The sequence below is a fragment of the Tumebacillus permanentifrigoris genome (assembly GCF_003148565.1).
Classification (GTDB): domain Bacteria; phylum Bacillota; class Bacilli; order Tumebacillales; family Tumebacillaceae; genus Tumebacillus; species Tumebacillus permanentifrigoris.
In genome coordinates this window covers 1-56,421 of record NZ_QGGL01000004.1, presented here as the reverse complement: position 1 = coordinate 56,421, position 56,421 = coordinate 1, and the positions used below count along the sequence as shown (strand labels likewise).

At 54.5% G+C, this 56,421-nt stretch carries 59 protein-coding genes and 2 riboswitches; of the genes, 45 read left to right on the top strand and 14 right to left on the bottom strand.

The window, feature by feature from the left end:
- The first annotated feature begins 52 nt into the window (after window positions 1–52).
- Window positions 53–1,024 carry a peptide-methionine (S)-S-oxide reductase MsrA gene (gene msrA / locus C7459_RS05545; RefSeq protein WP_109687207.1) on the top strand — a complete coding sequence of 324 codons (972 nt, stop codon included), beginning with the start codon at window positions 53–55 and terminating at the stop codon, window positions 1,022–1,024.
- 60 nt (window positions 1,025–1,084) lie between these two features.
- Here msrA and C7459_RS05540 read toward each other — a convergent pair whose 3' ends face one another.
- From C7459_RS05540 to C7459_RS05530, 3 genes are all read right to left on the bottom strand, one after another.
- On the bottom strand, window positions 1,085–2,260 hold the full coding sequence (locus tag C7459_RS05540; protein WP_109687205.1) for a hypothetical protein: 1,176 nt from the start codon (window positions 2,258–2,260) through the stop codon (window positions 1,085–1,087).
- A 14-nt stretch (window positions 2,261–2,274) separates the two neighbouring features.
- Window positions 2,275–3,513, bottom strand: coding sequence for a hypothetical protein (locus C7459_RS05535; protein ID WP_109687203.1), 1,239 nt, complete (start codon window positions 3,511–3,513; stop codon window positions 2,275–2,277).
- Between the two features lie 313 nt (window positions 3,514–3,826).
- The gene (locus C7459_RS05530) at window positions 3,827–5,296 is read right to left on the bottom strand and encodes a protein adenylyltransferase SelO (protein WP_109687201.1); all 1,470 of its coding nucleotides are present in this window, start codon (window positions 5,294–5,296) and stop codon (window positions 3,827–3,829) included.
- A gap of 117 nt (window positions 5,297–5,413) precedes the next feature.
- Between C7459_RS05530 and C7459_RS23180 the strand changes: the two genes are divergently transcribed.
- The gene (locus C7459_RS23180; protein ID WP_170119290.1) at window positions 5,414–5,578 is read left to right on the top strand and encodes a hypothetical protein; all 165 of its coding nucleotides are present in this window, start codon (window positions 5,414–5,416) and stop codon (window positions 5,576–5,578) included.
- 110 nt (window positions 5,579–5,688) lie between these two features.
- Window positions 5,689–6,276, top strand: a complete 588-nt coding sequence (locus tag C7459_RS05525; RefSeq protein ID WP_109687199.1) for a hypothetical protein — start codon at window positions 5,689–5,691, stop codon at window positions 6,274–6,276.
- 96 nt (window positions 6,277–6,372) lie between these two features.
- Here the strand turns inward: C7459_RS05525 and C7459_RS05520 are convergent, their stop codons facing one another.
- Together C7459_RS05520 and C7459_RS05515 are read right to left on the bottom strand one after the other, a co-directional pair.
- On the bottom strand, window positions 6,373–6,840 hold the full coding sequence (locus tag C7459_RS05520) for an SRPBCC family protein (protein ID WP_245884403.1): 468 nt from the start codon (window positions 6,838–6,840) through the stop codon (window positions 6,373–6,375).
- Window positions 6,841–6,904: 64 nt separating this feature from the next.
- A complete protein-coding gene (locus tag C7459_RS05515; RefSeq protein ID WP_109687197.1) occupies window positions 6,905–7,093 on the bottom strand; it encodes a DUF1272 domain-containing protein in 189 nt (62 codons plus the stop codon).
- An 891-nt stretch (window positions 7,094–7,984) separates the two neighbouring features.
- Between C7459_RS05515 and C7459_RS05505 the strand changes: the two genes are divergently transcribed.
- Window positions 7,985–9,034: a Fic family protein gene (locus C7459_RS05505; protein WP_109687193.1), complete on the top strand. Its 1,050-nt coding sequence runs from the start codon at window positions 7,985–7,987 to the stop codon at window positions 9,032–9,034.
- Window positions 9,035–9,245: 211 nt separating this feature from the next.
- Complete coding sequence (locus C7459_RS05500) at window positions 9,246–9,872, top strand: LysE family translocator (RefSeq protein ID WP_109687191.1); 627 nt, start codon at window positions 9,246–9,248, stop codon at window positions 9,870–9,872.
- Between the two features lie 92 nt (window positions 9,873–9,964).
- Here the strand turns inward: C7459_RS05500 and C7459_RS05495 are convergent, their stop codons facing one another.
- Window positions 9,965–10,513, bottom strand: coding sequence for a DUF1697 domain-containing protein (locus C7459_RS05495; RefSeq protein WP_109687189.1), 549 nt, complete (start codon window positions 10,511–10,513; stop codon window positions 9,965–9,967).
- 166 nt (window positions 10,514–10,679) lie between these two features.
- On the opposite strand from C7459_RS05495, the gene C7459_RS05490 reads away from it, so the two are divergent.
- The 6 genes from C7459_RS05490 (at window position 10,680) to C7459_RS05465 (ending at window position 15,088) form a co-directional block, all read left to right on the top strand.
- Entirely contained in the window at window positions 10,680–11,129 is a 450-nt protein-coding gene (locus tag C7459_RS05490) for an SRPBCC family protein (protein WP_109687186.1), read from the top strand.
- 155 nt (window positions 11,130–11,284) lie between these two features.
- Window positions 11,285–11,650 (top strand): YmaF family protein, encoded by a 366-nt coding sequence (locus C7459_RS05485; protein ID WP_109687184.1) that lies wholly within the window; start codon window positions 11,285–11,287, stop codon window positions 11,648–11,650.
- Between the two features lie 136 nt (window positions 11,651–11,786).
- Complete coding sequence (gene bcaP / locus C7459_RS05480; RefSeq protein WP_109687182.1) at window positions 11,787–13,190, top strand: branched-chain amino acid transporter BcaP; 1,404 nt, start codon at window positions 11,787–11,789, stop codon at window positions 13,188–13,190.
- 46 nt (window positions 13,191–13,236) lie between these two features.
- A complete protein-coding gene (locus tag C7459_RS05475; protein ID WP_109687180.1) occupies window positions 13,237–14,064 on the top strand; it encodes an MBL fold metallo-hydrolase in 828 nt (275 codons plus the stop codon).
- Window positions 14,065–14,210: 146 nt separating this feature from the next.
- Window positions 14,211–14,723 (top strand): VanZ family protein, encoded by a 513-nt coding sequence (locus C7459_RS05470; RefSeq protein ID WP_109687178.1) that lies wholly within the window; start codon window positions 14,211–14,213, stop codon window positions 14,721–14,723.
- Window positions 14,720–15,088, top strand: a complete 369-nt coding sequence (locus tag C7459_RS05465; protein ID WP_109687176.1) for a carboxymuconolactone decarboxylase family protein — start codon at window positions 14,720–14,722, stop codon at window positions 15,086–15,088. Before C7459_RS05470 ends, C7459_RS05465 begins: the two co-directional genes overlap by 4 nt.
- A gap of 44 nt (window positions 15,089–15,132) precedes the next feature.
- On the opposite strand, the gene C7459_RS05460 is transcribed toward C7459_RS05465, so the two are convergent.
- Window positions 15,133–16,392 carry an MFS transporter gene (locus C7459_RS05460; RefSeq protein WP_109687174.1) on the bottom strand — a complete coding sequence of 420 codons (1,260 nt, stop codon included), beginning with the start codon at window positions 16,390–16,392 and terminating at the stop codon, window positions 15,133–15,135.
- 324 nt (window positions 16,393–16,716) lie between these two features.
- A complete protein-coding gene (locus tag C7459_RS23175; protein ID WP_170119289.1) occupies window positions 16,717–16,959 on the bottom strand; it encodes a hypothetical protein in 243 nt (80 codons plus the stop codon).
- Between the two features lie 284 nt (window positions 16,960–17,243).
- On the opposite strand from C7459_RS23175, the gene lepB reads away from it, so the two are divergent.
- Complete coding sequence (gene lepB / locus C7459_RS05450) at window positions 17,244–17,780, top strand: signal peptidase I (protein ID WP_109687169.1); 537 nt, start codon at window positions 17,244–17,246, stop codon at window positions 17,778–17,780.
- Between the two features lie 34 nt (window positions 17,781–17,814).
- Here lepB and C7459_RS05445 read toward each other — a convergent pair whose 3' ends face one another.
- Window positions 17,815–18,117, bottom strand: coding sequence for a YciI family protein (locus C7459_RS05445; RefSeq protein WP_109687167.1), 303 nt, complete (start codon window positions 18,115–18,117; stop codon window positions 17,815–17,817).
- 75 nt (window positions 18,118–18,192) lie between these two features.
- Here C7459_RS05445 and C7459_RS05440 point away from each other — a divergent pair, with 75 nt between their 5' ends.
- On the top strand, window positions 18,193–18,714 hold the full coding sequence (locus C7459_RS05440) for a DoxX family membrane protein (RefSeq protein WP_211320344.1): 522 nt from the start codon (window positions 18,193–18,195) through the stop codon (window positions 18,712–18,714).
- Here C7459_RS05440 and C7459_RS05435 read toward each other — a convergent pair whose 3' ends face one another.
- Window positions 18,715–19,053 (bottom strand): hypothetical protein, encoded by a 339-nt coding sequence (locus C7459_RS05435; protein ID WP_109687165.1) that lies wholly within the window; start codon window positions 19,051–19,053, stop codon window positions 18,715–18,717.
- A gap of 97 nt (window positions 19,054–19,150) precedes the next feature.
- Window positions 19,151–19,912, bottom strand: coding sequence for a Dps family protein (locus tag C7459_RS05430; protein ID WP_245884402.1), 762 nt, complete (start codon window positions 19,910–19,912; stop codon window positions 19,151–19,153).
- 152 nt (window positions 19,913–20,064) lie between these two features.
- Between C7459_RS05430 and C7459_RS05425 the strand changes: the two genes are divergently transcribed.
- On the top strand, window positions 20,065–20,976 hold the full coding sequence (locus C7459_RS05425; RefSeq protein WP_109687163.1) for a MerR family transcriptional regulator: 912 nt from the start codon (window positions 20,065–20,067) through the stop codon (window positions 20,974–20,976).
- 135 nt (window positions 20,977–21,111) lie between these two features.
- On the opposite strand, the gene bluB is transcribed toward C7459_RS05425, so the two are convergent.
- The gene (gene bluB, locus C7459_RS05420) at window positions 21,112–21,759 is read right to left on the bottom strand and encodes a 5,6-dimethylbenzimidazole synthase (protein ID WP_109687161.1); all 648 of its coding nucleotides are present in this window, start codon (window positions 21,757–21,759) and stop codon (window positions 21,112–21,114) included.
- A 116-nt stretch (window positions 21,760–21,875) separates the two neighbouring features.
- Window positions 21,876–22,049, top strand: a riboswitch (cobalamin riboswitch).
- Between the two features lie 92 nt (window positions 22,050–22,141).
- On the opposite strand from bluB, the gene cobT reads away from it, so the two are divergent.
- The 30 genes from cobT to C7459_RS05270 all read left to right on the top strand — a co-directional run bounded on the left by cobT (window position 22,142) and on the right by C7459_RS05270 (window position 52,799).
- On the top strand, window positions 22,142–23,179 hold the full coding sequence (cobT, locus tag C7459_RS05415) for a nicotinate-nucleotide--dimethylbenzimidazole phosphoribosyltransferase (protein WP_109687159.1): 1,038 nt from the start codon (window positions 22,142–22,144) through the stop codon (window positions 23,177–23,179).
- Window positions 23,180–23,238: 59 nt separating this feature from the next.
- Window positions 23,239–23,421, top strand: a riboswitch (cobalamin riboswitch).
- Window positions 23,422–23,585: 164 nt separating this feature from the next.
- Window positions 23,586–25,244, top strand: a complete 1,659-nt coding sequence (gene cobJ / locus C7459_RS05410) for a precorrin-3B C(17)-methyltransferase (RefSeq protein WP_109687157.1) — start codon at window positions 23,586–23,588, stop codon at window positions 25,242–25,244.
- A gap of 17 nt (window positions 25,245–25,261) precedes the next feature.
- The gene (locus tag C7459_RS05405) at window positions 25,262–26,206 is read left to right on the top strand and encodes a sirohydrochlorin chelatase (protein WP_109687155.1); all 945 of its coding nucleotides are present in this window, start codon (window positions 25,262–25,264) and stop codon (window positions 26,204–26,206) included.
- Entirely contained in the window at window positions 26,203–26,988 is a 786-nt protein-coding gene (gene cobK, locus C7459_RS05400; RefSeq protein ID WP_109687153.1) for a precorrin-6A reductase, read from the top strand. Before C7459_RS05405 ends, cobK begins: the two co-directional genes overlap by 4 nt.
- Window positions 26,978–27,634 carry a precorrin-8X methylmutase gene (locus C7459_RS05395; protein ID WP_109687151.1) on the top strand — a complete coding sequence of 219 codons (657 nt, stop codon included), beginning with the start codon at window positions 26,978–26,980 and terminating at the stop codon, window positions 27,632–27,634. The genes cobK and C7459_RS05395 overlap by 11 nt, the downstream gene beginning before the upstream one ends.
- Window positions 27,635–27,636: 2 nt before the next feature.
- On the top strand, window positions 27,637–28,767 hold the full coding sequence (locus C7459_RS05390) for a cobalt-precorrin-5B (C(1))-methyltransferase (protein ID WP_109687149.1): 1,131 nt from the start codon (window positions 27,637–27,639) through the stop codon (window positions 28,765–28,767).
- The gene (gene cbiE / locus C7459_RS05385) at window positions 28,730–29,983 is read left to right on the top strand and encodes a precorrin-6y C5,15-methyltransferase (decarboxylating) subunit CbiE (RefSeq protein ID WP_281272735.1); all 1,254 of its coding nucleotides are present in this window, start codon (window positions 28,730–28,732) and stop codon (window positions 29,981–29,983) included. Before C7459_RS05390 ends, cbiE begins: the two co-directional genes overlap by 38 nt.
- The gene (gene cobI / locus C7459_RS05380; protein WP_109687145.1) at window positions 29,980–30,702 is read left to right on the top strand and encodes a precorrin-2 C(20)-methyltransferase; all 723 of its coding nucleotides are present in this window, start codon (window positions 29,980–29,982) and stop codon (window positions 30,700–30,702) included. Before cbiE ends, cobI begins: the two co-directional genes overlap by 4 nt.
- Complete coding sequence (gene cobM, locus C7459_RS05375) at window positions 30,699–31,493, top strand: precorrin-4 C(11)-methyltransferase (protein WP_109687143.1); 795 nt, start codon at window positions 30,699–30,701, stop codon at window positions 31,491–31,493. The genes cobI and cobM overlap by 4 nt, the downstream gene beginning before the upstream one ends.
- Window positions 31,486–32,622: a cobalt-precorrin 5A hydrolase gene (locus C7459_RS05370; protein WP_109687141.1), complete on the top strand. Its 1,137-nt coding sequence runs from the start codon at window positions 31,486–31,488 to the stop codon at window positions 32,620–32,622. Before cobM ends, C7459_RS05370 begins: the two co-directional genes overlap by 8 nt.
- Entirely contained in the window at window positions 32,622–34,022 is a 1,401-nt protein-coding gene (locus tag C7459_RS05365) for a cobyrinic acid a,c-diamide synthase CobB (RefSeq protein WP_109687139.1), read from the top strand. The genes C7459_RS05370 and C7459_RS05365 overlap by 1 nt, the downstream gene beginning before the upstream one ends.
- Window positions 34,023–34,026: 4 nt before the next feature.
- Complete coding sequence (gene cobO, locus C7459_RS05360; RefSeq protein WP_109687137.1) at window positions 34,027–34,572, top strand: cob(I)yrinic acid a,c-diamide adenosyltransferase; 546 nt, start codon at window positions 34,027–34,029, stop codon at window positions 34,570–34,572.
- 20 nt (window positions 34,573–34,592) lie between these two features.
- Window positions 34,593–35,693: a threonine-phosphate decarboxylase CobD gene (cobD, locus tag C7459_RS05355; protein WP_170119288.1), complete on the top strand. Its 1,101-nt coding sequence runs from the start codon at window positions 34,593–34,595 to the stop codon at window positions 35,691–35,693.
- Window positions 35,678–36,244, top strand: a complete 567-nt coding sequence (cobU, locus tag C7459_RS05350) for a bifunctional adenosylcobinamide kinase/adenosylcobinamide-phosphate guanylyltransferase (protein WP_109687133.1) — start codon at window positions 35,678–35,680, stop codon at window positions 36,242–36,244. The genes cobD and cobU overlap by 16 nt, the downstream gene beginning before the upstream one ends.
- Complete coding sequence (gene cobS, locus C7459_RS05345) at window positions 36,241–36,984, top strand: adenosylcobinamide-GDP ribazoletransferase (protein WP_109687131.1); 744 nt, start codon at window positions 36,241–36,243, stop codon at window positions 36,982–36,984. Before cobU ends, cobS begins: the two co-directional genes overlap by 4 nt.
- Window positions 36,975–37,577: a histidine phosphatase family protein gene (locus C7459_RS05340; RefSeq protein WP_109687129.1), complete on the top strand. Its 603-nt coding sequence runs from the start codon at window positions 36,975–36,977 to the stop codon at window positions 37,575–37,577. The genes cobS and C7459_RS05340 overlap by 10 nt, the downstream gene beginning before the upstream one ends.
- Window positions 37,574–39,088 carry a cobyric acid synthase gene (locus C7459_RS05335; RefSeq protein ID WP_211320343.1) on the top strand — a complete coding sequence of 505 codons (1,515 nt, stop codon included), beginning with the start codon at window positions 37,574–37,576 and terminating at the stop codon, window positions 39,086–39,088. The genes C7459_RS05340 and C7459_RS05335 overlap by 4 nt, the downstream gene beginning before the upstream one ends.
- Window positions 39,072–39,743 (top strand): adenosylcobinamide amidohydrolase, encoded by a 672-nt coding sequence (locus C7459_RS05330; RefSeq protein ID WP_170119287.1) that lies wholly within the window; start codon window positions 39,072–39,074, stop codon window positions 39,741–39,743. The genes C7459_RS05335 and C7459_RS05330 overlap by 17 nt, the downstream gene beginning before the upstream one ends.
- Entirely contained in the window at window positions 39,736–40,734 is a 999-nt protein-coding gene (gene cbiB / locus C7459_RS05325) for an adenosylcobinamide-phosphate synthase CbiB (RefSeq protein ID WP_211320342.1), read from the top strand. Before C7459_RS05330 ends, cbiB begins: the two co-directional genes overlap by 8 nt.
- A 34-nt stretch (window positions 40,735–40,768) precedes the next feature.
- Window positions 40,769–41,518: a uroporphyrinogen-III C-methyltransferase gene (cobA, locus tag C7459_RS05320; protein ID WP_245884401.1), complete on the top strand. Its 750-nt coding sequence runs from the start codon at window positions 40,769–40,771 to the stop codon at window positions 41,516–41,518.
- Window positions 41,519–41,625: 107 nt separating this feature from the next.
- Window positions 41,626–42,852 carry an AAA family ATPase gene (locus tag C7459_RS05315; protein WP_245884400.1) on the top strand — a complete coding sequence of 409 codons (1,227 nt, stop codon included), beginning with the start codon at window positions 41,626–41,628 and terminating at the stop codon, window positions 42,850–42,852.
- The gene (locus C7459_RS05310) at window positions 42,845–43,375 is read left to right on the top strand and encodes a hypothetical protein (protein WP_109687121.1); all 531 of its coding nucleotides are present in this window, start codon (window positions 42,845–42,847) and stop codon (window positions 43,373–43,375) included. Before C7459_RS05315 ends, C7459_RS05310 begins: the two co-directional genes overlap by 8 nt.
- Before the next feature lie 73 nt (window positions 43,376–43,448).
- On the top strand, window positions 43,449–44,537 hold the full coding sequence (locus C7459_RS05305; protein ID WP_109687119.1) for an FG-GAP repeat domain-containing protein: 1,089 nt from the start codon (window positions 43,449–43,451) through the stop codon (window positions 44,535–44,537).
- Window positions 44,538–44,745: 208 nt separating this feature from the next.
- Window positions 44,746–45,036, top strand: coding sequence for an Asp-tRNA(Asn)/Glu-tRNA(Gln) amidotransferase subunit GatC (gene gatC / locus C7459_RS05300; protein ID WP_109687117.1), 291 nt, complete (start codon window positions 44,746–44,748; stop codon window positions 45,034–45,036).
- 2 nt (window positions 45,037–45,038) lie between these two features.
- On the top strand, window positions 45,039–46,481 hold the full coding sequence (gene gatA / locus C7459_RS05295) for an Asp-tRNA(Asn)/Glu-tRNA(Gln) amidotransferase subunit GatA (RefSeq protein WP_109687115.1): 1,443 nt from the start codon (window positions 45,039–45,041) through the stop codon (window positions 46,479–46,481).
- 15 nt (window positions 46,482–46,496) lie between these two features.
- Window positions 46,497–47,945 (top strand): Asp-tRNA(Asn)/Glu-tRNA(Gln) amidotransferase subunit GatB, encoded by a 1,449-nt coding sequence (gatB, locus tag C7459_RS05290; protein ID WP_109687113.1) that lies wholly within the window; start codon window positions 46,497–46,499, stop codon window positions 47,943–47,945.
- Between the two features lie 66 nt (window positions 47,946–48,011).
- The gene (locus tag C7459_RS05285; RefSeq protein WP_109687111.1) at window positions 48,012–48,926 is read left to right on the top strand and encodes a diacylglycerol kinase; all 915 of its coding nucleotides are present in this window, start codon (window positions 48,012–48,014) and stop codon (window positions 48,924–48,926) included.
- A 21-nt stretch (window positions 48,927–48,947) separates the two neighbouring features.
- Window positions 48,948–49,574, top strand: coding sequence for a cyclodeaminase/cyclohydrolase family protein (locus C7459_RS05280; RefSeq protein ID WP_170119286.1), 627 nt, complete (start codon window positions 48,948–48,950; stop codon window positions 49,572–49,574).
- Between the two features lie 11 nt (window positions 49,575–49,585).
- Window positions 49,586–50,980, top strand: a complete 1,395-nt coding sequence (rlmD, locus tag C7459_RS05275; RefSeq protein ID WP_109687108.1) for a 23S rRNA (uracil(1939)-C(5))-methyltransferase RlmD — start codon at window positions 49,586–49,588, stop codon at window positions 50,978–50,980.
- Between the two features lie 349 nt (window positions 50,981–51,329).
- Window positions 51,330–52,799: an ATP-dependent nuclease gene (locus tag C7459_RS05270; protein WP_109687105.1), complete on the top strand. Its 1,470-nt coding sequence runs from the start codon at window positions 51,330–51,332 to the stop codon at window positions 52,797–52,799.
- Between the two features lie 780 nt (window positions 52,800–53,579).
- On the opposite strand, the gene C7459_RS05260 is transcribed toward C7459_RS05270, so the two are convergent.
- The gene (locus C7459_RS05260; protein ID WP_109687101.1) at window positions 53,580–53,927 is read right to left on the bottom strand and encodes a hypothetical protein; all 348 of its coding nucleotides are present in this window, start codon (window positions 53,925–53,927) and stop codon (window positions 53,580–53,582) included.
- Window positions 53,928–54,263: 336 nt separating this feature from the next.
- On the opposite strand from C7459_RS05260, the gene C7459_RS05255 reads away from it, so the two are divergent.
- Complete coding sequence (locus C7459_RS05255) at window positions 54,264–54,704, top strand: NTF2-like N-terminal transpeptidase domain-containing protein (RefSeq protein ID WP_109687099.1); 441 nt, start codon at window positions 54,264–54,266, stop codon at window positions 54,702–54,704.
- Window positions 54,705–55,490: 786 nt separating this feature from the next.
- Here the strand turns inward: C7459_RS05255 and C7459_RS23170 are convergent.
- The coding region (locus C7459_RS23170) for a tetratricopeptide repeat protein (protein WP_170119284.1) at window positions 55,491–56,421 on the bottom strand (931 nt) is incomplete at its 5' end.

Sequence of the window (56,421 nt, the reverse complement as noted above, 5' to 3'; positions counted from 1 at the left end):
TTCCAGCACAGGAGCAAAGATGATACAATGATCGGAAAAGGGGGTTGTTTCAATGAGCGAACAACAGACGACAGGACGTCGCGAGCTTGCGACATTTGCAGGAGGATGCTTTTGGTGCATGGTAACACCATTTGAGGAAATGCCGGGGATTCATGGCATCGTGTCCGGCTACACCGGTGGGCACAAGGTCAACCCCACCTACGAAGAAGTCTGCTCGGAAACCACCGGGCATGCGGAAGCGGTGCAGATCACATTTGACCCGGATGTGTTCCCGTACACGAAGCTGCTCAACCTCTTCTGGCGGCAGATCGACCCGACCGATGCGGGCGGACAGTTTTTTGACCGAGGAGCGTCGTACCGGACGGCGATTTTTACACACAGCGAGGAACAGCAGCGACTGGCAGAGGAGTCCAAGCGGGAACTGGCGGCCAGCGGACGATTTGATAAGCCGATTGCAACGGAGATCGTGCCTGCGGGAACGTTCTACCCAGCGGAAGAGTATCATCAGGATTTCCACAAAAAGAGCCCGGCCCGCTACAAGAGCTACAGACAGGGTTCCGGGCGAGATGCGTTCATCGATCGGAACTGGGCGCTGCAGAAGGACGAGCAGGAACTCCGTGCCCGACTGACCCCGATGCAGTACGCGGTCACGCAAGAAAACGGAACGGAGCCGCCGTTCCGCAATGAATTTTGGAACCACAAAGGCGAGGGACTCTACGTGGACATCGTCTCAGGCGAGCCGCTGTTTAGCTCGTTGGACAAGTTTGATTCGAATTGTGGGTGGCCGAGTTTTTCCAAGTCGTTGCACATGGCGAACATCAAGGGCGTGAAGGACACCAGCCACGGCATGGTGCGCGTGGAAGTGCGGAGTGCGCAGGCCGACTCGCATCTCGGGCATGTCTTTGACGATGGTCCGGGCCCGGATGGGATTCGATTCTGCATCAACTCTGCCGCGCTGCGTTTTATTGCGAGAGAGGATTTGGAGAAGGAAGGGTATGGCGAGTACGCGTCCCTGTTTGCATAAAAAAAGCCTGTCACACCGTTGCGTGTGACAGGCTTTTTTCGTAGGGTGGACTGAAGTTGATTAGTAAGGTTTGTAGCCGCCGCTGATCTTCAGCGCGCTGTACACCGCTTTGACGGCGTCCTTTTTCTCCCCGATTCCAGGGGTTTGGCCGCTGGGTGCAACATAGTCGCTGGAGAACCAGACATCGAAAGGTGTCGTGTCGAGTTTTTCGGTATTGGAGTTGTACATGATCCCGAGGATTGTGAGTGAATGCAAGAGTCGGGGGACGCCGCGTTTTGAATGGAATTGTTTGTACAGCTTGCCTTTTGAAGTCAAATCGTCCTCGACGAGGCTTACTGCTGATTTGAAATCCTGTTTCAGTTTCTCGATATTGATTTTTGCGAGTTCTTCACGCTCGGCGGCTTTTTCACGGGCTCGTTCGATGGCGGCTGCTTGCTCTTCCTCGCTGAGTTCCTTCCGTTCGTTGCCGAAATCAAGCGGGGCGTACACCGATTCCGCGACATAGGGATACTGCACGCGTTTGACCCAAGAACCTCCGCCCTTGGTCAGGATGTGCCCGACAGAAGAGGCGGAGTTGGAGGTGACATCCAAGAGCGCGTCATAATCTCTACCTCCCGGACCTGTCTGATCCTCGGCCATCGTGATCATAAAGTCCGGTCTGGACTTGCGGAGGTTTTGCGGTGTGGTTTGGACGGAGACCCCGCCTCCAGCATTGGCGGACGCGTAGTCCTCGATGACATACCCTCCCGATGCAGACGGGTGCATGGTGCCTTGCCCAGAGATCAAATCCAGCAGTTTGTTTTGGAAATTGCGAGCATGTCCATTGCTGTACGGGAATTGGGCGGCTACTTCGGTCGCGGATAAGTCGCCGTCCATGACTTGGTCGATGACACCTTGGACTTCATCGCGGCCTGCTTCCACGGTTGTGTCGATGTCCTTGGCGGTGGCGCGTGCGGTCGCGGTGAGGGCATCAAGTTCTGCGATCTCATCATCGTCGAGTGTCTTGTGCGCTTCGACGGGGTACTTGCCGGGGACGTATTCCAACAGTTGGCGTTGAATGGTTTTCTGTGCGTGGGAGGCGCGAAACAGTTGGGACACGGCACGGTTGCCTGCGGTTTTTTGTAATTGGAGGAGCATGGCTTGTGCGGATCGGGGTGAGGGGGACGGTTGGTGAGTTTGTGATGCTTGCGGTGTGTTGGCTTTTTTATCGGCATGTGTATGTTTGTGGGGCGACATGGAAGCCCTCCTCGTTATGGCCGACCCCAGCGAAAGTAGAAAAGGAAATAAGGGTCCAGAATATAAATCTTATCGTCCTTCCACTCTAAAACTTTGTATAACTCTCCGTTGCTTGAAATAATACCCTGAATTTGTGTGAGCGTATCCTTGAGTTTCCGATTCTCAGGTTTACTGGAGTCCGTGTTTATGATCTTGGTGATGCGTTCCTTAAGACCTTCAAGATCAATCGAAATGGTTGGCGGGTCTTGTGCAAGTGCTTCAATGATCGCCTCGTACAGGTCAACGGTTCTGCCATTTTGAAGTTGAAAGTTTTTTCTTTGCTTTCCGCGAGAAGGTGGCCCTGATTCAAGCTTATTAATAACATCTCTGTATTCCATATGTGAAGTTGTTTTACGATAAGCACGATCAAGTAGAGTTGCATCTCCAACAGTGTTCACGAGTGGGTCCTTATCTACGTTGAGAACTCGTGATAGATTTAAACATATGGATTGCATCAACTGCGGAGAGGTGATGCTTTCCTTGGCTAATCTAGCTGCAAACTCATTGCAGATCTCGATTCCAAGTTTACGAAAGCCGGTCAAGGGGATCTCAATTAATTCCTCGGCTGACCAAGGTTCGATATTGATAAAGTTCATTCGTGCGTTCAAATCGCTGTTTTTGCGAATCGCGTCATCCGCTCGATGTGGCAGGGAAATGACAACGGCTCTCAGTTCTTTGCGAATTGCATCTTTTAATTGATGGGCGATATCCAATTGCAATTCTTTGTCGATGTAATGAAAGTCGTCAAGAACTAAGACGAATTCGTTTGTGACAAATTCCTCAATGACTCGGTCTTTTCCGGTTACCATTTTTGCTTTATATGATTGTGTCGAGGCGTGTTTTGCTGATCCTGTTCCTTCAGCAATGAATAGCTTGCCTTTGATGCTGCCTTGAACTTCATTTGTATTCGCATCTGTTGATTCAGTTTCTAGAGGAAGCCCGATCGTATTCGAGACTGTAGTCCAGAAATCTACGCCTTTTTTAAAATCCCCACCACTTAATAGGATCATTTTATCTGATCCTATTACATTTTCACATAATACAGTTTTGCCCGACTTTGAGGGTCCTACTATGGAGGTGAGAAAACCTGCAGTATCAAGAGCTTCTTCTAACAAGGAATCGTAAGTGCCGTTTCTTGATTGTCTGATGACATATGTATGCTCAGGGTAAGTGCCCGGTTTAAATATTTCATTTGATTTGTGTGCTCTTGGCATGGCTTCCCTACCCCTCCCAGAAGTGTCCGTGACTCCGCTTTGTTGTGAATACGTACATTATACTACATTTTCCTGAGCAATCCTTTTGACAAATAGATACTCGGTGAAATTATGGGTTGCACAAGGTTTCTATTTTTTCCAACTTGTAAAGTGTTTAAAACAAGCAGTATGAGCATGTCATATCGCCAGTGGCAGGTCGGAAGATTCGCCGTTGTCAACGTTAAGTGAATGCTCAAACTCATAGTCAAAAAAGGCTGGCCTCCTAAGGGAGACTAGCCTTTTTTCGTTGAGGTTATTTCTCATTCGCCCCGTATTAGGTACCACAAAAGGTTTGGTAAGGACGGGAGGAAGGCGCAGGCAGCGCAGCGTACTCAGCCTGTTCTGGGGAGTGCGCGTAAGGGTTTGAAAGAACACCGAGAAGCCTCTCCATCACGCTGTAGTCGCCTTGTTCTACTGCGCTCTCCAGAGCAGCCTCTACCCGGTGGTTGCGAGGGATGACCGCAGGGTTGCTACTCTGCATCAACTGTTGCGAGGCGGCTTTCGATTCCTGCTGCCTACCTAGTCTCGCGTGCCACAGCTCTTGCCACTGAACAAACTCCGGGGTCCCAGACAAGACCGTATCCTCCAGCGTATCGAACGTCAATGCACGGAAGGTATTGGTATAGTCCGCCTGATACTTCTGCATCATATTGAGCAGGTTTTCAACAAGGGATTCATCCTCTTGCTCCTCGTTAAAGATCCCCAATTTGGCTCGCATGCCCGCAAACCAATGACGTTGATACAACTCGCTGTAACTTGCAATCGTATCCTGAGCGATTTGGATAGCCTGCGCCTCATCGTCATGCAACAGCGGCAACAGGGTTTCAGCAAATCGCGCAAGATTCCACCCGGCAATATACGGCTGATTGCCATAGGCATAGCGGCCTTGCTGGTCGATGGAACTGAACACCGTTGCCGGGTCATAGGTATCCATGAAGGCGCAAGGACCGTAATCAATGGTCTCTCCGCTGATGGCCATGTTGTCGGTGTTCATCACCCCGTGAATAAAGCCAACCAGTTGCCACTTGGCAATCAGTGCGGCCTGACGCTTGATGACTTCCTGAAGCAGCACGAGATAGCGGTTCTCAGCATCGACAACCTCTGGAAAATGACGTTGCAACGCATAATCCGCCAGAGCCCGGAGATCCTCGACAGTGCCCCATTTGGCAGCGTATTGAAAGGTGCCGACGCGCAAATGACTCGCAGCCACACGGGTCATAACAGCACCAGGCAGGTAGGTTTCACGGACGACGGTCTCACCAGTTGCCACCACGGCGAGACTGCGGGTGGTCGGAATTCCGAGCGCATGCATGGCTTCACTGATGATGTATTCGCGCAGCATCGGTCCAAGTGCCGCTCGACCATCACCTCCGCGAGAGTATGGCGTTCTGCCCGAACCCTTGAGCTGAAGATCAAACCGTTCACCTGAAGGCGTGATCTGTTCGCCAATCAGCAGAGCCCGGCCGTCCCCTAACTTCGCAAAGTGCCCGAATTGATGCCCTGCATAAGCCTGAGCAAGCGGCAAAGCACCTTCGGGCATGCGGTTGCCGGCAAGCACTTCGATCTCATTTTCGCTGTGCAACGCCTGTACGTCCAACCCAAGGGATGTTGCCAATGGATGATTGAGCATGACCAACTTTGGCGAGCGAACAGGGTTTGGACTGATGATGCTAAAAAACGATTGCGGCAGACGCGCATAACTGTTGTCCAAGTTCCATCCTGCTTCTATACTTGAATTTCCCATTTTTATCGGATCTCCTTTCCTTTTCTAGATAGGTTTTTGTTATGTACGTTCTGAATAATTGTACCACTGTTACCTAAAAATATCCCCGGCACTGAGCGGTGGCGAGGATTGCACAGGATGTTGTTGGTAGGCAGTCCTATCGGGGTTCGGGGATCAGTCCATGATGGAGCCGCAGGTCAGGTTCGCGAGGGTGCCGGTCATCGCGCTGGCCCGATCGGAGGCCATGAAGACCGCTGCGTTGGCAACCTCGTTCAGTATGGGGAGGACGTCCAAGTGCGGTAGTGAGAGTTACCATTTGATTAGTTGTCTATGAAGGGCAGCAGGAACCCATAAAGAGGAACAGAACATAAATAGTCAGCGAAATGTGAGCGTACTAGAGGGGGGATAGCTTGATGAAGTTTACCTATGTATTGAGTGGAATTGGCTGGGCTGATGTGAGTCTGGAGGTCGAAGAACAGAAATTTTACTTTGACGCCAGCTATATCTCGGATGCATTGAGGGATTTGTTGGCGGGTTTGTTGCATTTGATATCTGGCGGGAGGGATGATGGCGATCGTACGAAACCGTTTTATTTCAATTGGTATGGCGAACCCACAGTTGCTCGATGGATGTTGGAGTTGAGAGACGAGGAGCACGTTAGAATCAAAATTGACGTATTCCCCGACGAATCGGTTGTCGATATGGGTGGGGAGAGGCAGGTTCCTATTGACGCGATTGTCCCCAAAAATGATTTGATACATGTGGTAGTTTCTGCGATTCGTCTACTGATCAGAACGACGGGAGTCATTGGCTACCAAAGCACTTGGAATCATCACGAATTTCCACTCCAGAGTTTTTTGAAACTTTATCATTACGTTACGTATAATCGGCATTTTCCCGTTACACAAACAGTTGACGGGTATATGGAGCATACTCACAGCGACCTGCGAGAGGAAATACGCCTGTTATCTCTACTTCTGAGCGAAGCGGATACGGACTAGTCTGAGTAGGGCTCATTCAGGATCATCCTACCTCGTTCTCGAAAAAGAATCCCCGCCTCCGTGACGGTGGCGGGGATTGCTAGCTACGAACACCCCTTACCTACTTTTCATCATCTGCTTGTCGAGTTGCTCAAGCACGAGCGGCCACGCTTGTTCGTGGCGGTTCCTCGAATCCTCATCTGGAAACCCTGCGTGCGTAAGTCGCAGCCGAGTACCGCTGCCTTGAGGCTCCAGTTCAACCGTAACAACGGTCTCCGCTCCCTTGGTTCCCCCGGCCCCTGTAACCCAAGTCATTTCAACTGCACGATCTTGTTCAAGCCTCAGAAATCGTCCGTAATGGGGATGACGCTGTGCCTCACTTTCCGTATCGGGTTTGTAGACGGTCTCAAAAAAGAAGACCGTGTTGACTTCTCCCGTCATTAACAACGTTCCAGGTGCCGCAAACCAGCGGTCGAACTGTTTGGTCCATGCTCGGAACAGCACATCGGCAGGGGCATCCATCATGCGCTCAACCGTCAGAATAAACGGTCTTGTTGAAAGGTTAGGTATCGTAATGGGCTTCATAGAGAGCTCCTCCATATCCATATTATCGGTCGTGCAAGGCTCATGCTCGTCCCTGTTTGATTCATCATGAACGGACAATTTTGGGTCTCTTGGGTCTTCTTACGAGTTCTCCTCCACAATTTGGGCAGATGTGACTCATTTCTTCTGTGCATGGTGAGCAGAATGTACATTCAAATACACATATAAAAGCTTCAGACTGATCCTCAATGGATGAATGACAACGCTCACATTCGTTTCTCATTTCTAATGCCATATAAATACTAGCTCCCTTCCAGTTGTTGTTAGTTAACATAGTACTACCAATGCCAATTAAAGGAAAGGGGCAGTTGAACGAGGGGCACTCCACCAAGGCGAAGGCAACAAGGGACACGCACCTAAGCCCGATCCGAGGAATAAAATAAAGTACACGAAAAGCTTACGCAGGGGGGGGACATTCCTACATGACCAGACGTCAACAACATGGGTTTGTGACTTGGCAAGACTGGATGTATTACGCACCCGTTGTACGCTACCAGCATCCAACTTACGCGAGTCACGGTTATCCGTATCAACCGTTACATCGGGTATGGAGCATAGGCGGAGACTGGCAAACAAACTATGGGCCTATGAACCTGAGACTGCTTGAAGATCGGATTACTGTTCTAGGTACGTATCAAGCAGGAACTAGTCACGGCGAAATCATGGGTGCGATGCATGGCACCACGATGGTCGGTCATTGGAGGAGACTGTATCCAGCAGGCGATCGGGACAATGCAGGTAGGATCGAATTTAGATTTAACGCAAATGGCGATGTATTTGATGGAAATTGGAGCTATGGCAATACGGCCCCAGACCCATCCAAGAAATGGACGGGTACAAAAATCTTGAGATAGATGAGAAGGGCTCGAAACTTTTGATTCGGGCCCTTTCGTATGTTCACTTTCTTCCATCACGGGCAGTGTGAGGCAAGCAGAGGCTGACACGGAACGCATTCGCGAAATGTTATTGGCACGAGGCGAAACACAATTTTGAAGAATGCACAGCTTCCATATTCAGACCACTGCATCCAGTATGCGGGCGAGAGGAGTAATGTGGCAATCGTACAAATCGATCTGGTTATATATATCATGAGATTGTATAATGATATAGATAAGGGGGCGATTTTATGATGTCATTCCGGGATGATAAGATTGAGAAGATCAGCTATAACTTACCCGTCGTTAATCTGCTAAACAGGATCAATGAATACAAGGGGAAGCAAGAACTTTACAAACATCAATCCCCAGAGCTGTTAGACGCTCTTTTGCAAGTTGCTAAAATTCAAAGTGTGGAATCCTCTAACCGAATTGAGGGTATTTTTGCGGAGGATAAGAGAATTTCTTTGCTAGTTAAGGAGAAGGTCGAACCACGGAACCGTGATGAAGCAGAAATTGCGGGCTATCGGGATTGCCTAGAACTTATACATGCATCTGCAACACATATGCCTATTAAACCTCATATCATCCAACAAGTTCATAGAACTATGATGGCACTTTCCACTGGAACCGGAGGGAATTGGAAATCTGTAGATAACTTTATTCGTGAAACGTTGCCATCTGGTGAACAGGTAGTTCGATTTATTCCTGTACCAGCTTGGAAAACGCAAGACGCAATGGAGGAGCTATGCCAACTCTATCTGGAGAAAAAAGATAAGGGACAAGTCCCATCACTCGTTCTAGATGCATTGTTTGTCTTGGACTTTTTGTCTGTTCATCCATTTTCAGATGGAAACGGACGTATGGCACGTTTACTGACATTGTGGGTACTGTACCTTGGAGGATTTGAAGTAGGTCGCTACATCAGTTTGGAAAAATTGGTCGAGCAATTAAAGGAGCAGTACTATAAAACATTACAGCAGTCCTCGCAAGGTTGGCATGATGGAGAGCACGATGTGGCTCCATGGCTAGAGTACTATCTAACAATCGTCCTGCGGGCCTATCAAAAATTTGATGAACACGTGGGTACGATCTCCACAAGAAGTCGTGGGTGGAAGAAAAAGAAGATCGAGTCTGTAGTTGACAGCTTTATTGCAGACTTTACCATAGCAGATTTGTTGGACCGGTGCCCCGGAATCGCACGACCGACAGTAACGAGAACGCTGAGCCAACTGAGCCAACAGGGAGTTATCGAGTGTGTGGAACTAGGGCGTAATGCGAGATGGCGGAAGTTGAAATAACGGTGGGAGTAAGGAATTCCTAGGCTCATCCTTTTCAGCGATAATCGACCACTCGTCGGGACGGAGCCAATTAACAAGCTTGAATTCTAGAGCTTAACGTAGATTTTAAATGAATACAAAAGAGCGAGGTCGAGCGTGCAGGATCGCTGGTCTGCGAGTAGAATTGATTCCTACGCACTTCTAACCGCACGAAAAACTGGAGGGGAAGCCAATGTTCGAACTCTCTACCTTGGGCACGTTCATCGTCGTGGTACTGGGCCTGTTTCTAATCCCAGGTCCGGCTGTACTCTTGACGGCCACTCGTACCGTACAGGGCGGGCGAAAAGCGGGCGTGATGGCGGGGCTGGGCATCGCAACGGGGGATTTTATCCATACGATCTTTGCTGCTGTCGGGCTATCCGCGATCTTGATGACTTCCGCAGTCGCCTTCAATTTTGTCAAGTTCGCAGGGGTCGCGTACTTGCTCTACTTGGGCATCCGCGCCCTGTTGGAAAAACCAACTGACCCGCAACTTCCGCAAGTTGAACAGGTGTCACCGCTCAAAGCCTACGGGCAAGCCATCGTAACGGAAGTACTCAATCCCAAGACAGCGCTGTTCTTCCTCGCATTTCTCCCGCAATTCGTTCATCCAGAACGCGGGGCGTCCGTTGTCCAGTTTCTACTCCTCGGCTTGCTTTTCGTCGTGCTCGGCGTCATCTACACCACCAGCATCGCCATGAGCATGCGACTGCTCGGCAGGCTGGTCAAGCGCGTCTCTTGGCTCGCTCGTTGGAGTGGCAAGATCGTAGGTACGATCTACATCGGGCTCGGCTTGAAAGTAGCGTTGCAGGAACGGTAAGCTGATCGGAGCAATAGGAAAAAGCGACCTGACAAGGGTCGCTTTTTTGAGTAGTTTACAGATTTACAAGCGATCGTCCATCTCTAAGGGTGTCACCCACGCGGTTCCATCGCCTGTACCATCGCGTAGAGTTTCATGATCGTCTTCCAATTACGAGACGTCTGGGGACTCAGCTTTTGATACTTTTTCGGCAACTTGGAATCGAGGATGCTCTGGCGCAGCATCAGGTAGAGCTCGCGACCCTCCAAAAAGTATTCATCATTGCCCTGTGCCACGTCCGGCAACTTGTCCAGTTCTTCTCGTGAAGGGGCGTCTTTTAATAGCGTGAGGTGGATGCTTTCACCTGCGGACAAAGAGTCTGGAGAGAACGGGCAGGTTTCGATGATGTGCTCCAATTCTTCGGCGGTTCTCAACATCACCGAGATCGACATACCGAATACCTTGCTGATTTCAGCCTCGATTTGCGCTTGCAGGAGTTGCTCTCCGGCTTCCTCCGCTTCGAACACCACGTTGCCGCTCTGGATATATGTTTGCACACGGGTGAAGCCGAGCGATTCGAGCATATGTTTCAAGTCGGCCATCTTGATTTTGTTGTTCCCACCGACATTGATTCCACGTAGAAACCCTACATAAATGGTCATCTCAGCACCTCTTTTTTCTTCAAACTGTGATCGGCTATCTCTTCGAACACCATACCTCGCAAGGTTTCTCGATTTTTTACAAGACATATCAACTTAGAATACTTATAATCAGAGTAGCGATTGAAACGATCAATTGCAAGTACAGCGATACTCAGGAGGAATAGCCGTGGATTTGACCTACCACTATTACATTGGAGCAAACCCGGAGGATGTTTGGCAAGCGCTTGTATCAGATGAAGGCGTCAAGCAAACTTTCTTTGGCACGACCATACAATCGACGTTCCAAGTAGGCGAGCGGTACGCCTATGTCGGGCCTGGTGCTGACGGAGAGCAGACGGTGCATGTTTACGGTACCATTTTGGCATTCGAGCCCAATCAGGTCCTCAGTTACACGGAGCATCCGGGGCCGTCCTACAACGAAAACCACGAAACGCTGGAAACTCGTGTTACGTTCACGCTGGAAGCTGTCGGTGACTGCACGAAACTTACGCTGCTCAACGACCAATGGCCTGCCGATCACCCGTCTTACGCCAACTCGCGGGAACACTGGCCGATGATTCTGAGTAACATCAAAACCTACGTTGAAACCGGGAAGACGCTGAACTTCGGCTGGTAAGCTAGACCCATCGATTCAATCGAGGATGTACGCGAGATGAGAAACCTTCGACAGCTTGAGGGTTTCTTTTTCAATTCCTCCAAAATAGGTTCCTGCTTAACACCATCGGTCACCGAAAGTAATAAAGTGGTATTCACTCGATTGGGAGGGATACCATGAAAAAATCATCGATCAAACGGCTCTCGAACAAAGGCAAACACAGAAAGACCAAGCGCCAACGGCATGTCCATGAGTTCCTCGGCAGCACGAAGCTTGCCGAGGAAGGCGATGATCGGCACAATCATCGCTTTGCAGGGGTTTCCGGGGAAGCGATCCCGCGAGGCGACAGTCACGTACACGTGCTCACCACGAATACGGACTTCCTCGACCATCATCATCGACTACTGCGCATCGTCACAGGCCCTGCGATTCCTGTTGGCAACGGGAAGCACATCCATTTTGTAAAAGGGGTAACCACCTTCGTCGACGGTCATGTCCATGTATTTAACCTGACAACGCTGATCGACAATCCTATTGGTTAGGAAAAAGCCCTCGGAAACGAGGGCCTTTTTGTTGCACAAAAACGCTAATCTACCAAACGGTCGAGCTTTGACATGCCTTCGATAAGTTTGTATTATCAGACAAAACAAATGAGTCTGAAAGGGATGTCGAGCAAAAATGAATTTTTTCCGTAAGAAAAATATCGATGCCATGATTAGTGGCGCTCAATCTGGCAGTACTTTGAAAAAATCACTAGGCACGTGGGACTTGGTGATGATGGGCATCGGGGCGATTATCGGAACAGGGATCTTCGTACTGACGGGCAAAGGCGCGCTGACCGCTGGCCCAGCCCTGATCATCTCCTTTCTCGTCGCAGGCTTTGCTTGTGCGCTGTGCGGATTGGCGTATGCAGAGTTCGCTTCGACGATTCCGGTCTCAGGCTCTGTGTACACCTACACCTACGCTTCGATCGGGGAACTTTTCGCATGGATGATCGGCTGGGATCTGGTCTTGGAGTACACGCTGGCGCTGAGTTTAGTGGCCGTCGGCTGGTCTGGGTACTTCCAATCTCTGATCAAGGGCTTGACCGGATTCTCACTGCCGACAGCCTTGACTGCTGCCCCTGGCGCAGTACCAGGTTCGACGACGTACTTCAACTTGTCCGCAGCGCTGATCATCCTCCTGATCACGTTCCTCCTCTCACGCGGTGTCCGCGAATCGGCGCGCATCAACAACTTGATGGTCATCGTCAAGCTCGGTGTCATCCTGCTGTTCGTGCTGGTCGGAGCCAAGTATGTGCGCCCAGAAAACTGGCAGCCTTTTGCACCGTTTGGGTTTGGCGGGATCGTCAAGTCGGCTGCCGTGATGTTTACCGCCTTCATCGGTTTCGATATCGTGTCATCAGCGGCGGAAGAGACACGCGATCCCGGTCGTCAGTTGCCGCGTGGCATTCTCTACTCGCTTCTGATCTGCGTCGTGCTGTACGTCACCGTATCGCTCGTCATGACCGGCATCGTTCCGTTCGCCCAATTTGCGGGTGTCGATCATCCGGTGTCGCTGGCCTTGCAAGTGGCGGGTCAAAACTGGGTAGCGGGCTTCATCGACGTCGGCGCGATCTTGGGGATGACCACCGTCTTGCTCGTCGTGATGTTCGGCCAGACCCGTATCTTCTACTCCATGTCGCGCGATGGTCTGCTGCCCAAGATGTTCTCAAAAGTCGACGCGAAACGCGGCACGCCGGTTCGCTCCACGTGGTTCTCGGGCATCGTGGCCGCCGTCTTGGGCGGGCTGATCTCGCTGGATCGTCTCGCGGAGCTGATCAACATCGGCACGCTGGCGGCATTTGCGATGGTTTCGGTCTGTGTGTTGGTGCTGCGCAAGACGCGCCCTGATCTTCCGCGTAAATTCCGTTGTCCGGGCGTACCGTACTTGCCGCTACTCGCCATCGCCTGCTGTCTCTACTTGATGAGCCAATTGGAGCGCATCACGTGGATCGCCTTCTTCATCTGGCTTGCGATCGGTCTGGTCGTCTACCTCACCTACTCGCGACATCGTTCCGTTCTGGGGAAGGACCCAGCATAGAATCCTCCGAGCCGCCGCACATTAACAAGGCGAGGAGGGAAATGCCATGGAAAACCAACAGCACAGCGAAGCCACCACGGCCAACGGAATGGGGCAAGTGATGCTCCCTGATATTCACAACCTGACGACCCAGATCGTCAACCTGCAATTCATCGGCACACCGGGTCCGAACTCCGACTGGGTGCTGATCGACGCCGGGATGACGCATTCCGAAGATCGCATCATCGAAGCGGCTACGGAGCGTTTTGGCGCGAATCGCCCGCCCAAGGCGATCCTCCTCACGCATGGTCACTTCGATCACGTCGGGGCGATCGTCCCGCTGGCGGAGAAGTGGCGTGATGTACCGATCTACGCGCATCGCTTGGAGTTGCCCTATCTGACCGGGCGGGCTGCGTATCCACCGCCCGATCCTACCGTTGGTGGAGGATTGGTGGCGAGGCTGTCGGTTCTCTTCCCGGATGACCCGATCGACTTGAGAGACCGCGTTCAAGCGCTGCCTGATGATGGTACGATCTCCGAACTGCCAGGTTGGAAGTGGATTCACACGCCCGGTCACACCCCTGGGCATGTCTCGCTGTTCCGTGAGGAGGATCGCGTCCTGATCGCGGGCGATGCGTTTATCACGGTGAAGCAGGAGTCGCTGCTGGCTGTGCTCACCCAAGAGCAGGAACTACATGGCCCGCCTGCGTACTTCACACCCGATTGGCAAGCTGCGTGGGAGTCGGTCAAAATCCTCGCCGCCTTGAAACCGAGCGTTGCGTACACGGGACATGGGCGGCCGATGTCGGGCGACCTTTTGACAAACGGGTTGGACAACCTCGCCCGCGATTTCGATCAAATCGCCATTCCGAAGCATGGCCGGTATGTGCACTAGGAGAAAAAAACCAGAGCCTTTGCGGCGCTGGTTTTTTTTTTTACGTTCTCCCAACGCAGAGTTCGCGGGTAAAAAAGGACCTCCCAACTCGTTACCAATCAATGGTATACTAGCCTCACCAACCTGAGAGGAGTGTCAGCAGGTTCATGATTCGGATCTCGTATGTGGTGTTTGTCCTGCCTGTATTGGCACTGTGGATGAATTGGAGATGGAAACGGGTTCGCTTGCAACGAACGCAATGGATCGGATGGCGTGAGTTGTGGTTGAATTTGTTCTTTCTATACAGTTTGGCCGTCACGTATGTGACGTTTTTCCCGCTTACGATCTACTTTGACATCGCGAGACATGTGAACTGGATTCCGTTTGTGGAGATGAAGTGGTTGCTCTACCGACCGCTCGTCGCCGTGCTGAACCTCGCAGGCAATGTCGTGATGTTTGCCCCGCTGGGGTTTCTGGTGCCGGTCTTGTTCGCGCGCTACCGCAGCTTGGGCAAAACCACCGCTCTCGGCCTGCTGGTCTCCGTCGGGATCGAGTTTCTGCAATACTTGACGGGCGCTCGCGAGGCGGACATCGATGATGTCATGCTGAACACGCTGGGGGCTTCCCTCGGATACGGCCTCTACCACATCTGGAGCCAATCGAAGGAGTTGAGATCATGACCCAAGACCGCTACCAACGCGGGCTCGACGTGCTCGCAAAACTGGATGACAACCTCGTCGCTGACAAGATCGCCAAACTGGGCGACCTCGGCAAATTCATCGTCGAATTCTCCTATGGTGAAGTGATGGGCCGCGATGTGCTCTCGCTTCGGGAGCGGGAGTTGATCATCGTCGCCCTCCTGACCGCCCTCGGTCGCGAACCGCAATTGCGCGTTCATATGGAAGGGGCGCTGAATGTCGGGGTCACCCCCCAAGAGCTGGAGGAAGTCATCCTGCAAACGGTTCCGTATGCGGGATTCCCGACGGCGATCAACGCGATGAACCTGCTGCAAGCCCTCACCGCCGAGGCGGAAAAAAAACCCTGACCACACATGTGGTCAGGGTTTTTTATACAGTGATCTCCAGATTGCTACGAGGTCGCCTGCACAGGACGCTTGATCCGCAACGCCATCGCGGCGGCGAGGATGCAAACACCGCCGGAGAGCAGGAACGGCACGGCATAGCTCTCAAACAGCGAGTGCAACAGGCCCGCTTCATACGCCGCCGTCGCCGCGCCGAGTTGGTGGGCGCACGCGATCCAGCCGTAGACCATGCCGACTTTTTCCTTGCCGAACAGATCGGCGGTCAGGCGCACGGTCGGCGGGACGGTGGCGATCCAATCGAGCCCGTAGAAGATCGTGAACGCCAGCATCGGCACATACCCGCTGTCGAGCGCATACGGCAGGAACAGCAGCGACAGCCCGCGCAATCCATAGTACCAGAACAACAACCAGCGGTTGTCAAACCGGTCGGACAGCCAGCCCGACGCTGTCGTCCCGACCAGATCGAACAGCCCCATCAACGCCAGCATCCCCGCCGCTGTGACTTCCGGGATGCCATGCTCCACACAGGCGGGAATCAGATGCGTCCCGATCAACCCGTTCGTCGAGAATCCGCAAAAGAAAAACGTACCCGCCAGCAACCAAAACGGTTTGGAGCGCACCGCGACCCGCAACACTTTCAGCGGTTCGAGGAACAGGTTGCCCGTCGCGACAGGCGGTGCCAGCGCGGCTGCCGCTTCCTCCTCCGATGCCCCGAGCGGAGCGAGACCGACGTCGCGCGGACGATCTCGCAACAGGAACCAAACCAGCGGGATCAGCACCAGCGCCGCGATCGAAGTGGTGAACGCCGTCTGCCGCCAACCCGCGCTCATCGCAATCTGAGCGAGCAGCGGCAGGAACAGCAATTGCCCCGTCGCCGCACTCGCCGTCAAGATGCCGACGACCATGCCACGGTGTTGCACGAACCAGCGATTGGCGACCATCGCCCCGAGCACGTTGCTCATCGTTCCCGTTCCGAGCCCGACCAGCACGCCCCAGAGCAACAGCAGATGCCATGTCTGGGTCATCAGCGTCGTCAAAGCCGTTCCAGCCGCGAGCAACGTGAGCGAGAGCACCATCGTCTTGCGCATGCCGAGGCGGTCGATCACCGCCGCCATGAACGGACCGGCCAGACCGTAGAACAGGATGTTCACCGACAACGCCAGCGAGATGTCGGTCAGCTCCCACCCGAATTCCTGCTCCAGCGGAAGGATCAATACCCCTGGTGTCGATCGTATTCCCGCAGCGACCAGCAAGGTGAGAAACGTCACGCCGACGACGATCCACCCGTAATACAGTTTGTTTTTCATTCCGTGCTGCCTCCCCGTGTTTCGCTTCTGACCTCATGATACAATGGAACCACATATCGGTAAATTCGAAAGTTCCGATGCATATGTTCGGGAAAACTGATGGCCGTGGCGTCCGAAGTGAAGTCTGCACATCCTACAGTGGGCGGGGAGGAGATCATCCTCTACACGCAACTGGCTTGGCACAAGGACAAGTGGATCTCGCCAGCGCTCCAAGCCTTTCTGGACGTGACGCGCGAGAAGTTTCACGTGTCAACAGGAGGTAAAAAAAGACTCCGCCACGCAGGTGGCAGAGTCTTTTTTTCGTTGCGGGTCCGTTCGCGGGGGTTAGAGGTGGCACTGCTGGAGTTGTGCGGTGACCTCCTCGATATCCTCGCGAATCTCGCCTTCCGGTCGTCCAAAGCTTCGTCCGAGGTGTGCGCGGGCATGGCCGTTGCGCTCATGACCTACCAGTTCACCTTCAAAACCTTCCAACTGTGCGAACAACGCATTGGTCGCTACACGGGAGCAGTCCACTTGTTGCGGTGCTTCCAGCGCTTGCAGGTTGTCGGTGTTTGGTTGATAGCTCATTCGATGACCCCCTTCGAAATGATGGATGGTGGAGCGATCTGACCCTCGTGTAGTATGCGCCCAACGGTCAGGATTCTTGCACCAACACTTGCACGATCTGATACGTAGACAAGAAAAACCCGTCACCGCCCGAGAGGAGACGATTTTTCCGAGTGTGGTGGATCTCTTTAATTATGTTGAGTTATGAACATTCTGTGAGTGTTGAGGTTATTCCGTTGACGTTGACAGTGGGATGCCCTACGATTACAGTACACAAGTATCGAGAACGAAAGTGAGGCTGAGCTATGAAGCCAGAAATGAAAAAATCCCTGATCGAGTGGGGCCGCACGATTGTCATTGCCGTTGCGCTGGTCTTCCTGTTCCGCCACTTCGTCGCGGAAGCCTTCTACATCCCGAGTGAGTCGATGCAACCGACGCTGATGGTCGGAGATCGCTTGTACGTCGAGAAGCTCTCCTACGCATTCGGAGAAATCGAGCACGGCGACATCGTCGTCTTCACACCGCCGCCGTCTGCGAAAGTACCACCGGAAGAGGATCATCTGATCAAGCGCGTGATCGCGCTGCCAGGGGACACCGTCAAGATCGAGAGTGGGATCGTCTACGTCAACGACAAGGCGCTCGATGAGCCCTACGAAGCAGAACATCCGACGATGGACTACAAGCCGTTCACCGTCACCCCAGGTCAAGTGTTCGTCATGGGCGATAACCGCAACAATTCCTACGATAGCCGCTACTGGGGCACCGTTCCGATGGAGAACGTCCTCGGCAAAGCGTTCGTGCGTTACTACCCCTTCAACCACATGTCCCGCCTCGATAAGTAAAAAAAAACCACCTGCTCAAGGGCAGGTGGTTTTTTTATTGCTGTTCGGCCAACAGCGCGACGCGGAACGGATGCAGTTCGGCGCTCATCACGCCAAATTTGATGGCGGGGTCGTTTTCCATGATCTCTTGGGCTTGTTCTGGCGTGTCCACTCGCAGAACGACGATGCCAAATGCCCGGTCCAGACAGGGACCTGCCAGCAAGCAGGTGCCAGTTTCGACGAGCTTCTGGAGGTAGGCAAAGTGGGTGTTGAGGATTTCGAGCTCCGATTCGAGGACTTTTTCACGGAATTCCGGTCGGATTGGACGTATTAAATAAATATATTCGGATGTACCCATTTACACGGCATCCCTTCGGTGTTAATATGAACTAGAATTAGACATTATTAAATTTATTAGGAGGTTGATGATGTAATGATGAATTGGTTGCGAAACAGTGTAGTAGCGTCTGCTCTTCTGACGATCGTCCGTATCTACGTGGGTTGGAAGTTCCTCGACGCAGGTTGGGGCAAGGTCACGGGTGACAAGGCATTTGACTCGAGCGGTTTCTTGAAAGGTGCCATCGCCAAATCCACAGGCGACAAGCCGTCTGTTCAAGAGTGGTACGGGAACTTCCTCGATGGATTTGCCCTCCCGAATGTTGATCTGTTCAACTTCCTCGTCCAGTGGGGCGAGCTGTTGGTCGGCATCGGCCTGATCTTGGGCACGCTGACGACGTTTGCAGCGATCATGGGGCTCTTGATGAACTTCAACTATGTACTTGCTGGCACGGTCTCCATCAACGCAAACTTGATCTTCCTCGGCTTCTTCATCGTAGCAGCTGGCTTTAACGCAGGACGTTTTGGTGGCGACTACTTCGTGATTCCGTTCCTGCGTTCCAAGCTGCTCAAGTCCAGTAACAAGCAGAACAGTCCAGGCGTTGGCCTGCAAGGCTAGTTAGAACAAAGGTTTGAATGGAGCGAACGGACGGTTTGCTTCGGCGAGTGTCGAGAGCGTCGTGATCTCTGCGACTTCTGCGATGTCCTTCCAGATCTCGGCCACACGCGGGTTGGTGTGCGCTTGCTCCACCGCTTCGTATGAACTCCATTCGAAGATCTCGACGACCGTCTCGTCCGCTGCGACGAGCGCGGTGGTCGGGCGGTCGGTGATCAAGCCTTCCTCGCGCAGGGTCGGGACATGACGGCGGACGATCTCGTTGAGTTTCTCCGCGAGACCTGCTTTCGGGCGGTAGACGGAGATGACGCAAGTTGTTTCAGCATTGTTCCAGTTTGACATGATGGGCCTCCTTGATTTGGGGGTCTTTTTTGTACTTATTAGTTCATTATAATCAAAAAAGCGCCCAGATGCACGTGGGCGCTTTTTTTGTCCAGCATTATTGAAGGTTGCTGTTCTCGGGGTTGGGATTGCGGTCGAGGCGCAGATCGTTGGTGCCATCGTACAGGTGGTTCATCCCACGGGTCAGCGTGTCGTCCTCTAGCGTGCTGTAGAGGTGGTAGCCGAGGTCCTCGCGATCGACGAGCACTTCCTCCAAAACTTGCACGGTGCCGTGGTCGCCAAGTTCTTGGGCACGGGTGATCTGCTTGCGGATCATCTGCTGGATTTTCAATTCATGTTCAAGGTCGTTTCGCAGGTAGTCGCGCATCGTGTATCGGCCTTCAACTTCATGCTTGATATAGGAAAGTTCGTGCTGGGTGACGGGATGTGCAGTCGGAACGCCACCGAGGCGAGCGACGCGCTCCCCGATCTCGTCGATGTGCTTGTTGGTTTTTTCGATGTGTTCATTCAGAAGTTCGTGCAGGGAGAGGAACGCTTCGGCCCCTTCGGACATCCAGTGGTGCTTGGTGTATTGGTTGCGCGCCACATTCAGAGCACAGAGGTGATCGTCCAGCATCAAGGCCATCTCCAGACGAATTTCATAGGGGAGACCGATGCCAGCGCCCGGATGTTTGACTGTGCGCGGCGGTTGACGCAGCACCATGCGGTCGAGATGTTCGGTGGAATGGCCTGGCATATTGGGATCAAAACCAGACTTGTCGAGGTTGAAGCGCCCCTCGAAGTTGGTAACGTTTGTGAGCACCGCTTGCAGATCGGGTGCTGGTTGGTGTGCAGATGTAGGCAAATTCATCGGGTTCATATGTACACTCTCCTTCTTTGTAGGGGGACATTTGGTGTGTCCAGAGAGTAGTATGTCTCGTCCTGCAAAGATTATCTGGAAGTGAGGCAAATTTTTGTGTATCATGGTTGTAGAATGATTGTATAATCTAGAATGGAAAAGGCGTGGAAGCCATGTATAACATAAAATCTGTTTCCAAGTTGCTGGAGATGCCAGCTGTGACGATCCGAGCTTGGGAGCGGCGGTACCATGTTGTGGTCCCGACGCGTTCGGGATCGGGGCACCGGTTGTATTCGGAACAGGACATTGAAGACCTGCGCTGGTTGAAAGTCCAGACGGAGGAAAAGGGCGTCAACATCTCGCAGGCGGTCAAGATGCTGGAGAAGACGCGGGAACAGCGCAAGTTGCTCTCCGAATCGGCACCGCTGGGCACTGTGCGTGCGGGCGAGAGTTATGAGTCGCTGCGGGAGCGGTTGTATGGGGCGCTGACGACCTTTGATTCGGAGCAGGCCAACCAGTTGCTGAGCTTGGCGTTTTCGATGTTTCATTTTGAAGATGTGTTTCATCAATTGCTCGCCCCGTTGTTGCACCAGATCGGAGATGATTGGGAGGCTGGCGCGGTGACGGTGGCGCAGGAGCACTTTGCGAGCCACTTTATCATGCAGCGGTTTTTCCAGTTTTTCAGCGTGTTCGGGGTCAATCCGGGCTTGCCGAAAGTCTTGGCGTTCTGCCCGTCTGGAGAGCAGCACCAGATTGGGTTGTTGCTGTTCACACTGTTCCTGCGTCGTCAGGGTGTCGAGGTCGTCTACCTCGGATCGAACACGCCAAACGAAGGGCTGGAGTTGTTGATCGAACGCTACCGGGTGGACTGGATCTGTATGTCGATCACCGACCCGGAGTTGTTGCCAGATCTGGAGGGGCTGATCGATCGACTGCGAGCGAAGTTCCCGCTCTTGAAGTTCGTCCTCGGCGGTCAAGGCTTCCAGAATTTGTGTGAGGAACTGCGTCCGCTGTTGCTCGGCGGTGGGATCGATGATTGGAACCGCTGGTTTCAAGGGCTGTCGAAGCGTCAGGAACTCACGTAAGCGCGTTGCGTTACACTTCAGACTGACGGCAAGGGGCAAGTTGTGAAGCTGGGAGAGATTTTGAAGCGCTAGAGGGTTGAGAAAAAAGAGGCGAGCCGCGACGGCTGTGCCTCTTTTTGTTGAAATGCTCTAGGGTTAGCGGTTGTTCCACGTGTCGTTGTGGAGCAGGGATTCGAAACACTGGCGCTGTGCCCAGCCGGATTCTTCGAGGATCGGGCGCTTGGGGTAGTGGTCTGTATAGCCAAAGGAGAGCAGCGCGACCGGCTCGATGTGTGGTGGAATTTCGAGGATGCGGCGGACGTCAGGTTTTTTGTAAAAAGAGACCCAGCCCATCGCAATCCCTTCCGCATAGGCGGCCAGCCACATGTTTTGGATGGCGCAGGCCACGGAGAGGATGTCGGTTTCCGGGATCGAGTTGCGCCCCAAGACATGATCGCCGCCCCGCGTCGGGTCGCAGGTGATGCAGACGGTCAACGGGGCTTCGCGCAGCCCTTCGACTTTGAGTTGCAAAAATTTGTCGTCGCGCCCCTCGGCGGCGAAGTGGATCGCGAGCGCTTGGCGTTCCCTGTCCGCAGCGAGTGCGAGACGGTCCTTGCGGTCTTGGGCGCGGACGAGGATGAAGTCCCACGGTTGCATGAAACCGACCGATGGGGCGTGATGCCCAGCGAGCAGGATGCGCTCGACTTTTTCAGCTTCCAGCGGCGTGGGGAGGAATTTGCGGATGTCGCGGCGGTTGTGAATCGCCTCGTAGACGGCGTCGCGTTGCTCATTTGTAAAGTTCATGGGAATCGTGCCTCCCTCCTGTTCCCTCGATCTTACCAGATTGTACGCAGCGACCTGCACTTTTTGTGCAACGCGCTTCACAGGGGTAGGAATTTAATCTATAGTGAGAGTGAAAAAATCACATCGCCACAACAGGTGCCCCAATTGGGGTGAAAAGGGAAGCGAGAGACGCGCGGGCCCGCCACTGTGGTCGGGGACTGTTCTGCTGCCACTGGTGTTTGTCGCTGGGAAGGCACAGAAGCGAGGGATGATCCGACAGCCAGGAGACCTGCCTATTGTGTGACACACTTTCGATTGGGTCTGGACAATCCAAGCTTATTCGGGCTTGGATTTTTTACGATGTCCAGCTCAGGGAAAACCATCGAGGAGAGGATGAGTGCGCATGTTGAATTTGAAATTGGGTGTAGGGGTTCGCGAGTTGGATGCACAGGTCATGGAGGACGCGCGGGCGCGGTGGGATCAATTGACCAAACCGCTCGGCAGCCTCGGGAAGCTGGAGGAAATCGGCATCCGGCTCGCTGGCATACAAGGCAAGGTGTTCCCCGAGGTCACCAAGCGTGCGGTCGTCGTGATGTGTGGCGATCATGGCGTGGTGGCGGAAGGGGTTAGTGCGTATCCATCTGCGGTGACGGGGTTGATGATGGCGAATTTCTCAAGTGGGCGTGCGGCCGTCAATGTGCTGGCGCGGCAGATGGGCGCGGATGTGCATGTGGTTGACGTGGGCAGTTGCTGTGAACAGGAGATCGACGGCATCGTATCCGCGAAGGTCAAGGCGGGCACCGACAACATGGCGGTCGGACCTGCGATGAGCCGCGAGGAAGCGCTGGCGGCGATTGAAGTCGGGATCACGATCGCAAAACGTCTGCAGCGAGACGGCGTGCAAGTTGTTGCATTGGGCGAGATGGGCATCGGCAATACCACGCCGAGCTCTGCGATCGCGGCGGTGCTGACCGGGCATCCGTTGCTGGAGTTGATCGGGCGCGGCACCGGGATCGAAACCAGCGTCCTGCCACACAAAGGCGCCGTGATTCAACGGGCGTTGGAGGTCAACCAGCCGAATCCGGCAGATGCGCTGGATGTGCTGGCGAAGGTCGGTGGATTGGAGATTGCCGGTCTGGTCGGCGTGGTGCTGGGGGCGGCCAGTGCGGGGATCGCCGTGTTGGTCGATGGTGTGATCGCAGGTGCGGCGGCGTTGGTCGCGCACCGCTTGGAGGAAAAAGTCGGCGCGTATCTGTTCGCCTCGCATCTGTCGCAAGAGCCTGCCCATCGCGTGATCTTGGACGCGATCGGGTTGTCGCCGCTGTTGCAACTTGAGATGCGATTGGGCGAGGGAACGGGGGCGGTTTTGGCGATGCCGTTGCTGGAATCAGCCACGCGCTTGGTGCGCGAGATGGCGACGTTTGCCGACATCGGACTGTAGACAGCCTGAAAATAATGGTATATAGTTTAGATGATTTCATAGAATTGAAACAAACCAACTACATATGAGACCACCAAGGTGCTCGCGAGAGCTTGAAAGGGAAGCCGGTTAAAGTCCGGCACGGTCCCGCCACTGTGTGTGAGGAGCGACCTCCAATTTGCCACTGTACCCGTATGGGGATGGGAAGGCGGAGGAAGCGTTGATTCACGAGTCAGGAGACCTGCCTTTGGTGTACATCCATCACTTCTTACGTGGAAATAGGAGGTATGGGGTCACGAGACTTGTTCTGTCCGTGTGCGGTGACTTTTTGTGCCGTGCTGGGCTTACTCAAAGTAAATCGGAGGCGCCTTCCTATAGGGGAGGCGTCTTTTTTGTTGAGTTTTGGGCTTGGAGAGGAGAGCGGGAGATGACGACGAGAGGCAAATTGCTGGTCATCGGCTTCGGGCCGGGGAGCTTCGCGCACATCACAGATCGTGCGCGGGAAGCGATTCAGGAAGCAGATGTGATCATCGGATACAACACCTACGTGGACTTGATCCGCGGGTTGTTGACAGACCAAGAGATCGTCCGCACAGGCATGACGGAGGAGGTCAGCCGCGCCATCGAAGCGGTTCGCCAAGCGGAGATGGGGAAAAAAGTCGCCGTGATCTCCTCCGGAGATGCCGGCGTCTACGGCATGGCCGGATTGGTCTATGAAGTGTTGATCGAGCAAGGGTGGACGGAAGCGACTGGCGTTGAGGTGGAGGTGATCCCGGGGATCTCCGCGATCAATTCCTGTGCCTCGTTGTTGGGGGCGCCGGTGATGCACGATGCCTGCACGATCTCGCTCAGCGACCACCTGACGCCGTGGGAAGTGATCGCCAAGCGGGTGGAAGCGGCGGGGATGGGCGACTTCATCGTGGCGCTGTACAACCCGCGCAGTGGTCGGCGGACGAGACAGATCGTGGAGACGCAACAGATTTTGCTGAAGTACCGTTCGGCACAGACGCCGGTCGGGTTGGTGAAAAGTGCCTATCGAAGCTCGCAGCAAGTCATCCTGACGACGCTTGGTGAGATGTTGGAGCATGACATCGGGATGCTGACGACGGTGATCATCGGCAACACCAGCACGAAGGTGTACGACGGCAAGATGATCACGCCGCGTGGATACCAGCGCAAGTACACACTGGATCGTGCCGAACAGCCGATCCAGATGAACGAGCGGTTGTTGGAGAAAAACGAGCCGTGGGCGTTGCATGGTGGCGATGCGACAGAGCGCTTGGAGGCTTTGAAGGCGGGAGTCGCACAGGTGAAGTCCACACCTCGCAGTTCGGCGGAACTTGCGATGGATGCGGTGTCGCTGCTGGTCAACCGTGGCGTCTTGGAAACGGCGGTCGTCGAACGTGAAGCGCACGTGCAAGGGGCGCTTTTTGCCCAGCCGTTGATCCTCGAGATCGCGGTGTCGCCAGGGGTCGGCAACAAAAAACTCACGCCCAAGCAGATGGCGACGATGCTAGAGGTCGTCGGTGAAGACGGGGAGATCGAGTACACGCCGAACCATTACGTGATCCTGCGCGTGACGACCTCAGAACCAGAGCAGGTCGCGAGTGTGTTGGAAGCCGCCGGGATGATCGTGCAACCTGTGGGCAGTGTCGTCCAACTGAAAGCCTGCGACTTCTGCAACATGGAGAAGACGGACTCCTACCCGCAGGCGGAGGAGATCATGCAACGCTTCGGCGGGCTCACGGTTCCCAAAGAGTTGAAGATCGGGTTCGCGGGATGCGGGATGGCTTGCTACGGATCGGTCAATGAGGACATCGCGATGGTCTATCGCCAAGGGAAGTTCGACCTGTTCCTCGGCGGCAAAGCGATCGGGCGCAACGCACATCCGGCACAGCGGGTTGCGGAAGGGTTGGAGCCGGCGCAACTGTTGTCAGCCGTGGAACAGATCCTCGCTGAATACAAGGCGAAGGGCTATCCAGATGAACGCTTCCACAAGTTTTTCAAACGAGTGGGGAATCTCGTGGGCTTCCATCATGAAGACTTCACGGCACCGCTCGTGATCGAATCGATCTGCGGAGATTGAGAAAGGGGATGCAGGATATGAGTCATGCCATTCTATTGGTTGGACACGGGAGTCGGGTGCAGGAGGGCAATCAGCAATTGCTTGCATTTGCAGGGCGCGTGCAGGAGCGATTGGGCAGCAAGTACCCGGTGATCGAGACTTGCTTCCTCGAATTGACCACGCCGACGATCGCACAAGGGATCGCGGCGTGCATCGTGCGTGGGGCTACGCGTGTGACGTTGGTGCCGATCATCCTGTTTGGCGCAGGTCACAGCAAAATCCACATCCCGCATGCGATTGATGTCGCACGCGAGCAGTATCCGAGCGTGGAGTTCTCCTACGGAAAACCGTTGGGTGTGCATCCGAAGGCGTTGGAGATTTTGACAGCGCGCTTGGAGGAAGCCGGGTTGAGTCTGGAACTGGCGGGCGAGGCGCGGACGGAGGATGCGATTCTGATCGTCGGGCGCGGGAGCAGCGATCCTGATGCGAACAGCGACCTTTTTAAAGTCTCGCGGTTGTTGTGGGAACGCACACCCGTCAAGTTCGTGGAGACTTGCTACATCGGCGTGACAGAGCCGAACTTCGAGGATGGATTGAAACGGTGCATCGCGCTAGGCGCGAAGCGGGTGTACATCCTGCCGTACTTCCTGTTCACAGGCGTGCTGATCCAGCGGATTGAAGGCTTCATGGAGCCGTTCAGCCTGACGTATCCAGATGTGGAGTTGAAACTCGCGGAGTACTTCGGGTTCCATGATGCGCTGATTGAACTGATCGAGGAGCGCGCAGAGGAAGCCGCACAGGGCGAGGTAAAAATGAACTGCGACCACTGCCAGTTCCGACTCGCGGCGATGGATGAACATCACCACCACCATGATCACGACCATTCCCATCACCATGAGGGCGAACACGGACATCACGATCACGAACATCACGATCATGAACACGCCGACAGCCTCATCCCGGCGAAGGGGGTCACCCGATGATTCTGCACCTCGCGGGAACTAGCGATGCGCGTGAACTGGCGGTCCTGATCCAGCAGGCAGGCTATGCGATCACCGCTTCGGTCGTCACCGACAGCGCGGCGAATTCGCTACAGGAAGCGGGCATCCCGGTGCGCGTCGGTCGGATGACGGCCGACGAGATGAGCGTCTACATCAAGGCACACAACATTCGCGCTGTCGTCGATGCCGCCCACCCGTTCGCAGAGGAGGCGCACAAAAACGCGATGACCGCCACGCAAGCGTGCGGCATCCCGTACCTCCGTTTCGAGCGCGAAGCCCTGACTTTTGCGGACCATCCGCAACTGCACTTCGTCGACGACTACGCACAGGCGGCAGAGAAAGCGGCCGAACTGGGCGGACATATCATGCTGACCACCGGAAGCAAGACCTTGCAGATCTTCACCGAGCGTCTGCTCGGCGTGGAAGGTACGACACTCTACGCCCGCATGCTGCCGCGCATCGACAACATGGAAAAGTGCGCTGAACTCGGCGTTGAGCAAAAACACATCATCGCCATGCAAGGCCCGTTCACCAAGGAACTCAACATCGCGCTCTACCGCAACTATGGAATTGATGTGGTGGTAACCAAGGAGAGCGGCAAAGTCGGGGCCGTCGATGACAAGGTAGAATCGGCGCTCGAACTTGGCCTGCACGTGATCATCATCGGCCGCCCGGGTCTATCCTACGGCGATGTCTATTCCGAATTCGAGCCTGTCCTGCAACACCTACACCACCTGCGAGGAGATCTGGTACATGGAATTTAACATGGATTTCAAACCGTTGACTGTGCAACCGCAAGAGATTGAAAGCCTCAGTTTCGACATCATCACCGCTGAGATCGGGGAGCACCCGTTCCGCGCTGACCAGTATCCGGTCGTTCAACGCGTCATCCACGCCTCCGCTGATTTTGACCTCGGCCGGAGCCTCGTCTTTCACCGCGATGCTATCGAAGCCGGGATTGCCGCGATCCGTGCGGGCAAGCCCGTTTTTGCCGATGTGCAGATGATCCAGTCCGGCATCTCGAAACCGCGCATCGAAAAATTCGGCGGTCGCGTCGAAGTCTACATCTCCGATCCTGACGTTGCGGTCGAAGCCAAACGCCTCAACCTCACCCGTGCGATCATCGCCACGCGCAAGGCCGTAGCAGAAGCACCGGACGGGATCTTTGTCATCGGCAACGCACCGACTGCCCTGTTGGAGTTGATCCGCTTGATCAAGGCCGGGGAAGCTCGCCCCTCGCTGGTGATCGGCATGCCGGTCGGCTTCGTCTCCGCCGCAGAGTCCAAGGACGAACTGGCGAAATTGATCGACGGCGACGTGCCGTTCATCACCAACCGGGGTCGCAAGGGCGGCAGTCCGGTCTCCGTCGCAGCACTCAACGCGCTCTCGCTGCTCGCTGAACAACAATGACCATGAAGGAGCCGGAAAAAGACCCCGCGCAGATGCGGCGGGGCTACACCACTGGAGCCAACGCCACCGCCGCGACCAAGGCAGCTCTGCTCGCCTTGATCACACAGGAAGCGGTCGAACAGGTGGACATCCTGCTCCCGATCGGTGAGACGATCACGTTTCATATGGAATCTTGCGAGTTTGACGAACAGCGTGCCACCTGTGGCGTGATCAAGGACGCCGGAGATGACCCGGACGCGACACACGGTGCGCTGATCTGCTCCGAAGTTTCGTGGCTACCAGGCCACGGCGAAGTTGAACTGGACGGGGGGATCGGTGTCGGGCGGATGACCAAGCCCGGTCTCCCGGTGCCGGTCGGAGAAGCGGCGATCAATCCGGTTCCGCGCCGCATGTTGCGCAAGGTCGTCGCAGAAGTTTGCAATGAGTATGGCATCGACCGCAGCGTTCGCGTCGTGATCTCCGTCCCAGATGGCGTCGAGATCGCGAAAAAAACGCTCAACGAACGCCTCGGCATCATCGGCGGCATCTCGATCCTCGGCACGAAGGGCATCGTCGTGCCTTTTTCCACAGCGGCCTACCAAGCGTCTGTCGTGCAAGCGATCAAAGTCGCCCGTGCCACAGGTTGTGAACACCTCGTGCTGACCACGGGCGGCAGTTCGGAGAAGTACGCGATGAGACTCTACCCGGAGTTGCCGCAGGAGGCGTTCATTCAGATGGGCGACTTTGTCGGCTTTTCCCTGCGTCATGCGAAGCGGCAGGGGGCATCCAAAGTTTCGCTGGTCGGCATGATGGGCAAGTTCTCCAAGATCGCCCAAGGCGTGATGATGGTGCATTCCAAGTCGGCACCGGTCGATTTCAACTTCCTCGCCGAGATCGCCGCAGACTGCGGAGCACCGCAGGAACTGCTCGAGGAAGTTCGGGGGGCCAATACTGCCTCACAAGTCGGTGACCTCCTACACGGCATCGGCAACGGGATTTTTTTTGAAAAACTGTGTCGCCACGCGTGCCGGCACAGTCTCCACGAGATCGGCGGCGGCCTGTGGGTGGAGACGGTGTTGACCACGATGAAGGGCGAACTGTTGGGAAGGGGAGCGATTGATGAACGAGATACACGTGATCGGGATCGGGGATGACGGCGCGGCCGGACTTTTCCCCGCACAGGTGGAGCGCATTGAACGTGCCGAGCTGTTGATCGGCGGCGAGCGACACCTCGCGTTTTTCCCAGACTTTGCAGGCGAGACCTACACGATAACTGGCAAGCTGACGACCTTGGTTGAACGCTTGCAACAGGAACAAGCAGCCCGCCGCAACGTCGTCGTGCTCGCGTCCGGCGACCCGATGTTTTATGGCATCGGTGCCTATCTGGCCCAAAAAGTGCCGGGACTGGTCGTCCACCCGCACTTGTCTTCGATCCAATTGGCATTTGCCAGAGCGGGCCTCGGGTGGCAGGACGCGCACATCGACTCCCTGCACGGCAAGAGCATCAAGGGTCTCGCCCAACGTCTCGATGGCAAGCCCAAAGTCGCTCTGCTCACAGACGATACCAACACGCCCGCAAGCATCGCCGCCTATCTCTTGCACTTCGGCATGACCGAGTACCGCATGATCGTCGCAGAGAATTTGGGTGGCGAGGGGGAGCTGCTCCGTGCGTTTGACGATCTACAGGAAGTGGCAGCACACGAATTCTCCCCGCTCAACGTCGTGCTCCTGCTCCACAAACGGGGAGCAGACATCCCGCGCTGGACGCTCGGCATCGAGGACGACGAGTTCTCGCAACGCAAGCCGGACAAGGGACTGATCACCAAGCGCGAAGTTCGCGTGCTCAGCCTGTCCGAACTCAACCTGCGCCCGGACAGCACGCTGTGGGACATCGGCACTTGTACCGCGTCCGTCTCCGTCGAAGCGGCGAAACTCGCGCCCAACGGGCAGATCTACGCGATTGAGAAAAACGAGGCCGACCTCGCCAACGCGGAGCAGAACGCCCGCAAGTTCCGCACGGATCTGCACTTGCACCACGGAAAAGCCCCGGAGCATCTCGAAGCATGGCCTGATCCAGACGCGGTGTTCATCGGTGGCAGCGGTGGCGAGATGGCGGAAGTTTTGCGCATCTGCTCGGAACGCTTGCGCCCACACGGTCGGATCGTGCTGAATGCGGCGACGATTGAGACCTTGTACGAGGCGACCCAGACGTTTACCAAGCTCGGCATGACGTTTCGCGTGACGCTTCTGCAGACAGCGCGGAGCAAACCGATCCTCCACATGACCCGATTTGAAGGGCTCAACCCGATCTACATCATCACCGCTTGGAACACACCAGACGCACCCGAGCAGAAAGAGGGAGACGCATGAGCACAACCGCTACGAAAATTGGACGCCTCTACGGACTAGGCGTGGGCCCTGGCGACCCGGAGTTGATCACCGTAAAAGCCTTCCGCCTCATGAAGGAAGTCGACGTGATCGCCTATCCGAAGAAGCGCATGGGCAGCAAAAGCTACGCACATCAGATCATGGAAGCTTACATCCAGCCAGGGGAGAAGGAACTGCTCGGACTCGTGTTCCCGATGACCAAGGATGAGGAGGTGCTGGCGGCCAGTTGGGAGAAAACCGCCGTCACGATCTGGGAACATCTCGCCCAAGGCCGTGATGTTGCCTTTGTCACGGAGGGCGATCCGAACTTGTACTCCACGTGGATTCACATGGCGCGGACGATGAAGGCGCTCTACCCGGAAGTGGAGATTCACTCCGTGCCGGGCATCTCCTCGGCGCTGGGAGCGGCGGCACGCCTCGGGCTGCACCTCGCAGATGGCGACGATCACTTTGCGATCATCCCGGCAACCGAAGACCGTGCGGCGATGCGCCACGCGATTGAGAACCACGACGCGCTGGTGTTCATTAAAGTAGCGAAAGTCATCGATCTGATGATTGAGCTGCTCACAGAATTAGGGCTCGACAAAAAAGCATCCGTCGTCACCAAAGTGACCTCCGGCGAAGAACAGATCTGGTTGGACATTCACGAATTGAAAGGGCAGGAGTTGAACTACTTGACCCTGTTGGTGGTGCGCAAATGACCCTCGAACCGAAAGTCTACATCGTGGGCGCAGGCCCTGGTGATCCCGACCTGATCACGGTAAAAGGCTTAAAAATCCTGCAAGCGGCAGACGTAGTCCTCTACACCGATTCGCTCGTCAACGAAGAGCTGATCGCCCGCCACAAACCGGGCGCAGCGGTTTTGAAAAGCGCAGGGATGGACCTCGACGAAATGGTGGCGGTCATGATCGAGAGCGTCCAACAAGGCAAGAGCGTTGCACGCGTACATACGGGCGACCCGGCGATCTACGGCGCGATCATGGAGCAGATGAGCCTCCTAAAAAAAGCGGGCGTTGCCTATGAGATCGTTCCCGGCGTCTCCTCGGTCTTTGCTTCGGCTGCGGCCTTGCAAGCGGAACTGACGATCCCGGAACTGACCCAGACGCTGATCCTCACCCGTGCCGAAGGACGCACGCCGGTGCCGGAGTTGGAGAAGTTGACCGACCTCGCGAAGCACCACTGCACCATCGCGCTGTATCTCTCGGCAACCTTGACGAAAAAAGTGATGGGCGAGCTGTCTGACGCCGGTTGGTCGCCTGACACGCCGATCGCGGTCGTGCAACGCGCCACGTGGCCAGATCAAAAAATCGTGCGCACCACGCTTGCGAACCTCGACATCGCGGTGCGCGAGAACAACATCAGATCGCACGCGATGATCCTGATGGGCTGGGCGCTCGACCCGACGCTGGTCGATCAAGACGGGCACCGTTCCAAGCTGTATGACAAGGAATTTACACACCGCTTCCGCAAAGGGGTTACGACTCATGGCTAATCCCTACGCCATCGTGGCGATCACCAAGCATGGCGTGGAGACGGCGCGCAACTTGCATGCGCAGTTGCCAGGCTCTGATCTCTACTACATGAGCAAGTTTGCACAAGGGGATGAGGCGGAGAAGGGCATCCAGCTTTTTGAAGGCTCCGTCAAGTTGATCCTGCCTGACCTGTTCCAACGCTACACCGGGATTATCCAATTCATCTCGCTAGGTGCTGTCGTGCGCATGATCGCCCCGATCTTGAAGGACAAAAAAACCGACCCTGGCGTGGTCGTCGTCGATGACCGCGCCCAGTTCGCGATCTCCGTCCTCTCCGGGCACCTCGGCGGTGCCAATGAACTGACCCGTGTCATCGCGGAACTGATCGGAGCGACCCCGGTGATCACCACCGCATCGGATGTGCAAAAGACGATTCCCGTCGACATGTTCGGTCGACAGTTCGGCTGGCAGATCGAGAGTTTCGAGCATGCGACGCCTGTATCGGCCGCCGTGGTCAACGAGGAGCCGGTGGTGATCGTGCAGGAAGCGGGCGAGCGCAACTGGTGGAACTATGACAAGCCCTTGCCGACGCACTTTCGGGTGGTAGATTCCACCGTGGAAGCCGTTGCTCTGCGTGCAGAGTGGCAGTGGAATGCCGCGCTCGTCATCACCCATCGCCTGCTGTCTGAGCAGGAGGAATCGGTGCTGCTTCGCAACGGCGTCCTCTACCGTCCGAAAAACATCGTCCTCGGCATCGGTTGCAACCGAGGAACCGCCTTTGAGGAGATCGAAGCGGTCGTGAACGAGACCTTGCAGGAACTTCAATTCTCGCGGAAAAGCGTCCGCAACATCGCATCGATCGATTTGAAAAAGGACGAGGCGGGCCTGCTCGCCCTCTGCGAAACGCATGGCTGGGGGTTCACCACCTACACCCCAGAGGAGCTCAACCAAGTTGCGCTCGCCAACCCGTCTGAGACGGTGTTCAAATACACCGGAGCCTATGGAGTGAGCGAACCTGCAGCCCTGCTCTCTGCAGAGGCTACCGAATGGGTGCTGGAAAAGCGCAAGTCTGGCAACGTCACGATCTCTGTGGCACTGGTGCCCAATGGTGTCCCGGTCGCGCTCCCCATCGGAGGTGCCACCACCTGATGAAGAAATTGGAAACCTACCACCGCCCGCGCCTCGCGATCGGTGGCACTGGCAGTGGCGTGGGCAAAACCACGCTGACGCTCGGACTGCTCGCCGCTTTCAAGCGCCGGGGCCTCACCGTCCAAGGCTTCAAAGTCGGCCCGGACTACATCGACCCGACCTACCATACCGCGGTCACCGGACGCCCCTCGCGCAATCTCGATACGTGGATGACCACACCGGAGATCATGCGCGAGGTCTTCCTGCGTGGAAGTCGAGGTGCCGATCTCTCGATCATCGAAGGCGTGATGGGCTACTACGATGGCAAAGACCCGCGCTCCAACCAAGGCAGCACCGCTCAAGTCTCGATGTTGCTCCAAGCCCCGACGATCCTGCTCGTGAACATCGCCAGCATGGCACGTTCGGCAGCCGCGATCGTCAAAGGGTTCTGCACCCTCACCGAAGGCGTGCCGATCGCGGGTGTCGTCGCCAACCAAGCAGGCAGTGCCGGGCACATCAACTTGGTGCGCACAGCGATTGAACAGGATTGCGGTGTCCCGTTGCTCGGGGGCTTTACGCGCAGAACTGACATCGAGATCCCCGAGCGCCACTTGGGCTTGATCCCGGCGGTCGAGCGTGGCGAGTTAGCGCCGCTTTTTGCCAAGCTCGCGGATCTCGTGGAGGAACACATCGACCTCGACGAGATCCTCGAGATCGCCCGCAGTGCGCCAGCGCTCCAAGCACCGCCAACGCCACACCTGTTCGGGCACGACCGTCCGCCGTCGCGTGCCAAAATCGCCGTCGCTCGCGATGCCGCGTTTAACTTCTACTACGCCGAGAATTTGGAGTTGCTGGAACAGGTGGGCGCAGAACTGCACTACTTCAGCCCACTCGCCGGCGAGTCGATCCCTGTAGATGCGGACGCACTTTATCTCGGTGGCGGCTTCCCGGAGGAGTTCGCTCGCGAACTGCACGATCACGCACAGGTACGTGCGGACTTCCGCAATCGGATCACGGCGGGACTGCCGACCCTCGCGGAGTGTGGAGGCTACATGTACCTCTGCAACACGATCACCGACCGCGCCGGAGCCAGCTACGAGATGGTCGGACTGATCCCGTCTGACGTGCAGATGCAAGACCGACTCGCCGCACTTGGATACAGAGAGGCGGCGGCAGCAACGCCGCACTTTTTGCTCCCGCTGGGCGAGCAGGTGCGCGGACATGAATTCCACTACTCCACCGCCACCGAAGCCCCGCACAAAGCCTATGTCACCCAAGGCATGCGCGGGCAAAAAGAGGAGGGCTACACCTGCGAGAACCTCGTCGCGGGCTACACGCACCTCTACTTCCCGTCCAACCCAGAGGTGCCGAAGCGGTTCGTCGCTGCGGCGGTCGCCTATGGCAGACAGAGGAGGGAGTAGCGCGATGGATCGCAGCAAACGACGCGGCATGACCCTCGTGTACACAGGAGAAGGCAAGGGGAAAACCACAGCTGCCCTCGGCCTCTGTATGCGGGCGGTTGGACGCGGATATAACGTGTTGGTCTTGCAATTCATCAAGGGTCCACAACGCACCTATGGGGAAAAAACCACCTTCGCCACGCTCGGCGTTGACATCCGGCAGCTCGGCATCGGCTTTACGTGGACGAAAACCCCAGAGGAGCATCGCGTGGCGCTCGCCAAGGCATGGGAGATCGTGCAACAGGAAGTTCGTTCCGGTGCGTATGATGTGATCGTGCTGGACGAACTGAACAACGCCCTCGCGATCACGAAATTCCCGATCGACGACGTACTGCCGCTCCCAGAAGTGCTCGACCTGATCCGCACGCGACCGTCCTACACCCATCTGGTGATCACAGGACGCAGCGCGAAGCAAGAGATCATCGACGTGGCGGACTTGGTAACCGAGATGCAACCGATCAAGCATTACTACGAAGAGGGAATTCCAGCGGTGTTCGGCGTGGAGTTTTGACACCCAAGGAGGCTGGTCTTGTGACACCACACATTGAAAAATTCGGCCACGGTGGCGATCTCTGGACAGCGGAGGAGAGCTTGGGTGTGCCGCGTGCGCACTTGCTCGACTTCAGCGCCAACATCAACCCGCTCGGGCCGCCGGATACGGTCTGGCAGGGAATTCGCGACAACCTGTCGACGATCACCGCTTACCCTGACCTGAAGTCCCGCGCACTCAAGCAGGCGCTCTCCACGCGCTACCAACGGCCTGTTCAAAACATCTCGGTCGGCAACGGTGCCGCCGAGATTCTCTATGGAATCCTCCGCACGTTGCAGCCGCAGACGGTGGGCTTGATCCACCCTTGCTTTTCCGAATATGCGGAGGCTTCCGATGTGGTAGGTGCAAAACTTCACGGGGTCTACGCCCGCGAGGAAGCCGATTTCCTGCCTGCTCGTGAGGAGCTATTGGATGCCTGCGAGCAGGTAGACCTCTTCATCGTCGGCTACCCAAACAACCCAAACGGGCGCCTCCTGCCGATCGACTGGCTACGTGTGATGGCGCAACGCTTGCAAGCGCGTGACCGCTTTCTGCTCGTCGATGAAGCCTTCCTCGATTTCCTGCCGGGAGCCTCGACGTTGCTTCCTCACTTGGAGGAATTTCCGAACGTGATCCTCCTGCGCTCGATGACCAAGTTCTACTCGATCCCAGGTCTGCGGCTTGGGTTCGCATTTGCCTCGCCGGAACTGACGGTGCGCATCGAGCGGGAACTGTCGCCGTGGAGTGTGAATTCGCTGGCGAGCGTTGCGGGCATCGCGGGTTTGCAAGACCATGAGTTTGAGTCGCGGACGGTGCAGTGGTTGCGCGAGGAACGTCCTTTTTTGGAAAAAAGCCTGCAAGGGTTGCCCAGCGTGAAGACCTACGGCGGTGAAGTCAACTTCATCCTGTTTCGCAGTACGACACCGAACTTGCAGGAGCGCACCGGGCGGCACGGGGTGCTGATCCGCAGTTGTGCAGGATACCCGGGACTTGGGCCCGCTTTTTACCGGGTGGCGGTGCGATCTCGTGCGGAGAATTTGCGCCTGCTGACCGCCTTGCAACAAGCGATGACCGAGGAGGGGATGACATGCCGTACACCCTAGTCACGGGCGGCGTTCGTTCGGGAAAAAGCGCCTGGGCCGAACGCCGCGCAGGGTTCTCCCGGCGCGTGTTGTACGTCGCCACCGGTCAGATCTGGGACGCTGAGATGCAGGCGCGCATCGACCTGCATCGGAATCGACGACCGGCATCGTGGGGTCTACTTGAAGCGGGGGAGGACCTCACGAATCCGATTGCAGACGCACTGCGGGTCGACGGGTGGGAGGTTGTCCTGCTCGACTGCCTCTCCACATGGGTCAGCACGATCCTCCTCAACCTCCCCGAGGAGGCGTGGCGCACGGACGAGACCCGACAGCGCGTGCTCACCGAAGCCCACCACCTCGCGGACTTTTTGCAGAAAAGCCCCGTTCCCACGGTGCTCGTCACCAACGAAACCGGCCTCGGCGGAGTCGCGATGACCCCGCTCGGGCGGGCGTTCCAAGACTTGCTCGGTGAGGTCAACCAACTCTTCGCGGCACAGGCGGAGGAGGTCTACCTCGTCGTGTCCGGCCGACCGCTGCGACTTCCTTCTATTGAAGGGAGTGGCGTGGAGTGATCCAGTCCTTTTTCCAAGCACTAGGATTCCTCACCCGCATCCCGGTGCCGCGCAACCTCGACCCAGACGCATGGAAGTCCAGTCCTCCGTGGTATCCGGTGGTCGGCCTGCTGATCGGCGTACTCCTCGCATCTGTCGGATCGGCGCTCGAATTTGTCACCCCGCCGCTTGTCGAGGGGATGTTGGTGCTCACCTGTTGGGTCTATCTCACAGGCGGCTTGCACCTCGACGGTCTGATGGACACAGCAGATGGTTTCGGAAGCTACCGGAGCCGTGAACGCATCCTCGAGATCATGAAGGACAGCCGTGTCGGCGGGATGGGCGTGTTGGCGGCGATCCTCGTGCTCGGCAACAAGCTGGCAGCCCTTTTCTCCCTGCATGCAGGCTTGCAAATTGTCGCGTTGGTCGTCGCCCCGATGATGGGGCGAGGTGCGATGATGGCGGCGATGTACCTGTTTCCCTATGCGCGGGAGGAGGGCCTCGGGCTGAGTCTGCGCACGTCGGGGCGGGCTTTTGGGTGGAGTTTCTTCCTATTAATAGTAGCTGTCTTTGTCGCAAAAGGGGGCGTCGTGGCCGTCTTCACCTGCGGGCTCACACTGGTGGCGTCTACCTTGATTATCCGCTCGTCGATGAAAAAAATCGGCGGTCTCACCGGGGACGTTTACGGGACGATCTGTGAAGTGACGGAAGCCGTCGTGCTGCTGGCGTTCGTGGTCGCGGAGAAGTTGCTATGGAACTGATCCTCGTCCGGCATGGTGAAACGTCGGGCAACGCCCTCCGCCAATACATCGGGCGCACCGACCTCCCGCTCAACGAACGGGGAAGTCAGCAGATCATCGAATTGCGCAACCGACTCGCCCCGCTTCTCACCAAAGTCACACGCCTCTCCCACAGCCCCCTACTTCGCACGCAACAGACCGCCGAACTTTTGATCCCTGATTTTGATCAGCATAGCGCAGACCCACGCCTCCTCGAACTGAACTTCGGAGATTGGGAAGCGCAGACCTACGCCGAGCTCGAAGCCACCGCCCGCGAGCAACTCTGGCGGTGGTACGACGATCCGTGGACGGTCGCGCCGCCCAACGGAGAGACGTTGCAGGACCTCGACATCCGCCTCAGCGCTTGGCACGAGAGGATCGCATGCGACGCGTCTGCAGATGAGACGCTGCTCGTCGTCTCGCATGGCGGTCCGATCCGCTGGTGGTATGCGAAGTACGTGTTGCAAGACCCTGCCCGTTTTCATCACCTCCACCTGCCGCCCGGTGGCTTCGCACACGTGCGGCGCACAACCGACGGCTGGACGCTGGTAGAAGGAGAGATCACAGCCACATGACCCTTATCCATGCCCTGATGATTCAAGGCACTTCCTCCGATGCAGGCAAATCGCTGCTCTGCACAGGACTGTGCCGCATTTTCAAGGAGGACGGCGTCCATGTCGCCCCTTTCAAGTCGCAAAACATGGCGCTCAACTCCTACATCACCTCCGATGGCGGTGAGATCGGGCGGGCGCAAGGCGTGCAAGCGGAAGCCTGCGGTTTGGAAGCGACGGTCGACATGAACCCGATCCTGTTGAAACCCAAAGCGGAGATGATCTCCGAAGTGATTGTTCACGGCAAGCACTTTGCCGACCTCGAAGCGTTTTCCTATCGCGAGGAGTACGTGCCCAAGGTCTTGCCAAAAGTCGCGGAATCGATCGAACGACTCGCCACACAATTCGACCTGCTCGTCGTCGAAGGGGCCGGGTCGCCCGCTGAGATCAACTTGAAGGACCGCGATATTGCGAATATGCGGATTGCGGACATGCTGGATTGCCCGGTTTTGTTGGTCGCTGACATCGAACGAGGCGGTGTATTTGCCTCGCTGGTCGGCACGTTGGAATTGCTGGAACCGCACGAACGGGCGCGGGTCAAGGGCTTCCTGATCAACAAATTTCGCGGGCGCAAGGAACTGCTCGACTCCGGCCTCGTCTGGTTGGAGGAGCGCACAGGCATTCCCGTTCTGGGTGTGATCCCGCACTTTGACCACGGAATCGATCCAGAGGACTCGCTGGCGTTGGACTCCCTGCGACTGAAGGCGCGCGACCGTGCAGATGCTGACCTCGACATCGCGGTGATCAAATTCCCGCGCATCTCGAACTTCACCGACGTAGTCCCGCTCCAAGAGGAATCGGGCGTAAACGTCCGCTTCGTCAGCTCGGCCCGCGCCCTCGGCAAGCCCGATCTGATTTTGCTCCCTGGCAGCAAAAACACGGTGGAAGACCTGCTCTGGCTCCGACACACGGGCCTCGCAGACGCGATCTTGGCACTGGACGGAAAGCACACGATCGTCGGACTCTGCGGCGGTTTTCAGATGCTCGGTGAGACTTTATATGACCCAGACCGCGTAGAATCTGTACATGAGCACGTGTCGGGGCTCGGCCTGCTGACACTGGAAACCACCTTTCTCGCGGAAAAAAAGACGATCCGCAACCGCGGTCGTCTTTTGCCACAAGCGTTCTCCGCACATGAGGTGGAGGGCTACGAAATCCATCTCGGTCGCACCGATCGCAAATCGGACGCGCCGTTCCTACAGTTTGACTCAGGTGAGTTCGATGGCGCGATCTCCAAGGACGGGCGCGTGATCGGCACCTATCTACATGGGCTGTTCCAAAACCGCGCCTTCACGCGTGACTTCCTCAACCACCTCCGGGTGCAAAAAGGCATCGCTCCCCTGCTCGGTGACGTCGAGACCGAAGCCGAGCGCCGGGAAAAAAGCTACGCACGCCTCGCCGCGCATCTTCGCCAGCACGTGGATCTCGAACGGGTGTATGAGATCATCGGAGGTCGTCATGTCTACGTGGATTGATCGTCGCATCGAGGACGGTGCGCTGATTCTCAGCGGACAGCGTCCTTTTTACACGCTGAGTTCGTCGGTGTTGGGCGGGGGTCTGCAGGAGAAGCGCTATCTGCTGAACGTCCAAGTGCCGCACGGGTACACGTCAGATGATCCGTGGCAGGACTTGGAGCGCAAGGTGGAGGGGTTGGGGATTCCGCTGTCAGAGTCTGTGGGGATGATGACAGCGGCAGACGTCGACCAAGTGGTGGAAGGGTTTGCGGCAGGGGATCAGTTCCAACTGCGCGTGTACGTCACGGCTGGTGTTGGCAACGCGGCGCGGGCTGGGATGAAGCGCAAGACGTATCCTGGCTACCGGGCGGGCACGATCAACATCATCGTGGCGCTGGATGCGCGGTTGAGTGATGCGGCGCTGGTCAATGCGCTGATCACGATCACCGAAGCCAAAGCAGCCGCGCTCCAAGACCTTGGTGTCACCGATGCCACCGGAGCGATGGCGACTGGCACAACAACAGATTCCGTAATCGTCGCGACTACGCAGAACCCGGCGTACACCGGGGTGCATCTCTACGCGGGTCTCGCCACGGAACTAGGGAACGCGATCGCTTCTAGCGTATACGACGCGCTTACGGCGTCGCTGCAGGAGGGGAGGGCCGCGCATGAGTAGCGGGTACTCGGACCCACAGCTTTTCGCGAGCGGGATCACGCTGATCCCCCTCACGGTCGTCTTGCTCGCCTATCTCGTCGACCTCCTCGTTGGCGACCCGCGCTGGTTGCCGCATCCGGTCGTGATCATCGGGACGTTCATCTCCCGCCTCGACCGGTTGGTGCGCCGCCCTGCCGACAGCAAACTCGTGGCTCGACTCAAAGGCTGCCTGTTCCCCCTGCTGATCGTCGGCGGCACCTACCTCGTGACGTTCGAGTTGCTGCACCTCGTAGCCCTCGTCTCGAACTGGCTCGCCTATGCGCTGGAAGTTTGGCTGATCTCGACCACCATCGCCACCAAGGGGCTCGCGCAAGCTGGGCGTGGCGTCTACGAGGCTTTGCGAGCGGGCGACATGCCACTTGCTCGCCAACGCCTCTCGTGGATCGTCGGGCGTGACACAGATCAGCTCGATGCGGGAGAGATCTCCCGTGGCGGCATCGAAACGGTCGCGGAAAACATCGTGGACGCGGTCACCTCGCCGCTGCTCTACGCGCTGCTCGGCGGGGCACCGTTGGCGATGGCGTACCGCGCCGTCAACACGCTCGACTCGATGATCGGCTACAAAAACGAAAAGTATCTGCATCTCGGCTGGGCTTCTGCGCGACTCGACGATCTCGCCAATTATGTGCCCGCCCGTTTGACTTTGCCCTTTCTCGTTGTCTCTTCGTTTATCCTCAAGTATAATGGTAGGAATACTTGGTTAATGGCCCGTCGTGACGCCAGCGTGCATCCGAGCCCGAACAGCGGGATCGCGGAGGCGGCGGTTGCGGGGGCGCTGAACATTCAACTTGGAGGACACAACACCTACGGAGGTGTCGCCTCGTTTCGTGCGCACATGGGCGATCGAATCGAAGCGACGACGGCGGGGCATATCTTGCAGACGATACGTCTGCTCTACCTGTCCACGGCGCTGTACCTGATCGCGTTGCTCGCGGTGAAGGCACTTCTCTAGTAGATTACGGAGATAGAAAAGGAGTGCGAACCTGATGGCAGGAAAAGTATACTTGGTAGGTGCCGGCCCTGGCGATCCGAAATTGATCACGGTGCGCGGTGTGGAATGCATTCGCGAGGCGGACGTGATCGCCTATGATCGACTGGCGAATCCGTTGCTCTTGGAATACGCAAGACCCGACGCCGAACTACTCTACGTCGGCAAACTGCCTGACCGCCACTCGCTTCCGCAGGAGGAGATCAATGCCCTGCTCGTGCAAAAAGCGCTCGACGGCAAGACCGTCACGCGCTTGAAGGGTGGAGACCCGTTCGTATTCGGACGCGGGGGTGAGGAAGCGGCGGAGTTGGCGGAGCATGGCATCGCCTTTGAAGTGGTGCCCGGTGTGACAGCAGGGATTGCCGCGGCAGCCTATGCCGGAATTCCGGTGACACAACGACATGTGGCGTCCTCATTTGCCGTGGTCGCTGGACACGAATGCCCGGGCAAGGAGCAATCGAGCATCCGCTGGGACAAGATTTCGACCGCTGTCGATACCATCGCGTTCTACCTCGGGGTCAAAAACCTGCCGCTGATCTGCGAGCAGTTGATCCTGCACGGACGCGACCCAGAGACGCCGGTTGCGATCATCCACTGGGGCACGATGCCCGAACAACGCACGGTGGTCGGAACCCTGACGACGATCGTCGAGATCGCTCGGGAGCAAGAGATCGCCAATCCCTCGATCATCTTGGTCGGAGAAGTCGTGAACGTCCGCGAGAAGATCCGGTGGTTTGATGCGAACTAATTCTGCTCAACGCGTACCTGCGTTGAGCTTTTTTCTATTGTGGAGGATTTTAGCATTGGGAAACGGAAAGTAATAGGATAGAGCGAGAACAAGAACGGGAGCGATACATGATGCTAAAAAAGATACGGTTTAAGAACTGGAAAAGTTTCCGGGACGCGACATTGTACTTCGATCCACTGACCGTGCTCATCGGGGCCAATGCCAGCGGGAAATCGAATGCGTTGGATGGGATTGAGTTTTTGATTGGAATTATGAATGGTTTTACTATTTCTCACGTCCTTCACGGGGATGCAAAAAGCAATGGGGTTCGTGGAGGCATTGAATGGGCAACACTTAAGCCTGAAGAAGGGTTTACGATCGAGGTTGTAGTACAATTTGAGAAGGATGTTGAAATTCTATATTCAATGACTGTGAATACTTCGGAAATAGCACGTCCTTTTTTTGAAGAAGAAAACCTCACAGTAGTTCGATACAGTGAAACAGGAGAAACAATAAGCAAAACGGAAATTTATAACTTGAATTATTTCAAAAATGCGATAAAAAAATTGAATCATAGTTTCAGACCAGATCAATCATTAGTATCACATATAGAACATGAAACAGAATTTCATGTCGAGATAACAGATAGATTCAAACATTTTGTAAAAAGTATATTTATTTTAGATCCTGTTCCTGCGGGTATGAGGGATTATTCTCCAATTTCTGACAGGTTAAGCAAAGATGCCTCAAATCTAGCTGGTATCCTTTCTGGACTAGGACTTGTGGAGAAACTTAGCGTCGAGCAAAGTTTAACGAAATTTGTAAGACAACTCCCAGAACGAGATATTAGAAATGTTTTCGCTGAACCAGTAGGTCGCTTAAAAAAAGACGCAATGTTGTATTGCGAGGAAGAGTGGTTAGATGGTCAACCTCCGCTCCTCGTCGATGCATCCGGCATGTCGGATGGGACCTTACGTTTTATCGCTATTTTGACCGCGCTTCTCACGCGCCCAGAAGGGAGTACCATTATTATCGAGGAAGTGGACAATGGTCTACACCCCTCACGTGCGAATCTGCTCTTAGACTTGCTCAAAAAAATCGGCTCCGAACGCAACATCGACGTCCTCGTCACCACCCACAATCCGGCCCTCCTCGACGCACTCGGCCCAGAAATGGTGCCATTCGTCGTTGTAGCACACCGTTCGCCACAGTCCGGCGAGTCGCAACTCACCCTGCTTGAAGACATCCAGAACCTGCCCAAACTCCTCGCCTCAGGTCCAATTGGCAAAATTGTTACCAAAGGTGAAATTGAAAAAAGCCTCGCAGAAGGGCAGGGGCCAAAAGATCATGAGTAAAGTCCTCGTCATCGACACCTCCATGCTCTGTTGTTGGCTCCGAGTACCTGGCAAAGAAACATGTGGAACGACGGAGGACAAATGGGATTACCCGCGCGTCGACGAGAAGATTCAACAGGAACTCCGCACGGGCAGCACTACTCTCGTCCTTCCACTTGCCACGATACTGGAGACGGGCAATCACATCGCTCAATCAGCAGGTGGTGATCGTTACAACATCGCCAAAGGGCTGGCAGAGCTCATGATGAAGGCGGCTGACGGGCTCTCTCCTTGGGCGGCATTCACTGACCAATCCATCCTTTGGGGGACAGAAGGTCTTAAACAACTTGCTGAAAAACTCCCCATGATGGCGAGCCAGAGCATCTCGATTGGTGATGCCACCATCACCGCCGTAGCCGATCACTACGCAAAAGCTCGCTATCACGTCGAAATCTTCACTGGTGATGCGGGTCTCAAAGCCTACGAACCCACCACCGAAACTCAACAACAACTCACTCAAAATACCCCGCGTCGCAGACGCTAAAGCACCCGCCAATACGGGTGCTTTTTTATTCCCCCAGCATACACTGAACCGTGAAACTGTGAGGTGAACGCCTATGGAATTTACCATCATGCCCGACAATCTCTACGGGGCTTCTGCAAGCGTCAATGGCAAGTGGTTGGGCATCGTCGAGAGCCGTCCGATCTCCTTCACCGTGCCTGATCATGGCGAGTACTACGTCCTCGCTGAATTCACGCCCTTGCAAGCCGACCCTGGCGGTGATGTCTACCCGATCCCGATCGCACGCGTCCTGCATATTCGCAACGGCGAGGTGGTTGCCCCCATCGTGGAGCCAGATGAGTCTCTGCACCTGCGCCGCTCCGGGTCGCGCATCGAATTGCATTACCGCTACCCGAAAGCGGATGCCCCGACCCGCAACTTGGAAACCCTGCCACACCTCGTCCAAGTCGAATCGATCGACCTCGACAAAGACGGGCGCCTCGACAGCGTCGAAACCTTCGCCAGCAACAAAAGCGGTCACATCCGCATCCGCCTCGCCGACGGGGCGATCGCCTACGAAGGCGTTTTTCCCGATCCGAACCTACGGCTCTCCATCGCGGATGTCAACCGTGATGGGCGGCCTGATGTGATGGTCTTCTGGACAGATCCTGAGGAGCAGGACTCGCTACAAGCTGCCAAGATGATGCTGTGGGAGTCACCCGACGGTTCGATCGACAGCTTCAACGGCTTGACGGGCGTCAAGCGCATCGGCGCGGCTGACGTCCTTTTTGAACGCACCCGCAAGTCGCCGTATCGCGTGGTGACCGAGTACTTGCGCTACACCCGCCAACCGGGGGAGTCTGCGGTCTTCGTTCCTGTGCGGGCGGCGGAGGAGCAGTTTTTGCAACGGGCGGAGTCGCTCGAAGAGACGGCGGAGGCGTTTTTGACCGCGCTGGAATTGCAGGATGACAAAGGCGCGGAGTTATACCTCGCGCGCGGGACGTCGTTGAAACCGATCCTGCAAACGCTCGGCCCCTTCTACGCCCACCACCTCGGCCCCGTGAAGAAAACCACCCTCCACGCCGCTGTCTACGAGTGGGTCTACCCGAACTACTATGATCGGGAGAAAAAGCTCCTCCTCGAGTTCGCTCATCACCCCGACAAGTGGAGCGACTGGAAACTTACGCGAGTCGTACAGGTGTAGAAGTTGGGATTAGACGAGTGATGTTAAATAGGAAAGGCCCCCATTCGGTAGGGAAGTGTCTTCCTCGCGAATGGGGTCTTTTCATGACTTTCGAACGGATACGGCAATGAGTGGAAATGCACAACCGACTTGAGGTATAATTGTGAGATGATATGAACTGCTTGCGTTTCCTTTTTGAGAAAAGGTTTTTATATATGGAGGTGTACTCATGAGCATTACGGTCAAGGACGTCGAACATATCGCCAACCTGTCCCGCCTCATTTTGTCGGACGAGCAGAAAGTCAAGATGGCCGACTCGCTCGGCAAGATCCTCAATTTTGCGAATGAACTGCAAGAGCTGGACGTGGAGAACGTCGCGCCCACCACGCACTCGATGCCGTTGAAAAACGTATTGCGCGAGGACGAGGCCAGCACGTGGCTGACGCAGCATGAAGCACTGTCCCACGCACCTGATCAGGAAAGCGGCCAGTTCAAAGTACCGGCCGTCATGGAGGGATAAGGATGTCGCTCTTGAACGCGAGTATTCGCGACTTACATACGAAGATTCAAACCAAGGAAATCAAGCCGTCCGAGTTGGTCAGCGCCTCGTTGGAGCGCATCTCGGCCACCGATGAAAGAGTAAAAGCATTCCTCTCCGTCCACGGTGACGAAGCGCTTGCCCGCGCCAAGCAACTGGACGATGTTCCGGCTGACGCAGGTCTGCTCTACGGCATCCCCGGTGCGCTCAAGGACAACATGAGCACCAAAGGACTGCCGACCACCTGTGCCTCCAAAATTCTCGCCAACTACAAGTCCGCCTACGATGCGACCGTCGTCACCAAACTCAACGACCTCGGCGCCGTCACGGTGGGCAAAACCAACATGGATGAGTTCGCGATGGGCTCCTCCGGCGAAAACTCCGGGTTTTTCCCCACGCACAACCCGTGGGATCTCACCCGCGTGCCGGGCGGTTCGTCGTCTGGTTCGGCAGCATCGGTTGCGGCTGGACAAGTTCTGTTCTCGCTCGGTTCTGACACCGGCGGTTCGATTCGCCAACCGGCTTCCTACTGCGGCGTCGTCGGCCTGAAGCCGACCTATGGCCTCGTGTCGCGATTTGGTCTCGTGGCATATGCGTCCTCGCTCGACCAGATCGGCCCGTTTACACAAACGGTCGAGGACAACGCCATCGTCCTGCAAGCGATCGCAGGGCATGACAAACTCGACTCGACCTCGGCAAACCTCGCGATCCCAGACTACCTCGCCGCGCTGACGGGCGACATCAAAGGCCTGCGCATCGGTCTCCCGAAGGAATACTTCGGTGAAGGCATGGATGCAGGCGTGCGTGAACAGATCGCAGACGTGATCAAGACCCTCGAACGCTTGGGGGCAACCGTGGGCGAAGTCTCGCTCCCGAACTCCAAGTACGCGTTGGCGAGCTACTACCTGCTGGCACCGGCTGAGGCTTCCTCGAACCTTGCTCGCTTTGACGGCGTTCGCTATGGCCTGCGCGTGGAAGGCGAGAACCTGATCGACATGTACAAGCGCACCCGTGCAGAAGGTTTCGGTGAGGAAGTTCAACGCCGTATCATGCTCGGCACCTACGCGCTGTCCTCCGGTTATTACGATGCTTACTACCTGCGGGCGCAGAAAGTCCGCACGTTGATCAAGCAAGACTTTGACCAAGTGTTTGAAAACTACGATGTCATCCTCTCCCCGACCGCTCCGACCACTGCGTTTGAGCTGGGGAAAAAGTCGGACGACCCGGTCACCATGTACCTGAATGACATCTACACCATCCCGGTCAACCTCGCAGGCATTCCGGCGATCTCCGTGCCGTGCGGTCTGTCGAACGGACTCCCGGTCGGTGTGCAATTTATCGGCAAGGCGTTTGATGAATCCACGCTGCTGCGCGTCGCACATGCTTTCGAGCAAGCGAAGAGCTTTACCGCGCGCGCGAACCTGTAAGGAGGGAAGCGAGAGATGACGACCGCCTCGAAGGCAAAGTACGAAACCATTATCGGGCTAGAAGTCCACGTCGAGATGAACACGCGTTCGAAGATTTTCTGCGGCTGTTCGGCGGAGTTTGGCGTGCCTCCGAACACCAACGTCTGCCCGATCTGCCTCGGACATCCGGGCGTGCTCCCTGTGCTGAACCGTGAAGTTCTGAACAAAGCGATGAAGGCTTCCCTCGCCCTGAACTGCACGATCACCCAAGATTCGAAGTTTGACCGCAAGAACTATTTCTACCCGGACTCTCCGGATGCGTATCAGATCTCGCAATTCGACAAGCCGATTGGTCAACACGGCTGGGTGGAGATCGAAGTGGACGGGTATACCAAGCGTATCGGCGTCAATCGTGTCCACATGGAGGAAGATGCTGGGAAATCCACCCATGCGGAGGATGGCTCTTCCACGCTCGTCGACTTTAACCGTGCGGGTGTGCCACTGATCGAGATCGTCTCGGAGCCAGACATTCGCACGCCGAATGAAGCGAAGGCCTACCTGGAAAAACTGAAAGCGATCATGCAATACTGCGAAATCTCCGACTGCAAGATGGAGGAAGGCTCGCTGCGTTGTGACGCGAACATCTCGCTCCGTCCGTGGGGTCGGGAGAAGTTTGGCACCAAGCGCGAGTTGAAAAACATGAACTCCTTCACCAACGTCAAAAAAGCGCTGGAGTTCGAGCAACAAGCCCAGGAAGCGCTGATCGATTCCGGCACCGAGATCCAACAAGCGACCCTGCGTTGGGACGATGCGGCGAGCAAGACGGTCGTCATGCGTTCCAAGGAAGACGCGCACGACTACCGCTACTTCACGGAACCGGACCTCGTGCAACTGGAGATCGACGATGCATGGATTGCCAGCGTGCGGGCGACGATCCCGGAACTGCCGGCCGAGCGGAAGGCTCGCTACATCAGCGAGTTCAGCCTGCCCTCCCACGATGTCGAAGTTCTGACCGCTTCCAAGCGTGTCGCGGAGTTTTTTGAAGCGAGCGTGGCGACGGGTGCTGATGCGAAGACCGTTTCGAACTGGATCATGGGCGATGTGCTCGGCTACCTGAACTCGAACAACTTGGAGATCACCGACGTACCGGTCAAGCCGGAACAACTTGGCGCGATGATCAAGATGATCGAGGAAGGCCAGATCTCGAACAAGATCGCCAAGGACGTTTTCAAAGACATGTTGCAGACGGGCAAAGACCCGCAAGCGATCGTCGCAGAAAAAGGTCTCGTGCAGATCTCCGACGAGGGCGAACTGCTCAAGATCATCGGAGAAGTCATCGCCAACAACCCGAAATCGGTTGAGGACTACAAGGCAGGCAAGGAACGCGCGCTCGGCGCACTGGTCGGTCAAGTCATGAAAGCGACCAAAGGCAAGGGAAATCCTGGCCTCGTCAACAAGCTGATCCTCGAAAGTCTGAACGCCTAATTGTACATAAAACCCCAAGCCTGGCTTGGGGTTTTGTTACGGTCTAACAGCAGGAGGTGTCGCATCATGCGACCACGAGCACGATTGATATACAACCCTTCCGCGGGCAAGGAAGCCTTGCTCAACTCGGTCCCGCACATCCTCGATTATTTGGAGCAGGGCGGACTCGAAGTGTCCACCTCGATGACCCACGGGCCCAATGACGGCATTACAGCGGCACGACAGGCTTGCGAGGAAGGCTTCGAACTGGTGATTGCCGCCGGTGGTGATGGCACGATCAACGAAGTGATCAATGGTTTGTCGCAGATGGAACATCGCCCGACGCTCGGCATCCTGCCGGGTGGGACGACCAATGACCTCGCGAGAGCCTTGCATCTGCCGCGAGATTTGCGCAGCGCTTGCGAGATCATCCTGTCGGGGAACCAGATGCCGCTCGACGTCGGTCAAGTCGGCGACGGCTATTTTATCAACATCGCAGGCTGTGGACGGTTGACGGAGATCACCTATGAAGTGCCGAGCAAGCTCAAGACGCATCTGGGCCAGCTCGCGTACTATATGAAGGGTCTGGAGAAACTGCCGTTCCTCAAACCGATCCAGCTCGACATCGAGTCGCCGGACTTCGCGTATGAGGGCAAGGCGATGCTGTGCCTGATCGCCAACTCGAACTCGATCGGTGGATTTGAAAAACTGGCGCCTAACGCCAGCCTCCACGATGGCGTTTTTGATGTGATCATCGTGAAGCCGTGCAAGATGCCGGAGTTGATCCGCCTCGCGACGCTGGCGTTGCGCGGCGAGCATTTGAACAGTGACCGCGTGATCTACTTCCATACCGACCGACTGCATGTGAAAAGCAGTGAGTTGGTGGAATTGAACCTCGACGGCGAATACGGCGGCCCGTTGCCGCAGGAGTTCCGCTGTCTGAAGCACCACCTAAACGTTTTGGTGGGCAAGCAAGAACTGGAGCATTATAGGGAATCCTAGATGAAAAAGGGAGGCCGTGACATGACCGAACAGCCTCGCATCCGTCATGGGCGGTTCGTGGAGGAACCGCTCCCGCACCTCTGCGATTGGGTGGCGCATCCTGATGTGCCCAGTCCGGCGGGAGGAACCGTAACCGCATGTTGCGCGGCTTTAGCTGCGTCGCTGACCGAACTGATCGCCCGCGTTGCCCACAACCGTCTCGTCAAAAAAGTCGCGGCCACGGAGGGCGCGACTTCCTCGCACGCAGCGGAGTTGCAAGAAGTCGACCGCATCCTCGCTGAAGCCAATGCGCTCCGAGTGAAACTGCTCGAATACGGCGAAGGCGATGTCTATGCCGCTGCTCGAATCATCCAAGGTGACCTCGCCGCCTGTGTGCGCAAGGACGTTGGCAGCCCGGCGAAGATCGCGGGAACGACCGTCAAACTCCTGCGCTTGCTTGATGGACTTGGGGGGCGTGTGCCCAAAGCGTTGCACAGCGACCTGCGCGTGGTGACCTATCTGTCACATGCGGCGGTGTATGCGATCTGTGAAATCGCTGAAGCGAACATCCGAATGGCAGGCGGAGCGGACGATGCCTTACAACAACGAATTGATCGCTGGCGTTTGGAAGCGACAGACTATCGCGACCGCGTGCTCACGCAAACATAAGGAGACCGACAATGGCCAAACCGAAATTCCCCGTACCCGTACAGAAAAACGAATACTACGAGATCGACATCACCGGGCTCGGCCACGAAGGGGAGGGCGTGGGCAAGGTTGAGGGCTTCACCGTATTTGTCCCGCGTGCTGTACCCGGCGAGCGGGTGAAGGCGAAGATCACGAAGTTGCAGAAGACCTATGCCTTTGGCCGCCTGATCGACACGATCACCACCAGCCCTGACCGCGCCGAACCGCCATGCCCGATCTACCATCGTTGCGGCGGTTGCCAGATGCAGCACCTGAGCTACGAGGCCCAACTGCGCCACAAGCGCCAGACGGTCGTCGATGCGCTGACCCGCATTGGGAAGTTAGAAGGGGTCACGGTTCACGAGACGCTCGGCATGGACGAGCCGTGGTCGTACCGCAACAAGGCACAAGTGCCGCTGGGGGAGATCGACGGGCGATTGGCCGTCGGTTTTTACGCGCCGCGCACCCATGAGATTATTGAAATGCAGGGGTGCCCGATTCAGCACCCTTATAACGATGAGATCGTGCATGCGACGAAGGAGATCCTGCAGGAGTTGGGGATCAAGCATTACGATGAGCAGACCCATACCGGGCTGGTGCGTCATATCATTGGGCGCGTGGGCTTCCATACGGGCGAGACGATGGTTGTGCTCGTGACGAACGGTCGCAAACTGCCGCATGTGGATGCGCTGGTTTCGAAACTGCGCGAACGGATTCCGCATCTGGTGAGCATCATCCAGAATGTGAACACGCAACAGACCAATGTGATCTTTGGCCGCGAGACGATCACGCTGTGGGGGAGCGACTCGATTACCGATACGATCGGGGAGATCAAGTTCGACATCTCGGCGAGGTCGTTTTTCCAAGTGAACCCGGTGCAGACGGAAGTGCTGTATGGGAAGACTTTGGAGTATGCGCAGTTGACGGGCGCTGAGACTGTCATCGATGCGTATTGTGGGATCGGTACGATCTCGCTGTTCCTCGCGCAAAAGGCGAAGGCTGTGTATGGCGTAGAAGTGGTCCCGGAAGCGATTGAGGATGCCAAGAAGAACGCTGCGTTGAATGGGTTGGAGAACGCGCACTTCGAGGTTGGTGGGGCCGAGGTCGTGATCCCGCGCTGGCATAGCGAGGGGATCAAGCCTGATGTGATCGTCGTGGACCCGCCGCGCAAGGGGTGCGAGGAAGAGTTGTTGCAAGCGATCGTGGAGATGAAGCCGGAGCGGGTGGTGTATGTGAGTTGCAACCCGAGTACGCTCGCACGAGACCTGCGCTATCTGGAGGATAACGGGTTCCGCACGGTTGAAGTACAGCCGGTGGATATGTTCCCGCATACGTTCCATGTGGAGTGTGTGACGATGCTGGTGAGGAAGGATCAATCGGAGATGTAGCCTGAGTATAAAAGTTGGAATGTGGAAAGACCCCTTTTGAAAATGGGGTCTTTCTTGCATTTTGTTACAATGAATTACTACCAATTGAAGGAACACATAGAAAAAGGGAATGCGAAATAGCTGAGTATCACGTCATTGGTATACAACACTCAAGGTGGGGATTCAAGAGAGAGGGAAGCGGAAAATTAAAATGAATTTATTTAAATAAAAATAAGATATATAGGTTGCGAGAAATAAGTATAATTGCTATTATGTTATGACAATGTATTACGTGATTTGGATTGTGAAACCTGAAGGTCGTACATGAAAAAATGTTGACAGTAAAAATAAAAATTAGAGGTGTGGGATCATGAAACTCAGTATGGAAATAGACAATATTAAATCTATTAAGAAATTGGTATTCGAATTGCCTGTAGAAAAAGGCTTGTATGCCATTACTGGTCAGAATGGGTCTGGAAAGAGCACAATTGTTGCTTGTGCTGCAACTGTGTTTTTCAATATGCCACTAAAGGATGTTTTCGGGAAAACAATAAATGGAGCTTCAATAAAATTTAATTTGAACGGTGCAAGTAGGAAATTGGAATACAATGGTCGTTGGAGCAGAACAAGTAACGGTTACATGAAAATAAAGGGGTTTTATGAAGGGAGTATCATATTTGGTAACCGGTTTAGAGATACGACCTTTTCCTCGTTAAAAAAGTTGGATCGCGTCAATCTTTCACATTTAGAGGTTGGCGACGAATTTATAAGGAAAAATCTTGGTGGAATACTACACAACAATCAAAACTATTACGATAAAATGTTTAAAGTACAGAAGGAAAAGGCAAGAAACGATTATGATTTTAACGGTGAGCCGTACCTCTACGAAAAAAACGGAAAATTAGTAAGTCAGTTGCATATGTCCACTGGCGAAAATCTTCTAATAAGTATCTTACACTCTTTGAACTTGAGAATCTCTGAAAGATCGGATTTAAGTACACCGTGTTTATTATTCTTAGATGAAGTGGAATTAGCTTTGCATCCCTCCTCACTGACGCGTCTTGTTAATTTTTTGAATGTTATTTCTAATGATTATAATCTGGCCATATATTTTTCTACGCATTCTATTGAATTGATAAAAGATATAAAACCTGACAATATCTTTTTTGTTGAACGCCATGTAGACGACACGATTGAGATAATCAACCCCTGTTATCCGTCGTATGCAACGAGAATTCTTTACGATCATACGGGATATGATTATATTATTTTAGTTGAAGATGATTTAGCAAAGGAAATTATCACGAAATTACTAAGGAAATACAGACTGTTAAATAATAAGTTGGTGCACGTACTGCCATGTGGTGGTTGGTCAAATGTTATTAAGTTGGCACAAGAGGTGATATCTAGTAATTTGGTTAGTAAACCATCAAGTTTCCTACTAATTCTTGATGGGGATGTCAAAGCCAGTGTAGATAAGTTTATTAGAGATCACGATATAGACATTAGTATACCTCTAAATTATTTGCCTATCGAAAGCCTTGAAAAATATCTAAAAACCAATCTTTATCAAAATGTGGATCATGCATTGTTTAGAATACTAAATGATTATATATTCCATAAGATTAGTTTGACACAATTGGTTGATAACTATCGGAATAGTGATTCATCTAAAAATGATACAAATGGTAAAAATTTCTATAAACAAATTGAATCAGAACTTAGAAATCGAAATAAGAATAGAACAGAACTTGTCGAGATGGTTGTTGAATATCTGATGGAAAATGATGAACAAAAAATAAATAAAGTAGTTAATTTTTTATCAAAACAATTAAGCTAATCGTGATTATACGACAATCTGTATGGTTTAGAATAGGCCCCTTTCATAAAAGGGGTCTCTTTGATTAGTTTCCTGAGATAGTATCATGAAAGACTAAATAGAAAAGAGAGGGTCATCACCTGCAATATCCTCTTCCAAGGGTTAGTGTAGAGTTACCGACTACTCTTAATTAATTCCTGAAAGGTGATTCAGTATTTAATTGAATTATATGATTGATTCAATTTCTTTTATAGCAGTTATGTGTAAATATAATAGAGCGTGTTGGGACTAATATGTACGAACGCCTAGTTATTGTTGCAATTATCAGTAAAATATATTCTCTGGGCCGACCCTCGACGTGCGCTCTACATGCACTTAGCGATCCAGAATTGGTCGCAAAATTTCAGCAATATCTCTATCGAAGCTTACAGACTAGCATCGAAGCGTCAAAGAAAGCAAGGTGTAAGACGAACCTTGCTACGATTCGGAAACTTCACGACAAGCTGGAAAAGCCTAGATTCATGCTCATTAGCAATCAGAACTCGATTATACGGATTGCTGCTCTAACCTTGGAGTGGATGGCGCATGGCAGGATTATGAAGTAAAAACGCCGGGTGCTCGCAATGGGATGTAGCAAGGTCAATTTTCAGCGTCAGGTGCGCCAAATTTACGATATGAAGAAACAACCGCACTTGCAACGTTTTTGTAGGAGCTGAAATCGTTTGCTCAAACTCATAAAACTACATTGCATAGTGGCTATTTTTCTAATTCGTGCAAACTGCCATGATTACAAGGAAGTGATTACTTCCCGTAGTCACCTCGGTAGTTAGCTTTTAGAAAATCACTTTCACCTTGTTTGAAGGCGATGGCGTTCTTGATGTTTGTTCCATTGATCTCATACAAGATCGTTCCTTCTGGAAGCAAATTCGAAAAGGTTTCATTTCCGCCTTTATTACTGTCTTCATGATCTGAAGACATTGTGATTTCACCAATTGTATTTCCTACGTTTGAGATGTGTTCAGTAGTAATCTCGTAGACATGATGTTGCCAAATAATGCTCTTGAAGGCCCAATCTTTGTGCTGAGTTTGACTGCTACAACCAACCGAAAGGCAAATACATAAATGGAAAAGAACGAGAAGTTTTTTCACAAACCCACCTCCATTGTAAGAGTACACATAAAAGAGTTAGGTTCCGTCCGATAAATAAATCAAGCATCCACCTTTTGCAGGTAATTCGAGTCTGTATTACAACAGTTTGCATTCGCCCAGCCCATTGGAAACGGGCTGTCGATTATTTAGATGAAGAAATTGAGATCGAAAAGGAAATCGATGCCATTCGGAGTTCCCTGCCAAGTCTGGAAGCGGTTGAGAATCTGTCTGAGGTCAGTCCTGCTATAAGGAATTAGTTCAAAAGACCTATAGAGAGTGGGTTTCGGTAATGATTGAATTAGTTATAAACATAGTAAAGTAAATCAGGAGTGATACATGATGATCTTCCCAAAAAAAGTTCTAACTGGGCTGCTAGTTGCTGGTATACTCGCAGTTGGCCTCAGTGTGGGCGGCTCTGTCTACGCGGCAAAGGAAGAACAAAAAGCAGCGACTCAGGTTGCAAAGGATTACGTGGCTGCATTTGAAAAACACGATACGAAGTCGATGTTGAAGTACGTAAAGGATACCCGTGCAAAAGAAGCAACAGAGTTGCAGGCGATGTACGAACAACTCATAAAAGAGAATGACATGATCCACGGTCAAATGAAATTGGATCGCGTAGAGTCTTTGGCCGATGGCAAATTCCAAGCGATTTTTGAAATGAAAACTGACCTGAATAAAAAAGGATGGGCTCAATACCCTCTCCCAATGGTAAAAGAAGATGGTGAGTGGAAGGTTTTTGTAGATGGCTCGCTGATTGTTGATACGAAAAATTAATAGAAAAGGGCATCGAGGGTTGTTTATTCGAATACCTAGACGACTAAATGTTTCAACCACACGTTCTTTGCTATCAGTTGCAAATAGAGCCATCATCAACAGTGGTAACGCCGTGGATTATGTTAGTAACGCTAAAACAAACGCCCCGTGTAAGAGTTTTTCTTATTGGGGCGTTTGTTTTGTATTTAGGCATACAGGTGGAGTCCCTAGTACTGTATCCTCGAAAAGTTGCTACAATATCTAAGTGAAAACGGCTAGGGAATAAGTAGCCGAGATGGTGTGACTCGCCATTTACGAAACTGTTAGAACTCATTTATGCTACTAGAAAAAGAACTAGCTCCACTTGGGTACTAGTTCATCTTTGTGAGTAAAGAAGGTGGCAAGCCACCATCATATGCAACTTTCTTAGCAGTTGAGGACGGGGTCGTAAGCCCAACTAGTAAAACTATGGAGAATGCAAGTAACGCCAAACCTTTTTTCATGCGACGATCTCCCTTCATGGTTTGTAGGAAGGAATACAGGATACCATGTGTTGTAAGCAATTTATCCCAAGTTGATTAAAGGTTACTCCCGAGCCAGAAAATGCAGTAAAAGAAGGCTCATACGGTTCCCTGATTGGATGATTGAATGCCCGATAAAGGAGGGAATCCCTCATTGTATGCCAAATATGAGTGCGATAACGGGGGGAAGCTCTCGTCATAAGCTACTTTAATAAAATCCGCTGAATGGATGGAACAGGCCAGGGCAACAAGAAGTCCTGTCGTGAGGAGAAGTTTCTTCATGGGATCATCCCTTTCGAAGGTCTAAAGCGATCTCTTTACACAGTCTTTCATAGGAAAGTGCCATCTTGTAGTTTCCTACTAATTCGTATGCCTCAGCAACCAGTTGCAAAGATTCAAGCTGATCAATGACTAACCCCATTTTACCAAATAACTCGGAGGATTTTAATGCGTATTCGAACACATCGTTAAACTGGTTCATCCTAATAAAATTCATGGCAAGCATTTTATAGTATTCGGCGGCTTCCACGGTAGCCTCAAGTTGATGATCTTGAATAAGTCGTTCCGCTCGTTGCAAGTATTCGAGCTGCTTATCTTGAGCAGAGGTATGCATATGGACTCGAACTAACTTCGTGCAGATCAGCAATTCCCTTTGAGGATTATGATCGTTTCGAATCATTTCCAAGCAGTCAAGCAGTTGCTCCTCTGCAAGTGCAGGGTCTTCTAGCAGGGTTATCTCTGTGGCCACGGTATGTTGGAGAATCACATGCAGTGATTTTAGTTCCAATGTCTCCAGAATGACTTTTGACTCGGAAAAGCACTTGGCGGCTTCCTCAAATTTCCCTGCATTTTTGTAGGAGATTCCTTTTTCGAACAGTGTGTAGGCCAATGTTTTAAGATCGTTATGAGTCTTAAAATAATGATGAGCTTCTTCTAGATACGGAATCGACTCATTGTAAAAGCCTTTTTGTCTTAGACTTACGCCTAAGTTGTAGGCGATTTTTGCTGTCAATGAAGTGGAGACTTCGAACCGCTTTGTATAATCATAAGCTCGCTGATACTGGAACAGAGCATTGGTAAAGTCGCGTTTTTGATAGTAGTTCTTACCGATAATATATCTGATGTCAACAACAGTTGAAAACTCCTCAAAAACACCGTTTGAAAATTCCCCAGTTTCGCCGGTCCGAGCAAAACTTTTATCCGTTTTGATCCCCAGT

Bases quoted from the DNA above. Each gene is read 5' to 3' on its own strand.
- msrA (WP_109687207.1), top strand. From the start codon at position 53: ATGAGCGAACAACAGACGACAGGACGTCGCGAGCTTGCGACATTTGCA.
- C7459_RS05540 (WP_109687205.1), bottom strand. From the start codon at position 2,260: ATGTCGCCCCACAAACATACACATGCCGATAAAAAAGCCAACACACCG.
- C7459_RS05535 (WP_109687203.1), bottom strand. From the start codon at position 3,513: ATGCCAAGAGCACACAAATCAAATGAAATATTTAAACCGGGCACTTAC.
- C7459_RS05530 (WP_109687201.1), bottom strand. From the start codon at position 5,296: ATGGGAAATTCAAGTATAGAAGCAGGATGGAACTTGGACAACAGTTAT.
- C7459_RS23180 (WP_170119290.1), top strand. From the start codon at position 5,414: ATGTTGTTGGTAGGCAGTCCTATCGGGGTTCGGGGATCAGTCCATGAT.
- C7459_RS05525 (WP_109687199.1), top strand. From the start codon at position 5,689: ATGAAGTTTACCTATGTATTGAGTGGAATTGGCTGGGCTGATGTGAGT.
- C7459_RS05520 (WP_245884403.1), bottom strand. From the start codon at position 6,840: ATGAAGCCCATTACGATACCTAACCTTTCAACAAGACCGTTTATTCTG.
- C7459_RS05515 (WP_109687197.1), bottom strand. From the start codon at position 7,093: ATGGCATTAGAAATGAGAAACGAATGTGAGCGTTGTCATTCATCCATT.
- C7459_RS05505 (WP_109687193.1), top strand. From the start codon at position 7,985: ATGATGTCATTCCGGGATGATAAGATTGAGAAGATCAGCTATAACTTA.
- C7459_RS05500 (WP_109687191.1), top strand. From the start codon at position 9,246: ATGTTCGAACTCTCTACCTTGGGCACGTTCATCGTCGTGGTACTGGGC.
- C7459_RS05495 (WP_109687189.1), bottom strand. From the start codon at position 10,513: ATGACCATTTATGTAGGGTTTCTACGTGGAATCAATGTCGGTGGGAAC.
- C7459_RS05485 (WP_109687184.1), top strand. From the start codon at position 11,285: ATGAAAAAATCATCGATCAAACGGCTCTCGAACAAAGGCAAACACAGA.
- bcaP (WP_109687182.1), top strand. From the start codon at position 11,787: ATGAATTTTTTCCGTAAGAAAAATATCGATGCCATGATTAGTGGCGCT.
- C7459_RS05475 (WP_109687180.1), top strand. From the start codon at position 13,237: ATGGAAAACCAACAGCACAGCGAAGCCACCACGGCCAACGGAATGGGG.
- C7459_RS05470 (WP_109687178.1), top strand. From the start codon at position 14,211: ATGATTCGGATCTCGTATGTGGTGTTTGTCCTGCCTGTATTGGCACTG.
- C7459_RS05465 (WP_109687176.1), top strand. From the start codon at position 14,720: ATGACCCAAGACCGCTACCAACGCGGGCTCGACGTGCTCGCAAAACTG.
- C7459_RS05460 (WP_109687174.1), bottom strand. From the start codon at position 16,392: ATGAAAAACAAACTGTATTACGGGTGGATCGTCGTCGGCGTGACGTTT.
- C7459_RS23175 (WP_170119289.1), bottom strand. From the start codon at position 16,959: ATGAGCTATCAACCAAACACCGACAACCTGCAAGCGCTGGAAGCACCG.
- lepB (WP_109687169.1), top strand. From the start codon at position 17,244: ATGAAGCCAGAAATGAAAAAATCCCTGATCGAGTGGGGCCGCACGATT.
- C7459_RS05445 (WP_109687167.1), bottom strand. From the start codon at position 18,117: ATGGGTACATCCGAATATATTTATTTAATACGTCCAATCCGACCGGAA.
- C7459_RS05440 (WP_211320344.1), top strand. From the start codon at position 18,193: ATGATGAATTGGTTGCGAAACAGTGTAGTAGCGTCTGCTCTTCTGACG.
- C7459_RS05435 (WP_109687165.1), bottom strand. From the start codon at position 19,053: ATGTCAAACTGGAACAATGCTGAAACAACTTGCGTCATCTCCGTCTAC.
- C7459_RS05430 (WP_245884402.1), bottom strand. From the start codon at position 19,912: ATGAACCCGATGAATTTGCCTACATCTGCACACCAACCAGCACCCGAT.
- C7459_RS05425 (WP_109687163.1), top strand. From the start codon at position 20,065: ATGTATAACATAAAATCTGTTTCCAAGTTGCTGGAGATGCCAGCTGTG.
- bluB (WP_109687161.1), bottom strand. From the start codon at position 21,759: ATGAACTTTACAAATGAGCAACGCGACGCCGTCTACGAGGCGATTCAC.
- cobT (WP_109687159.1), top strand. From the start codon at position 22,142: ATGTTGAATTTGAAATTGGGTGTAGGGGTTCGCGAGTTGGATGCACAG.
- cobJ (WP_109687157.1), top strand. From the start codon at position 23,586: ATGACGACGAGAGGCAAATTGCTGGTCATCGGCTTCGGGCCGGGGAGC.
- C7459_RS05405 (WP_109687155.1), top strand. From the start codon at position 25,262: ATGAGTCATGCCATTCTATTGGTTGGACACGGGAGTCGGGTGCAGGAG.
- cobK (WP_109687153.1), top strand. From the start codon at position 26,203: ATGATTCTGCACCTCGCGGGAACTAGCGATGCGCGTGAACTGGCGGTC.
- C7459_RS05395 (WP_109687151.1), top strand. From the start codon at position 26,978: ATGGAATTTAACATGGATTTCAAACCGTTGACTGTGCAACCGCAAGAG.
- C7459_RS05390 (WP_109687149.1), top strand. From the start codon at position 27,637: ATGAAGGAGCCGGAAAAAGACCCCGCGCAGATGCGGCGGGGCTACACC.
- cobI (WP_109687145.1), top strand. From the start codon at position 29,980: ATGAGCACAACCGCTACGAAAATTGGACGCCTCTACGGACTAGGCGTG.
- cobM (WP_109687143.1), top strand. From the start codon at position 30,699: ATGACCCTCGAACCGAAAGTCTACATCGTGGGCGCAGGCCCTGGTGAT.
- C7459_RS05370 (WP_109687141.1), top strand. From the start codon at position 31,486: ATGGCTAATCCCTACGCCATCGTGGCGATCACCAAGCATGGCGTGGAG.
- C7459_RS05365 (WP_109687139.1), top strand. From the start codon at position 32,622: ATGAAGAAATTGGAAACCTACCACCGCCCGCGCCTCGCGATCGGTGGC.
- cobO (WP_109687137.1), top strand. From the start codon at position 34,027: ATGGATCGCAGCAAACGACGCGGCATGACCCTCGTGTACACAGGAGAA.
- cobU (WP_109687133.1), top strand. From the start codon at position 35,678: ATGCCGTACACCCTAGTCACGGGCGGCGTTCGTTCGGGAAAAAGCGCC.
- C7459_RS05340 (WP_109687129.1), top strand. From the start codon at position 36,975: ATGGAACTGATCCTCGTCCGGCATGGTGAAACGTCGGGCAACGCCCTC.
- C7459_RS05335 (WP_211320343.1), top strand. From the start codon at position 37,574: ATGACCCTTATCCATGCCCTGATGATTCAAGGCACTTCCTCCGATGCA.
- C7459_RS05330 (WP_170119287.1), top strand. From the start codon at position 39,072: ATGTCTACGTGGATTGATCGTCGCATCGAGGACGGTGCGCTGATTCTC.
- cbiB (WP_211320342.1), top strand. From the start codon at position 39,736: ATGAGTAGCGGGTACTCGGACCCACAGCTTTTCGCGAGCGGGATCACG.
- cobA (WP_245884401.1), top strand. From the start codon at position 40,769: ATGGCAGGAAAAGTATACTTGGTAGGTGCCGGCCCTGGCGATCCGAAA.
- C7459_RS05315 (WP_245884400.1), top strand. From the start codon at position 41,626: ATGATGCTAAAAAAGATACGGTTTAAGAACTGGAAAAGTTTCCGGGAC.
- C7459_RS05310 (WP_109687121.1), top strand. From the start codon at position 42,845: ATGAGTAAAGTCCTCGTCATCGACACCTCCATGCTCTGTTGTTGGCTC.
- C7459_RS05305 (WP_109687119.1), top strand. From the start codon at position 43,449: ATGGAATTTACCATCATGCCCGACAATCTCTACGGGGCTTCTGCAAGC.
- gatC (WP_109687117.1), top strand. From the start codon at position 44,746: ATGAGCATTACGGTCAAGGACGTCGAACATATCGCCAACCTGTCCCGC.
- gatA (WP_109687115.1), top strand. From the start codon at position 45,039: ATGTCGCTCTTGAACGCGAGTATTCGCGACTTACATACGAAGATTCAA.
- gatB (WP_109687113.1), top strand. From the start codon at position 46,497: ATGACGACCGCCTCGAAGGCAAAGTACGAAACCATTATCGGGCTAGAA.
- C7459_RS05285 (WP_109687111.1), top strand. From the start codon at position 48,012: ATGCGACCACGAGCACGATTGATATACAACCCTTCCGCGGGCAAGGAA.
- C7459_RS05280 (WP_170119286.1), top strand. From the start codon at position 48,948: ATGACCGAACAGCCTCGCATCCGTCATGGGCGGTTCGTGGAGGAACCG.
- rlmD (WP_109687108.1), top strand. From the start codon at position 49,586: ATGGCCAAACCGAAATTCCCCGTACCCGTACAGAAAAACGAATACTAC.
- C7459_RS05270 (WP_109687105.1), top strand. From the start codon at position 51,330: ATGAAACTCAGTATGGAAATAGACAATATTAAATCTATTAAGAAATTG.
- C7459_RS05255 (WP_109687099.1), top strand. From the start codon at position 54,264: ATGATGATCTTCCCAAAAAAAGTTCTAACTGGGCTGCTAGTTGCTGGT.